Raw genomic sequence first — 54,986 nt, 5'->3', positions numbered from 1 at the left:
TCCGGCGCGATCGGGCGCCAGTTGAGGCCGCCCCACCACATTTCGTGCGGGCCATCGAAGCTCGGCCCGATCGTGCCGAAGTCGGTCAGCTTGGATTTCAGGAAATCGAACGCCGGGTTCTCGCCGAACGGGATAACGACCGAGCTGTCGGCGCGAAGCGACCGGTAAAGCATCTCGGCGGCAGGCCCGCTCGGTGGCTCGACGACGATGATGACGCCATCATCCCGCGCAGGCACCGAGCCGGCCTGATGGATCGCCACACGCCCGAGCCGCTCGGACAGCCATGCCAGCCGTCGGCGCTGGGCCGCACTGATCCGGATGCCGTTCGCCGCCAGCAATTGGTCGAAATTCGTCTGCAAGCCGTCCGCTTGCGCCGTGTCAGCCGAAATCATGCCCGCACTACCCCTCGTTAACCTTCTACGAGCGGGGCGGCCAGATCAGGCGGACAAATCAGCTGCCGTTGGTTGCCGGCGCGCCGTTGCCGCCACGCCAGGTCAGCGTGGCCGAGGGGGCTCCGTTGCCGTCCCGGTTCTCGACCGCGAGGATGCGGTCATGGTCGAGGGCGGTCAGCGCAATCGTGTAGATCGCAACGTCGTCCTCGAAGCCGTCGACCGGGATCAGCAGCATGCCGTCGTCGCTGGTAGCGCGGAACTGGCGGCCGCTCCGCTCGATGCCGGCATCGGTGAGCCGCCCCCCGGCGATCGCCGTCATGTTCGAACTGGCCGCGGCCTTCGCCGCGCTCTCGCCGTACTGGACGGTAATGCCGTGGAGCAGCCCGTTGCGGGCAAGCTTTGGCAACGGCAGCGCGATGGTGGCAACCGCCATGCGCCGCGACAGCGGAATCCGCAGGCGAAGGTCGCCGACCCCGGTATGATAGACGGTGATCGCTTCCAGCGACGCCTGGCCGTTCTGTCCGAACAGGCCGACCTGCAAGGTCCCGCACGGCGACTCGCCGAATACGTTGGCGGGCAGGCGATTGGCGCCGAACAGCGTGTAAAGATAGGCGTGCGACGGTGACAACGCGGCAAAGCTGCCGGCAAGCCACATCGGCGGCGCCGGGGCCGTGCAGGCGGGCACGAGGCCGCGGGCGATGATGCACTCATTGACGAAGTCGGCATCGAGCAGCGGCGCCAGCGCCTGGGTTCCGAGATTGACGTCATGCTTGATGCCGCCGAGCAGCACGAGCTCGTCATCGTCGGGTAGCAGCAGCAGGCGCCCGAGCACCGCGGCGGCCCAGCGCGCGGCGACCGTGGGGTCCGTGTCGGGCTGCAATGCATAGCGCGGTGCCAGCTCGCGGGCGCGCGATGCATAGGCGATTGTCCCGGATTGCACCTCGGTTGCCAGCGCCAGCTGGGCGGCCGGGCGCTGATCACCCTCGCGCAATACCTCGCCGCCGCGATAGTCGCGCGCCGATCCCTCCGCGGAACAGCAAAGCTGCTCCAGCAATGCGACGTTGCGGATCAGCATGCGCTTGACGTGCGGCGTGACGACGCGATCCGAGATCAGGCCTTCCGCGGTGTCGTCATCGGCGATGTCGTCGAAGGCGTCGTCAAGCGTCAGCAGATAGGCGCCGTGCAGGCGGATGCGAATGCCCTCGCGATCGAAGATGCGCCGCAACGACTTCTGCACGCTCGCCGAATAGCCGAGATCGACCAGGATCAGGTCGGTACAGTGATCGAAATCCGGTATCTGGGCGCGCAAATAGGCGAGCAGGCGGTCGCGCACGCCGGTCGCGATATCGGTGATCTCGCGCGGGTCCATCAGATCGGGCAGGGCGTCGGCGAGTTCGCGACCGCTCGCAATGCCGTCGGGATACTGCGCAAAGAAATTCATCACGGCTGATGGCTGCACCTTGACGATATCGACAAAGGTCGACGCGTCGATTCTGACGACGCGGCTCAGCAACTCGATGAGCGGCTCGAGCGTGTCGGCGGATCCGACAAGGCTGACACGACGATTGATCTCGATATAGGCGCCGGTCTCGCCATGGCTGGCCTGCCAGACGCGATGCGGCAGCAGACCGTCGCGGCCGAGGAAGCCGATCGCAACGCGCGCGCCCTCGCGCGCCAGCGCCGCGCGCCGCGCTTCGATGAAGGCATCGAACGCCGCCATGACAGGGCCGAGCACGGTCATGCCGAGGTTGAAGGCCGGAGAATGCTCTGCGCTCCGCGCCGCCACCGCACGCCGCAGCGTACGGGCACCGCAATCGAGCCGTGACGGCTGATCGGGGCACAGCAGTTCGAAGATCGATGTTTCGCGCTGAAACTTTGAGGCCAACGCCGCGCCGGCCTGCGGGTAGTAGCGCGGGCGGATGCCGTGACGGCGCGCGCCCTTGATATCGGCGTCGTGATTGTCGCCGACATGAAACGAGCTCGCCGCATCGACGCCTTGCTCGGCGAGATAGGCCTCAAACAGCGCTTCGCTCTTGCTGCTGCCGTGATCGCAGGATGCATAGAGGAAATCCCAGCTCAGCCCGGGGCTGCAGGTGCGCAGCAGCTGCGCAAGCTGGTCGGTGCTCCAATAGGTGTCGGAAATGAAGCCGACGCGAAAGCCGCCACGCTTCATGTCCAAATATTGCCCAAGCATTTCCGGATTGGCGCGGCATAGCTCGAGCTCGGCTTCGAACTCGATTTGCGCGAGATCCTGCAATGCGTCGCGGTTCAGGCCGAACAGCTTGAACGGAAAGTACTTATAGATGTCGGCGATATGCACTTCAGTGGAGCCGTTGCGCTCCAGCGCAAGCTTGCGCGCGCGCGCCTCGGCCTGGATTCGATGCTGAACGAAACTGATAGACATATTTGGAAATTTTTCAGCAATGCGAGAAAGCTGAAAAACCCTTTCAAATACGCCATCTGGCGCTGTGCAGGCGCGCAACAGAAATGTATCGAAAACATCGAATGAACAAGCAGAAACATTCTGCGCTCGACGCGTCGCGTCGACCGTCATGATCGTCATGCGCAAAATTCCCGCCAGTCCTCATGCGTTGAACGCGTGCATGAGACAAATCAGGCGCGTCGCTTCAAAAAAGTTGATGCGGGATTCGAAAACGCGCGCTTCGCGACTGACAGATTCAAAAAATCCGATAACGTCGAAATGGTGATTCGGAAAAAATTGCCTAGTCGCAATCGTCGAATGCAAGATGGCGACCAACGGCGATGGATCACTCGCATGCTCCGCGCATGCATGTGTTCGCGTGGCGTTAGTTGATGTGACAACAGCGTTTTCCGGCGCGACGAATTTTTCCGCGGGCATGCGAGGCGATGCAGAACGACCGCTCCAGACTCCGTAGAATTGCTGGTTGCGCTTTTGCGCAGCGGCAGCTTTTGCCGGGCGGTCGGCAAAAAGATCCAGCTAAGCATTTGAAAAATAACGAAAAAAGTTCGCCTGGTTTGCTTGGGCCCTCCGTTCAACGCTCAGAAGCCGTATGGGATGTGTGCCAGCGGCGTTGGTTGGAGAGCGGCGGATGAGTTACGCGCTTGATGTGATGGCAGCGGTCGAGGTGGAGGCCACGACGGTCGCGGCCGCGCCGGTCGAAGCGACGGCTCCCTGGAGCGACGTCCCCACAGTTGCCGATGCGGGCCCGCTCGACACCGTCGAGATCCAGGACGAGGACAAGGAGCTGCTTGACCGCCTCGCCGCCGGCGACGAGGCGGCATTTCGTGCTCTGGTCGAACGCCATGTCGATCGCGCCTACGCGATCGCGCTGCGCATCGTCGGTAACGCTGCCGACGCCGAAGACGTGGTGCAGGATACGATGCTGAAGGTGTGGACGCATCGCGGCCGCTGGCAGCATGGCCGCGCCAAGTTCTCGACCTGGCTCTATCGCGTCGTCAGCAACCGCTGCATCGATCTGCGCCGCAAGCCGCGCACCGAGAATGTCGATGTCGTGCCCGAGGTCGCCGATACGCAACTCGACGCCTCGACCGTCATCGAGCGCAACGAGATCGGTAATCTTCTGGAGGTCGCGATGCAGCGGCTGCCCGAGCAGCAGCGTGTCGCGGTGATCCTCTCCTACCACGAGAACATGAGCAACGGCGAGATCGCCGAAGTGATGGACACGACCGTCGCCGCGGTCGAGTCGCTGTTGAAGCGCGGGCGGCAACAGCTGCGCGAGATGCTCAAGCGGCACGAGCGGGACCTGCGCGGCGCGTTTACCGACTGCTAACCATAAATTTCGGCTTCTGAAGATTTCGCGCCTGACCACCGGCGGCCGACCCGTTTGATCGGGCGGACGGGGGCTGGATCCGCGTCACCTCTCTTCTTCCCGATGCGGCATGCCATGCCCCATCATCACAGGAGCTACTCATGCCCGCAATTTCCACCAATACCGCCGCGAACTCCGCGGTCCGTTACCTCAACATTAACTCGCAGCAGGAAACCAGCGCGCTGTCGAAGCTGTCGAGCGGCTCGCGCATCACCTCGGCTTCCGACGACGCCGCCGGCCTCGCGATCTCGACCCGCATCTCTTCCGACATCACGACGCTGCAGCAGGCTGCCACCAACGCGGCGCAGGCGACCTCGATCCTGCAGACCGCCGACGGCGGCGCTTCCAACATCTCGGACATCCTGGCCCGCATGAAGTCGCTGGCTTCCGAGTCCGCTTCCGGCACCGTGGCTGACTCCAGCCGCGCCTACATCAACTCGGAATTCACGCAGCTCAAGGGCGAAATCGACTCGATCGCCAGCGGCACCCGCTACAGCAGCCAGAGCTTGCTCGACGGTTCGAGCGTGTTCTCCTCGGGCGTTTCGGTGCTGGTCGGCTCGACCTCGGCCGACACCATCACGATCACGCTGACCAGCCTGACCGCGTCCTCGCTCGGCGTCACCTCGCTCGACGTTTCGAGCCTCTCGACCGCCACCAGCGCCATGTCGGCTCTCGACAGCGCGATCGACACCGTGTCGTCCGCCCGCGCCGAGATCGGTGCCCAGGAATCGCGCTTCAACTTCAGCGCCGACTCGATCTCGACCCAGACTCAGAACCTGCAGTCCGCCAACTCGGCGATCAAGGACGTCGATATCGCCGCCGAGCAGGCGACGCTGTCCTCGGCCGAAGTGAAGACCCAGGCCGCGGTTTCGGCGGAAACGGCGGCGAACCAGATGCCGCAGTACCTGCTGAAGCTGCTCGGCTAATTCGACAGACCGATCGGGCCGGCATGATGCCGGCCCGATTCTTATTGCGGCGGAAGTGTCGACATGACGGTTAGCAGCGCCACCTCGAGCAGCACATCAAGCACAACGTCGCCCAGTTCTGCCAGCACGGTGACCACGACCGGCACGACCAACTCGACCAGCATCGATTGGGATGCCTTGATCGAAGCCGAGGTCAACGCCAAGCTCACCCAGGCGACCACGATCACGACGTCGATCACCGCCAACCAGGCCAAGATCACGGCCTACCAATCGCTGCAGACGGAGTTGTCGACGCTGGCCACCGGGCTGTCGTCGCTCAGCACCTCGATCGTCAATTCGATCGCGACCAACGCGTTTGCCACGCGCTCGGCGACAATTTCGTCCACCGGCGACGTCAGTGCCTCCTCGGCGCTCAACATGAGCGTCAACAGCGGCTCGGCGACCGGCGATCATTCGCTCCAGATCACCCAGCTTGCGACCGCGCAGAAGGTGATCGGCTCCACGCAGTCGAGCTCGTCGACGGCGCTGGGCCTCGCCGGCACGTTCTCGCTTGGCCTGGCAGGCGGCACCAGCACGGCGATCTCGATCACCAGCGGCATGTCGATGCAGGATGTCGTCGACACCATCAATGCCCAGACCTCGACCACCAATGTCCAGGCCTCGATCGTCCAGGTGTCGAGCGGTTCGTACGAGATGGTGCTGACCGGGACCCAGGATGCCGCCGACATCACCTATTCGTCGACCTCGGGCGACGACATCCTGAACAAGCTCGGCGTCACCGATACATCCGGGGCCTTCACCGACGTGCTGCAGAAGTCGCAGTCCGCGCAGTTCACGCTCGATGGCATCGCGCTCACCCGCAACACCAACGATATCTCCGACGTTCTGACCGGGGTCACCTTCGACCTGCTGCAACCGACGCCGAGCGGCACCAGCCTCAACGTCAGCATCCAGACCGACACCAGCCAGATCACGACCGCGCTGCAAACCTTCGTCACCAACTACAATGCGTTTCGCGACCAGGTGATCGCGCAGTCCGCGCAGAATTCCGACGGCACGGCCGCATCGACCGCGGTGCTGTTCGGCGACAGCACGATGCGCGATATCATGACCCAGCTCCAGCAGGTGCTGAGCGGGACCGTGAACGGCATGACGATGGCCGACCTCGGCCTGTCTTTCAATGAGAACAACGAGCTGCAGCTCGACACGGGTACGCTGTCGACGGTGCTGACGCAGAATCTGGCCGGTGTGACCAAACTTCTGTCGGCGCAGACGACCACCTCGTCCAGCCAGCTCAGTGTGGTCAATACCGGCACGTCGCCGCAGTCCTTCACGCTCGACGTGACCGTGGATTCGACCGGCACGCTGAGCGGCGCCTCGGTTGGCGGCGACAGCTCTCAGTTCTCGGTGGTCGGCAACTCCATCATCGGCAATGCGGGCACGATCTATGCCGGCATGGCCTTCACCTATACCGGCTCGACCTCGCAATCGATCACCGTGTCGTCGACCTCTGGTCTTGCGACGCAGATCTATCAGCTGGCGCAGAACAATTCCGGGGCCAGCGGTCAGCTGCAGACCTTGATCACCAATCTGCAGTCGCGCGACACCGATCTGCAGTCCCAGGTCAATGACATCCAGAGCAATGCGGCGACGTTCAAGGCGCAGCTGCAGCTTCAATACGCCAACTATCAGGCTGCCATCGAAAGCGCGAACAACACGCTGGGCTACCTGAGCGCCCTCCTGAACGCATCATCGAGTAAATAATGACCCAGAATGCCACGGCCTACCTTGCCAACAATGCCTACCGATCCGCCGCGGTGGCGGTCCCGCCGTTGAAGGCGGTGGTGATGCTTTGCGACGGCGCGATCACGTTTCTGCAGAAGGCGCTGGATGCGCACGAGGCGAAGCGCTTCGAGGAAGGGCACGCCTATCTGACGCGGGCGACCGCGATCCTGCGCGGACTGAGCCACCATCTCGACGTCACTCGTGGCGGCGCGATGGCCGATCGCCTGTTTCGGACCTACAACGCCCTGATCATGGCGTGCCTGCGCTCCTACGGCCGGCCGCATGCCAGGGAGAATTTCCGGCGCATCATCGCCAGCCTGACGGAACTCCGCGACGCCTGGAAGTATGTCGAGGCGAACGCCGGCAAGGCTGCCAAGGCCAAGGCGCCCGACAAGGCGCTCGAATCAGCCACCGGCCGCTGAGCGGGCGAATCGGCCGGCGAACCCGTTTCGCCGGGAGGGGGCAGGGCGCTCGGGCGGGCGTCCTGTTGGGAAAAAGGCCGCCCGGTGAGCACCATGCTGGACCTGACGGATCGGCGGCGGAAATTGATTTCCGCCGTCCCGCGAATGCTTTATGACAGCCGTGGCGACGAGGCTGGATCTGCGCGCGGGATGGACGTTGCGACATTCGAAGACCTGATCGACCGGCTGGGGGAGGATCTGTCCCGCTGGCCCGATGACCAGCGTCTTGCCGCCGTCCAGCTGCTCGCATCCTCGGCCGAGGCGCGGACGCTCTATGAAGAGGCCAGCGCGCTGCGGCGGGCCCTTGCGGCGCCGCCGGTCCGCGCACCCAGGGGGCTTGTCGACCGCATCGCGGCCGCGGCGGCGAAACTGCCCCAACAGGCGCCCTCCGAGCCGGTTTCGGAGCCGGTCCCGTCCGAGGACCAGCCCAACGATGCGCAAGCTGCAGGCGAATCCGCGCAGCAAGGCAAGGTACTGCCCGCGCTGTTGCTGGCGCTGTGCCTGCTGCCCGCGCTGACGCCGCCGGCATCGCTGTTCGGCGAGCCCGATCTGCCGATCAGCCTCTCGCTCTAAGCTTTCCGCATTCGCCTGACGGCACTCGGCGCCTCTGCGCAGCGGGTCGGCCTGCGCGTGTTTGCAGGCCGTGAGGCGCTCCCTGGAGGCCACCTTGGGCCCGCGGCCGATCGGCAAATTCTGCCGATTAATCAAGTGATTCCGCACAGATGAATCCGCGCCTGAAATCGGCGCGTCATCCGTTTTATCTGCGAACGACTTCACGATCCCAATGTTCCAACGCGTTCCGCCGCTCTGACCCGCGGCGAAGAGAGCCTTGTCATGACCGTTTCCTCGGCAACCTCTGCTGCAACCTCCGCCGCTTCGAGCTCGTCCTCGAGTTCATCGTCGAGTGCGTCGATGGGGATGAGCTCGACCGACTTCCTCAATTTGCTCGTCAGCGAGTTGCAAAACCAGGACCCGCTGAACGCCACCAGCACGACCGACTTCATCAATCAGCTCACCTCCTACGCCAATTTCACCGAGCAGCAGTCGACCAACGCCAGCATGACGTCGCTGGCGAGCTCGTTCTCGAGCCTTGTGACGCTCAACTCGGTCAACTACATCGGCCACACCGTCGAGGCGAAGACGAACACGGCGCAGCTGACCGACGGCTCGGCGACCTTCGGTTACTCGCTGACCTCGGCCGCTTCCAACGTCGCGATCACGATCCAGGACTCCTCGGGCAATACGGTGTGGAGCGGCAAGGGGACCGGCAACGCCGGGTCCAACAGCTTCACCTGGAACGGCCAGACTACGAGCGGCACGCAGCTCAGCAATGGCGGCCAGTACACCATCCAGGTGACCGCGACCGACTCCGCCGGAAACTCGCTGCTCAGCTACACCACGATGACGGGAACGGTGACCGGGATCGATGCCTCCGGCTCGACGCCGTCGCTGCTCGTGAACGGTGTCCCCGTCAGCGCCGCCAACATCATCGGCGTCACGTCCTGATTGCTTCCGGAGTAATATCATGAGTCTTACTGGTGCACTTTCCTCGGCGATCTCGGCGCTCAATTCGCAGAGCCAGTCGCTGGCAATGATTTCCGACAACATCTCGAACGCGGACACCACGGGTTACAAAACCACGTCGGCCATGTTCGAAGATCTCGTGACGGCGTCGAACAGCGCCACCTCATACACGTCCGGTGGCGTCAACGTGTCCGGACGCGCCAACATCAGCCAGCAGGGATTGCTGGCCGCGACCACCAATGCGACCGACGTTGCGATCCAGGGCAGCGGCTTCTTCGTCACCACCAACGCGACGTCCGGCGGCACCACCTCATATACGCGCAACGGTGCATTCACCACCGACAACGCAGGTTATCTCGTCAACAACGGCAACTACCTCGAGGGCTGGCGCACTGACGCGCAGGGCAACATCCTCGGCAACGCCTCAGCCGCGAGCCTCGGGCCGATCAACACGCAGGTTGCTGCCACCAGCGGCAGTGCCACCACCAAGGCGACGATCGCGGCGAATCTGCCGTCGGATGCGGCGACCGGTGCCACCTTCACAAGCTCCATGACGGCGTACGACTCGCTCGGAACCGCGAATTCGATTCAGATCACCTGGACCAAGACCGGCGCCAATGCCTGGACCGCAAGCTTTGGAAATCCGACGCTGGCCTCGAATTCGAGCACGACGACGGGAACGACGAGCAGCGGCACAGTGGCCATCACTTTCAACAGCGATGGTTCGCTTGCTTCGACGAATCCAAGCCCTCCGACGATCTCGGTGACCGGTTGGACCGACGGGGCTGCCAACAGCAGCATCGCACTCAATCTCGGTACCGCCGGCAAGACTGACGGCCTGACCCAGTACGCCTCGGGTGAGACGACCCCGTCGGTCGACCTGACCGGCATTACACCCGATGGTCTTCCCTACGGCAAGCTGAGCAGCATCTCGATCGGAAAGGGCGGCGTGGTCGACGCCACCTATTCCAACGGTCAGACCATCGCGATCTACAAGATCGCGGTCGCGACCTTCAGCGACCCCAACGGATTGAGTGCGGCCAGCGACGGCATGTACTCCGCGACGGCGGCCTCCGGCAACGCCACGCTGCAGACCTCAGGCAGCAACGGCGCGGGCACGATCTACGGCAGCGAGCTGGAATCTAGCACCACCGACACCAGCGGCCAGTTCTCCAACATGATCTCGGCGCAGCAGGCCTATTCAGCGGCGTCGCAGGTGATCACCACCGTCGACAAGATGTTCGATACGCTGATCTCGGCGGTGTCGCGATGATGACCGACAAGAAGAATGACCGCTTGCTGGTCAGGCTTCGACGGCTGAAGGCGAAGGCCGCTGCGGTCCAGCCGAACGATCGGGCGCAGCTCATCGCGTTGCTCGACGACATTGGGACATTGCGTGACTTGCTGATGCGCGAATGCGCGCGGCTCGACCAGGAATTCAACCGGACCACGGCCCGGGTAACGGCGATCACCGCATACGGGCGCAGCGCACAATCGGTTCGCGACCTGCGCCGCGGACACTAGCTTGAACGGGAGTGATGACATGACACCGGAACGCAACATCAAGATCAATCCCGCGGGCAATGACGAGCGCGCCAGGTCGTTGATCGCGCTGATCGACAATCTGATCTCGATCGTGAACGAGGAGAATGTCGAGCTCGCCAAGGGCCTGCCGGCCTCGCGGCTGAAGCAGGTCGACGAGAAGAATCGCCTTGCCATCCTGTTCGAACAGTGCGTGGCCGAGGCAGTCGGCAAGGCCGCCAATCTCAACGTCCAGGACCGCATGCTGCGCGAGCAGCTGATGGACCGGATCCTGAAGCTGCGGGTCGCGATGGACGAGAACGTGTTGCGGCTGCGCGCGGCGATCGATGCCAGCAACCGCCGGATTGAGGCGATCATGCAGGCGATCCGCGAGCAAATCGCCAACGTATCGCCGTATGGCGCCGGTGGCCGCCGCGTTACGTCCCCGATGTCATCCTATGGCACCAACGTGCGGGCCTGATCGGGTCGGCGCCGGAGGGAGTAGGCCGTGTCGTCGCTCGATATCGCACGAAGCATCGCATTCAGCGGGCTGTCAGCCACGCAGGTGCAGATCAGCATAGCCTCGGCCAACATCTCCAATGCCGACACCAAGGGCTATACCGAGAAGACCGCCAACCAGAGCAGCAGCGTTACCGCCGGTGTCGGCACCGGCGTCACGATCACGGGGATTACCAGCTCGGTCGACAAGCTGCTGCTGAAGTCGCTGGTCAGCGCCGATTCCGATCTCGGCGCCGCCGACACCAACAACAACTATCTGACCGAGCTTCAGCAGCTCTATGGTTCGACCTCGAGCTCGGACAGCTCGACCACGGGCACCTCGCTGGCGAATACGATCGCGGCATTCGAGTCGGCATTGTCGTCGCTGGCGAGCACGCCGAGCAGCGCGTCGCTGCAGTCCAACGCGGTCAGTGCGCTGAACGCAGTCACGGCGCAGCTGCAGCAGACCTCGAGCGGCATCCAGAAGCTGCGCTCCAATGCCGATCAGGACATCGCTTCGTCAGTCACCGACATCAATTCCGATCTGCAGCAGATCTCGGACCTCAACAAGCAGATCAAGCAGGAAGCCGCCGCGGGCCAGCCGACCGCCGATCTCGAGGACCAGCGCAACAGCGCGCTGCAGGACCTCGCATCGCAAATGAATGTGAGCTACTTCACCAACTCGAGCGGCGACGTGCAGGTCTATACCGGCTCGGGACAGGCCCTGGTCGACAGCACGGCGCATCCGCTGAGCTACACGCCGGCGCCCAGCGTCACGGCGTCAACGACGTACACCGCGGGATCGGCGACGAGCGGCTTCAGCGCCATCACCGTCAACGGGGTTGACATCACCTCGCAGATCACCTCCGGCAAGGTCAGCGCACTGATCACGTTGCGTGACCAGACGTTGCCGGCCGCGCAGTCGCAGCTCGACGAGCTCGCCCAGCAACTGACCGCGACCGTCAACGCCGTCTCCAACCAGGGCACGTCGCTGCCGCCGCCGGCGACCTTGACCGGAACCGCGACCGTGAGCAACGCGACGCCATTGTCGGCGACCGGCACGGTGCGGATTGCGGTTACGGACAAGAGCGGCAATCTGGTGTCCTACAAGGATCTCAATCTCGCATCTGATACGACGGTTGGCGCGCTCGTCAGCGATATCAACAGCAATGTGCCCGGCGTAACGGCTTCAATCGATGCCAACGGACATTTGACGATCTCGGCGACCGGCTCCGGCAACGGCGTTGCCATCAACGAGATGACGAGCTCGGTCGGCAGCTCGGGCGAGGGATTTTCGGACTATTTCGGGCTCAACGACCTGATCACCGGGACCAGTGCTTCCAACATCGCGGTGCGCAGCGATATCCTTAGCGGCACGGCGGCGCTGCCGACCGCGACGCTCGATGCGTCGTCAACGCTGACGGCCGGAAACTCGGTGCTATCGTCCGGGTCGGCCACGGTGATCAACGCGCTCTCGAGCGCCCTGACGGGATCGACCAATTTCGCCATGGCGGGCGGCCTCGGCGCCACCACCGGCTCGTTCACCGACTACGCGGCCGCGATCGTCGCCAACGTCGCCGGCAAGGCGACTCAGGCATCGTCGACCTACACCGCCAAGCAGACCGCGCAGTCGACCTATGCGAATTCGCTGTCGTCGCAGTCCGGCGTCAACATCGACCAGGAAAGCGCCAATCTGAGTGCCTTGCAGAACAAATACGCCGCCGCGTCCCAGATCATCACGGCCATCAACGCCATGTTCTCGGCGCTGATGACCGCGATGAGCGCAGCTTGAGTGTGAGGCCGTCGTCATGTTGATGCGTGTTGCCACCTTCGCGCAGTCGGACCAGATGATCACGAGTGCGCTGCGGCTGCAGTCGGCGATGGCCAACGAGCAGGTGCAGGAATCCTCCGGGATGCTATCCGAGGATTTCGGCGGCTACGGGTCCGGCGCCGGGCGCGTCATCAATCTGCAGGTTTCGGTGACGCGCGCCCAGTCCTATATCGATGCCGCCAATCTCGCCGACAACAAGGTACAGGCGATGTATTCGGCGGTCGGCTCGGTGACCGACATCATCACTCAGCTGCGCACCCAGCTCAGCGCGGCCACCACCGGCAGCAGCACGGCGACCGCATCGGTGATCAACTATGCCCAGCAGGCCATGGCGCAGATGCAGGGATTGCTCAACACCCAGTATGACGGTGAGTACGTCTTCAGCGGTGCGCGCACCGACACCGCCCCGGTGGATATGACGACCTTCGGCACCGGCACCGGCTCGCTGACGACATCAGACACCAGCTACTACAAGGGAGACAGCGAGATCGCCAACGTGCGCGTCTCCGACAGCCAGTCGGTCTCCTATGGCGTCACCGCCGATAATCCGGCGTTCGAGCAGGTCATGCGGCTGCTGAAATATGTCGGCAACAGCTCGACGTTGTCGTCGAGCGATATCTCGCAGGCGCTCGACCTCGCCAGCACCGCGCTGGATGCGACGTCCACTGTGCAGGCCAAACTCTCGACCGCTGCGTCGCAGATGGAAACCGCCAGCACAGACCAGAGCGACTACCAGAACTTCGCCAAGACCCTGTCGACCAATCTCACCAGCGTCGACGTCGCCGCGGTGACGGCGCAGCTGTCGACCTATCAGGCTCAGCTAACGGCGTCCTATTCGGCGATCTCCAAGATCCAGAGCATGAATCTGGCGAGCTACCTGCGGTAGTCGCCGGCATCAGCGGTTCAGGATCTTCAGCCACACATCGCCGAGGATGATCGGCTCGCGCGGTGCGAGCCAGGTGAGGCCGGCCGTCTTGCCGAGTTCGGCGATGGTGCCCTTGGTTTGCAGATCGGACAGCACCTTGTTGACGGCCTCCAGCAGCGCCTTGTCGGTTTCGAGCGCGACGTAACCGCGGTTGGCGCCGATTGGATAGTAATAGCCGGAGGCAGTGATCTTGGTGTCGGGGTGTTCGGCGCGGTAGGCGTCGAAGCGACGCAGGTCGAGCAGCGTGGCGTCGTATTCGCCGCGCTCGAGCTCGCCCAGCAGGTCGCTGCGGCCCGGGACAAGATGGGTGATGTCCTCGATCAACTTGCCCTTGTCGAAGGTCATCAGGATGGCATCGCCCAGCGTGCCGCTTTCGATCGTCAACCGAAGGCCGGTGAGATCACCGATATTGGTGATCTTGCGCTCTTTCGCTTTCGGCCCGAGCACGACGGTCATCGGCGAATAGATGTAGGGCTGGCTCGGCACCAGCACCCCGATCGGGATCCGCCGACGGTGATCATCGCGGGTCGCGCCGTCGAAGTCCGGCAGCTTGGCGGTCGTGACGCCGGGTACCTTCAGCGAGTCGGTGGTGAGGGCGTAGCCGCCGACCAGCGCGCAGCGGCCGTCCGACAGCAGCGCATTGGCTTCGAGCGCCGGGCTCGAATCCTCGTCGAGCTTGCTCTCGAACCACTGGATCTTGAGCGGCCGTCCGAGCCGCTCGGCAATCGCCTGCGCGAGCGAAACGTCGAAGCCGGAATCCGGCTTGCCGCGATGATGTGCCGACAGCGGCGGCAGATCCTCGTCGAGGCACACCTTGAGCGGCTCGCCGGCGGCATGTGCCGCCGCCGTCATGGCGAGCAGCAGGGCTGCCGCCGTGCCGGCGAGGAGTGGCCTCATTGGGGCCTCCGGGTCGCAAGGAAGGCCCAGACGTCGGCGATCTCCTGCTCGCTCAGGATATCGGCCCAGGGTGGCATCTTGCCGTTCTTGCCTTGCTTCACGGTGGTCACGAAGCGCGTCTTGTCGTCGGGAAACGCGCGCAGGTCGGGTGTGATCGTGCCGGAATTGACCATGTTGGGCCCATGGCAATGCGAGCAGTTCTTGGCGTAGGTGACCTTGCCCTGGTCCGCCTGACCCTGAAGGTCGATTGCACTGGGTTGCTGCGCGGCCGCAGGGATCAATGTGATCAAGGCCGCCGCGACGGCGGCGAAGATCGCCGCCGTCAACAGGGTTACGCGTTCAGTCACGTGTGCTCCGCGCTCAGTTCTTGACCGCGAAAACCCACAGCGAACCGCCGGGGGGCACCTTGGCAAGCCGCTCGTCGCCGGAGAACAGCGAATAGACGCCGCCATAACCCGACGTGACGGCGACATACTGCACGCCGTCCTGCTGCCAGGTGATGGGTTGTCCCTCGATGCCCGAGCCGGTCTGGAACTGCCAGAGCTTCTTGCCGGTGTCGGCGTCGAACGCCTCGAATTCGCCGGTCAGCTGACCGGAGAACACCACGCCGCCGGCGGTGGAGAGCACGCCGGAGAATCGCGGAATGTCGCTCGGCGCTTCCCACTTCGCCTTGCCGGTCATCGGATCGATCGCCTTGAGATGGCCGCGCGGTCCGGTGCCCCATTCCCAGGGATCGGTGAGGTCCATGCCGAGATACCATTCGCCCTGCTTGAACGTCACCGGCTCGGCCTTGTACTTGCCGCCGAAGGCCAGCGTGTTGGCATAGGCGAGGCCGGTCTGCGGATTGAACGACATCGGCTCCCAGTTCTTGCCGCCGAGGATCGACGGGTAGACCGTGACCTTCTTGCCGTCACGCGCATCCTTGGCGACGTCGGTCTCGATCGGCCGTCCGGTCTTCAGGTCTACGCCGGTGGCCCAGTTGACGTTCACGTACGGATTGGCCGCGAGCAGCTTTCCGTTGGTGCGATCGAGCACGTAGAAGAAGCCGTTGCGGTTGGCATCCATCAGCACCTTGGTCGGCTTGCCCTCGACGTTCATGTCGGCGAGCACCATCTCGGCCACCGAGTCATAGTCGAACGGATTGTTCGGCGAGAACTGGTAGTGCCACTTGATCTTGCCGGTCTTCGGATCGAGCGCGAGCACCGAGCAGGTGTAGAGGTTGTCGCCGGGACGCACCGCCGAGTTGAACGGGCCCGGATTACCGATGCCCCAATACACCGTGTTCAATTCGGCATCATAGGAGCCGGTGATCCAGGTCGAGCCGCCGCCGAGCTTCCAGGTGTCGCCCTTCCAGGTGTCGCCACCGGGCTCGTCGGGAGTCGGGATCGAGTAGGTCCGCCACAGCTTCTTGCCGGTTGCCGGATCCCAGCCGTCGATGAAGCCGCGGGTGCCGAATTCAGCGCCCGACATGCCGGTGATCACGACGCCGTCGGCGACCAGCGGCGCTACCGTCATCGAGTAGCCTTCCTTGATGTCCGCCGCCTTCTGGCGCCACAGCTCCTTGCCGGTCTTGGCATCCAGCGCGATCACGTTGGCGTCGAGGGTGGTGCGGAACACCTTGCCGTCATACAGCGCTGCGCCGCGATTGATGATGCCGCAGCAGACAATCCGCGGCGTCTCGGCGGGATACTCGACCTTGGTCTTCCAGATCTGCTTGCCGGTCTTGGCGTCGACCGCAATCGTGGCGTTGTGGGTGGTGACGTAAAGGACGCCCTGGTAGACGAGCGGCTGCGATTCCTCGCTGCGGTCGTCGTTCAAGCTGTAATTCCAGACCGGCACCAGATTCTTGACGGTGTCCTTGTTGATCTGGTTCAGCGTCGAAAAGCGCTGAAGATTGTAGCCCATTCCATAATTGAGAACGTTCGATGTATCGGTCGCCCCTTTGACCAACTGCTCGGTGGTCTGGGCGCTTGCACCATACGATGCAAGAATCACGAGGCTTGCGGCCAGCGCAATGCGTCTCATCCTATCCTCCCAATGAACCTTTTTTCTGCACGCCTATTCCTGACGTTGCGGGCGGAACCATCCGCCTGAAACCAAAACGGGTCAATACGAAAACGTGAACGAACCCCAGCCAAGCTTGCGAGGCTGGTTGAGTTGGTCAGGTTTTTCGCAAATGCGTCCGTGGCTTACCGTCGTGTGGAATACTCAACGCCAGGCGCGGACCGCCGTTATGTCGCAGCGCGAACGGTTCGATCAGCTTGACGGCGCATGCGAGCACGCACTCGGTCGCGGCTTGGTGCCCCGCTTGTCCGGCGGCACATTGCAATTGTCGATGCGCTGCTCGTCGGTCCATTTGCGGCCGAGCCGCTCCTTGCCGGTGAGCGTGCGGTGCTGGACCGCATCCGCTATGGGGGGAGGGACCTCGTTCTGCGCGGACGCGGGCGCAATCAGAGCGAGCGCAACGAGGCAGCCCAATGTGATTCTGCAAATCTCGCTCATAGGTCACCTCGCTTGTCCCGGGGGCAATACAATCCGCAGAACGCCACAGATGATCCGCGGGGCAGTCGCTTTCCACCCGAAACCCGACAGGCTCTCGCCGAGCCCGAGTGGGTAGGAAGCGTCGTCGAAACTGCTATGGTGGATTCGAACGCAGGGCAGGCTCCAAGTCTTGTTTTTGTCAGCAGGAGCGGCATTCAAGGGAGACGAATGATGATTTCGCGCCGATCGCTTGCTTTGACTTTCGCCATGGCCGTTCTGTCAGGTCCCGCTTTGGCGGCATCCGGTGGCCGCAACGCGCTCAAGCTGCTCGATCCCGACAATGACGGCACGGTTGATCTTGCCGAAGCGAAGAAGGCCGCCGCCGATCTGTTCGCGAAGCTCGATCCCGATCACGACGGCACGCTTGACGTCCGCGAACTGCGCGGACGGCTAACCGCGAAAGAGCTCAAGATGGCGGATCCGGATCACGACGGCACCCTGACACTCGACGAATACCTCGCGATCGTCGAGCAGCGCTTCAAGGCCGCTGATCCCGACAGTGACGGAACGCTGGACGCGAAAGAGCTGCAGTCGCGCGCCGGCCGGGCCCTGCTGCGTCTGCTCAAATAGCCGCGTTGCCGGCGAGCCGGCCGGGTGGATTCCGGATATCGATGCTGGATTCCGCGCATAACAAAAAAAGTTGCGATTTCGCTCTTGGGCAAGACCGGAGCGGCGCAATCGGGTCTGCTTATCGGTGCGTCGCTGCCCGGCAGCTGGAAAATGCCTGACAGATCAGTGTCGGAATTTCCCAGCCATCTCAAGGCCGGGCAGGCGTCAGCGAGCCGTCGTCCGTTTCGGCATGTCCAGCAGCGAAGTCGGGTTCCTACGAGCCTAGCTTGCGCCCTGGAAGGGGCAGCCCTAGCTTGCCGCGCGGTGCGACGCTCGCGCCAACCTATACTTGGGAGAAGGAAATGGCCTGGAAAACACCGAAGATCGTCGAAGTGCCGGTGGGCATGGAAATCAACATGTACGCCTGCGCAGCGCGCAAGTAACGCCACCTGACGACCTGCCGCGGCTTCGATGGCAAACGCCGTCGAAGCCGCGGCAGTGTCGATGGGCATTTCGATCTCGGGTGCCTGTCGAACAGACCGCGCCTGTGTGTGCCCGGTCCGAACCGGCTTCGGCGACCCCGCCCAAAAACCTCACCCGTCGATTGTCCGATCGCGCTGTGCCAATTCCTGGTCAGCGCCGCCTGCCGTTCGTGAAGCGAGCCCGGTTCAGATCATCATACGCCCTGCGCGCGCTCAGGGGCGGCTCTTGAAGCGCGCATAGCGCAGCGCAAGGGTCGGCAGCACCAGCAGACTCAGCGCCATCGACGTCATCAGGCCCCCGAGGATGACGATCGCCATCGGGCCCTCGATCTCACGTCCCGGTTCTCCTGCGCCGATTGCGAGCGGCAGCAATCCGAGGCCGGTCACGAGCGATGTCATCAGGATTGGGACGAGGCGGTCGGCCGCGCCCTCGATCACGGTATCCAGTCCCCACACGCGACCGTCGACGAGGACGAGATGCTCGTAGTGCGAGATCATGAGGATGGAGTTGCGCAGCGTGATTCCGAACAGCGTGACGAAGCCGACCATCGATCCGAGCGAAAGCAGGCCGCCGGTCAGCGCCAATGCGAACACGCCGCCGACAAAGGCAAACGGCAAGTTGATCATGACCAGCAGCAGATTTCGCCAATGGCCGGTCACCATCGCAAGCAGAACGACGATACCCGTGCCCGCCAGCAACGAGTTGACGATGAGATCGTGCCGCGAGCGGGCCTGCGCCTCGGCCGCCCCGGCAAATTCCACACGGGCACCCGGCGGCAGCGTGACCTCGCGAGCCAATTTGCGTTTGGCGGCGGCGACGAAGGATTCGAGATCGCGTCCGCTGACGTTCGCCGTGACGGTCTGAACGCGCTGCGCATTGAGATGCTGGATCTGATAACGGCCTGAAGTTTCGTAGACGTCGGCGATTTGCTTCAGCTGAATGTAAGCGCCGCTCGGCGTGCGCACCGGTAGGTCACCGATCTGGGTGAGCCGGGCGCGGTCATGCGCGTCGAGGATCACGATCACATTGAAGACGGCATTGCCTTCATATCCCTGACCGACGACATCGCCCTGATAGGCGGTGCGGATCAATTCGAGCACTTCGACCGCATCGAGCCCCCAGCGTTGCAGATCGGTCGGGCGCAGCGTCACATTGACCTGCGGCATCCCCGACGGGGTTCGTTGCTGCACGTCGGCGGCACCCGCGACTTCATCCAGTTCACGCGCGGCGTCACGCGCAGCGCGCTCGAGTGCATCGAGATCGGGTCCATAGATGTTGACCACCACCGCCGCGCTGAAGCCGGAGACGGTCTCCTCGACGCGTTCCGTCAGGTAGGTCTTGCTCGAGAAGGAAACCCCAGGGAAGTCGGCAAGGGCGGCCCTGATGCGCGCTTCTGCTGCGGATTGTGCCTTGCCTGAGAGGCCCGGCTCCAGGTCGACCTCGAACTCGCTGGAATGCGGACCGACCGTGTCGATGCCGGCCTCGGCCCGGCCGGCATGTTGCGCGACCCGGCGTACACCCGGGATCTTTAGGAGCGTATCGGTCATCAACTTGCCGATACGAAGCGATTCGTCGAGCGAGGTGCCGGGGATCGCGGAGACGTGCAGGATCAGATGACCTTCCCGCAGATCCGGCAGGAAGGTGCCGCCGAAGAACGGCAGCATCGCCGCGCCGGCGATCGTCAAAGCGGCGGCCGCCGTCATCACCAGCTTCGGGTAACGGCCGATGCGGCGGAGCAAGGCCTGGTAGTAGCGACGAGACCATCGCACCGCAGGCGGTTCATGCAGGCGCTGTCCGCCGGTCCTGCCGACGAGGAGCAGCATGGAAAGCGCTGGCGTCACCGTAAGCGCAACCGCGAGCGAGGCGAGCACGGCGAAGATGTAGGCGATGCCCAGGGGGCCGAACAGACGGCCGGCAATGCCGGGGAGGGCCAGGATCGGGAGGAAGACCAGCAGCACCGCAAAGGTCGCATACGCGACGGCGGTACGTACTTCGAGGAAGGCGTCGAGCACAACGCGAGCCTCCGGTCTCGGCGCCGTTGCCAGGCGGTTTTCACGCAGCCGACGTACGACATTCTCGACGCCGATCACGGCGTCATCGACGACTTCGCCGATCGCGATCGCAAGGCCGCCCAGCGTCATGGTGTTGAGCGTTTCCCCCATCCATTGCAGTGCGAGCACGGCCGCGATCAACGACAGCGGGATGGCGGTGCAGCTGATGATCGAGGTGCGCCAGTCGTAAAGAAATAGAAAGAGAACGACGACCACGAGCACCCCGCCGATCAACAAGGCGTTGAGCACGTTCTCGGTCGCCGCGTCGATGAAATTGGCAGGGCGGAAGATGTCCGCGTGGAGCCGAACTCCGTCGGCTTCAAGGCCCGGTCGCAGCTCTTGCAGGGCGGCTTCGGTGCGCGTGGTGACCTCTCGCGTATTGGCGCCGTATTGCTGGCTGACCATGAGCATGATGCCCGGTACGCCGTCGATGAGGGCGGCCCCGATCGGCGGCTCGGGCGCGGTCACGACGGTGGCGACGTCGCCGAGAACCACGCTTGCGCCGCCTTCGTGCAGAAGAACGGTGCGGGCCAGCTGGTCGGGCGTCAAGGACTGCCCCTGCGTTTGCAGCGTGATGCGCTGATTGGCGGTATCGATGAAGCCGGCGCCCCGTACGCCGGTGGCCTTGCGCGCGGCGGCTAATACATCATTCAGGCTGACCTTGAACCGGATCAGGTCGTCCGGGCGGACCTGCACTTGCAGAGACCTAACATCCTTGCCGTAGGTGGCGACTTGTGCCACGCCGGGTACGGCCAGCAGTCGTCTTGACACGGTCCAGTCGGCAATGGTGCGCAAATCCATCAGCGAGCGCTTGTCGGACGTCAGGCCGATGACCAGCACCGTGCCGGCCAACGGGGTCAATGGCGTCATCGATGGCGGCTGCACGCCTTGCGGCAGCCGCGCGGCCACGACCGCCAGACGCTCCGTCACCAATTGGCGCGCACGGTAGATATCGCTGCCCGGCTGGAAGATGACGGTCACCACCGAGAGGCCCTGGATCGACGACGAGCGCAGGCTTTCGACGCCGGCCAGGCCGTTGATCGACGTTTCGATCGGTTGCGTGACCAGAAGCTCGACATGCTCCGGGCTGAGGCCGGGCGCTTCGGTCTGGATCGTGACCTGAGGTGGAGCGAATTCGGGGAAGACGCCGTATTTGGCTTCGCCGAGCGTGAACAGGCCATAGCCCAGCAGCGCGAACGACAGCGCAAGCACGATGCCACGGAAGCGGATGGCGAACGCGACGAGAGCGGCTTGCGGCCCTGACCTGCTGGCGCCGATGCCGTCAGTCATTGTCGTCGCCGCCCCGAAGCTGGCTCTTGGCCTCCTCGGACAGCAAGACCTGCGCGCCTCGCATCACGATCTCGGATCCCGATGGGATGTCCCGGACGACGTAATCGTCATCCGAGACCGGCTGATCGGTGCTGATCGGAAGTCGCCGGAAGCTGTCGGGGCTCACACGCAAGTAAACCCATGATCGGCCCTGCCATCGCACGATCGCGGTATCCTCGATGAACACGCCCTCGTAGGTGGTGCCGGACGGCACATAGACTGTGGTGTTCATGCCGGGCAGCAGGCCGCTGTCGCCAGGAGCCGAGAAGAAGTAGCTCAGTCCCTGAATGCGGGGATCGGTGCGTGTTGCCGGAGAGATGTACTGGAGATCGATATTCGCGTTGCGCGTCGGCGCCTGCGCCAGAGCCGTTCCGGGAGTCCCGGTGACGCTCACGCCGGGCGGCAGCGTCACCTGGACCAGAAACTGATCGCGCTCGATCAACCTGACAACGGCGGGCGAGCGCTCGACGATGCCACGACCGATCACCGGCCCCCATTCCTGTTGCGCCGTCGCTGCGAGCGTCCGGAGCTGCGATTCCGCCGCGGCAAGCGCGGCCTTATCGGTCCGCAACGTTCCCTCTGCTGTTTCGGCTTCCTTTCTCGGCAGTGCGGCAGAGTCGACCAGATTCTTGGTCCGCTCGAATGCGCTCTTCGCGACTTCGAGCTTGGCCTGAGCTGTCTGGAGTTGAGCCTGCGCATTGGCATAGCTGTTGGTGAGCTCGGTGATGCGGGAGATGTCCAGCACGGCGCCATATGCGCGGAATTGCTCGGGATGCGGCGCGGCTTCCAGAACCGCGGTTTCGAGTCCGATCTGTCCCTGCTGGCTGGGCGTCAGCTTGACCACGGCCTGGTCGCTGGTTGCAGTGCGGGAGGGCTCGGTGCGGCCCGCATCCGATTTGTCCGGTTGCGGCTCCGCAGCGGCCCGCCGGACTTGACCCGTGAGAGGCCAGGCGCCCGCGGCGAGCGCCAGCAAGCACACCGCGATCGTGGCGCCACGCCAGGAGGTTTCCGTAAGAGCCATCAGCCTGTTAGCAGTTGTGGGGAACCAGCTTATTGACGAAATGAACTGGCGGCAAGGCGGCGGTTTCAGAGGTGCCGGCGCGGGTGAGGACGGCGTTCTCCGCGGGGCCGTGACCGCTTGGTTCCGCTCGATCTCGCTCGGAGTTGAAACTTCCGGCTGCGGCGGGCGTAGCGCTTATGTTATCTTTCGACGACGCCCGCGAGGTTTCATGCATGAACCCGATTGATCTGATTGTCACTGTATGTGCCGTGCTGTCGCCCGCCACCTGCGAGGAGCAGCACCTGGTGTTCAACTGGAACGGCTCGCTGCAGCAATGCGCGATGGCCGCGCCGCCTTACATCGCGCAATGGGTCGGCGAACATCCGAAATGGACTGCGGTGCGGTGGCGCTGCGAATATCCGCACACCAATGATCGCGCGAGCACGGACGGCAAACCGCCGGCCGGCTAGCCCCTTATTTGTTGCAGTCCTTGAGGTCCTTGTCGGCCACCGAAAACACGGCGTCTGCCTTGATCTCGATGTCGCGGGCGACGCACTGCTTGCCGCCGCCGTAGCCGACCTTGGCATCGTAGCGACCAGGCTCCACGCCGGTAATGCGCAGGCGCTCGTCGTGGTCGACTTCCTTGTCCTTGTCGTTCAGCGTCTGGTTGGGACCCCATTCATTCTTGCCTGCCGGCGACAGCTCGAAGCTCGAGATCGTCGCGCTGGTCAGATTCCACAGCCGAATGCCTTTGCCCTTGCTTTGGGCGAGCACGGTCGCTGGCAGCACCAGCAACGCAACTCCAACAGCAATCAACGCACGGGCCATCCGGTCTCTCCCTACCAATTTTGCCGAAGGATGACGGCGTCTCACATATTTGCAAGGTCCAACTGTGAGAGCTGCCGCTTGATTTCGCCGATCTCGGGCTCGCCGCGCGTTGCGCGCGGCGCGGCGATGGTTTCGACGTGAAGGATTCGGGCCGGCCGCGGCGACAGGAAGAACAGGCGGTCGCCGAGGCGGACGGCATCGTCGAGATCGTGGGTGACCAGCAACGTCATCATCTTCCGGCTGGCCACCAACGTGGCGACCTGGTCGCGCAGCCGCCCCGCGAGCGCATTGTCGAGCGAAGTCAGCGGCTCGTCGAGGATCAGGAAATCCGGCTCGATCGCGAAGGCGCGCGCCAGCGCGACGCGGCGGGCGAGGCCGAGCGACAGCTCGCCGGGAAAATGGTTGCTGTGCGCGCTCAATTCGAGCAACTCGAACAGCGCGGACAGCGTGCCGGCGTCGACGTCAGGTGCGGCCAGACGCACGTTCTCCTCGACGGTGCGCCAGGGCAATAGCCGCGGCTCCTGGAACACCATGCCAAGGCGCATGCCGGGCGAGCGCGTGACTAGGCCCTGGTAGTTGCTATCGAGCCCGGCGAGGATCCGGAGCAGGGTACTCTTGCCGCAGCCCGACGGGCCGAACAGCACGCCAACCTCGCCGGCGTTCAAGGTGAAGGTGATGTTGTTGAGCACGTCGTGCCGCTTGCCGGCCGCGCTCACAAAGCTCTTGCCGGTGATATTGACCTCAAGCTGCACGGAGCCGCCACCGGGTTAGCCTGGTTTCAAACGGTTGCACCATCAGGGTCTCGATCACGAGCACGACGCCGGCAAAGCTCAGCGAATAGGCCAGCAGCAGGGGGATGTCGAACAGCTGGAAGGCGACACCGATCTCGAAGCCGACGCCGTTGGGGCGGCCGAGATATTCAGCGACCAACACGATCTTCCAGACCAGCGAGAGCCCGGAGCGCGCAGCCGCCGCAATGTAGGGCGCGAGCTGCGGCAGGATCACATGCCGGAAGGCGCGGCCGCGCGGAATGGCGAAGGCAGTTGCCATCTCGTCGAGCGCAGGGTCGAGCGCGCGGGCACCCTCGCGTAGCGTGACGACGGCGGTCGGCAGCTTGTTGATGGCGATGGCGGCGATCGCGGCAACCTCGGTCAGCCCGGCCCAGATATAGGCCAGCACGATGACGACCAGCGCCGGAAGATTGAGCAGCAAGATCAGCCAGGGATCGCCAAGGCGATTGGCGAGCGAGACGCGCCCCATCAGATAGCCGATCGCCGAGCCGAGTGCCATTGCAAGCGTGAAGGCCAGCGCGACGCGGGCCAGCGTTGCGCCGAGATTGACGAACAACGCCCCTGATCGCGCCTCGGCTGCGAGCACCGACAGCACCGCCGGCGGGGCCGGCAGCTTGGCATCGCCGATCACGAGCGAGGCAACCCACCAGGTCGCGATGAACAGCGCGAAGGACAGCAGACGGAGCACCGCTAGTCTCCCGGGATCGCTTGGTAGAACGTGCCAGGATCGAGTTCGGTCGCGGTGCCGACCAGATCACGACCGCCGAGTTGCGCCAGCACCCGGTACAGCACGCGGGCATCCGCTTCTTCGTCGGCGATCGGACGGCGCGGGATGCCTTCTCGGTAGCGGTCGCGATAGGCATGCAGCGTCTTCGGATCCTGCGCGCCGGTCAGCGGCGCGATGGTGTCCCATTCGGCATCCGAGGTCGCGAGAATATCCTTTGCGGCACGCGTCACGGCGATGAAGCGGGCCACCAGGTCCTTGTTGGCGTTGGCCCAGGCTTCGTCGAACACATAGCCGATCATCGCGATGCGGCCCTTGCTGCCGAGCTTTTTCAGCACGTCTTCCATGCCGGCGAGACGGCGAAAACCCTTGGCTTCAAGCGCGGCGCAGAAATTCCAGTAATTGAGCGTCGCGTCCATCTCGCCGTCGAGGGTCTTGGCGGCGAGCAATGGCGGCGCGCCATAGACGATGGTTGACTGCGACTTCAGGTCGACCCCGTCCTGCTTCAATGCGGCTTGCAGCAGCAGCCAGTTCTTGTCGATCGCGCCGCCGGCAACCGCAAGCTTGCGTCCCTTGAGGTCGGCGAGCGTCTTGAGCGGCGAGGCGGCCGGGACCATCACAGCGCCCAACGCGCTCGAATAGGGATAGAATTGCAGCTTGGCGCCGAGCGAACGTTCGCGCGACACCCAGGGCCAGTCCGACACCATCACGTCGGCCGTGCCGGAGCGCAGCGCGATCTTGCCGGCCTCGGGGCTGGCGAGTTCGACGATGTCGATCGACAGATTGGCCTTCTTGTCGAGACCATGGGAGCGAATGACGGCCAGTTCCCAGGCCAGCGTTCCGGTCTTCTGCGCTGCAACGCGGACGGTCTCCGCATTGCACGAGGTGCCGAACTGCATGACCGCCAGAACTGCCGCAGCCAACACCGTGCGTACAGAGATGATCATCGTTTGTTGAGCCACTTCCCCGAATGTTTTCTTTTCTGATCAACCTCCATAGCATAGCTTGCGGAAAGAGAAGAGGAAGCAGGACCATGGCAGGAGCTGGGATGCTACGACCGATTGTCGCCGTCGCGGCCTTGCTCGCCGGGACTTCCATGGGCGCGCGGGCCCAGGAGATCAACGACTATCCGACCTCGGCGCGGGCGGAATATGTGTTCGGCTGCATGAAAGCCAATGGCGAGAGCCGGCAGGCGATCGAGCAATGTTCCTGCTCGATCGACGTGGTCGCCTCGATCATCCCCTATGACCGCTACGTCACCGCCGAGACCGTGCTGAGCATGGCGCAGGTGCAGGGCAATCTGGGCGGCCAGTTCCGCTCCTCGGAGCAGGCCGCCAACGCGCTCAACGACCTCAGGCGCGCGCAGGCCGAGGCCGAAGTCAGGTGCTTCTAAAGTCTATCGTCAGATAGCTGGCAGGTCAGGTCCCGGGATTCTCGACCTTCCATTCGTGCTCGAACACGTGCCCTTCGGTATCCTTGGCCTCGGCACGGAAGCGCTTGGCGCCATTCGAGACGTAGGTGAAGCGGATATTGGGATCCTCGGAAATCGAGATCCCGCCCTCCATCGCCAGCACCGGGCTGTCGTCCTGCCAGACGTGCAGCTCGTTGATGAAGAAGGCCGGGATATAGAGTTGCGTGAGCTGGTCCATCTGCAGGCCTGAATTGTTCGGATGGCCGATCATGATCTGGGCTTCCCGCGTGCTGCTCGCCGGCCCCTGTTCGGACCTTGTGAACTGGCGGTAGCGCATCTGGCCGAGCCGGTTGTTCGCCTCCTCGACGTTCTTGCCCGCCGGTGCCGAGCAGCCGCCGGACGCTTTGACATAGACCTTGCTGACATAGAGCTTGCCGTCGCTGAGCTCCGCGACGGCATGCACGTTGGTGTAGTTGTTGACGCGAACGCGGGTCGATATCTCGGTGACGTTGGCGTCCGGCCCCAGCGTGAATTTCGCGGCCATCGGGGCCGGGTTCTCGTCGATCACCAGCGTGATCGCGACGACGCGGCGGCTATCGCTGGGCTGAAGCTTGGTGCGCAGCGTCACCGGGACGATCGCGGCGTCTTCCGCGCGCATCGGCATCTCGATGCCGATGACGTCGTTGCCGTCATTCATCGGGCGATTGCTGAAGATATCCTGGACCAGCCCGGGCCAGGGATCATAGGTCTCCGCCGCGGACGCAGCTGGTGTGCCCAGCGCGATTGTGAGCAGGCTGGCGATGCAGAGCAGGCGGGCGGGATGTCCGGTCATGTTCGCGAAATCCTGTGCGAGCCGCGTCATTATAGGACCAACGGCTATTCCCATTCAATTTCCGAAAATGCTGCAGTTGCGTTGCGGGCGTTGTAATCGTCGAACAATTGCCAGCGCGGCCGCTCGGCTTCCGCGGCATGCTCTGCCGCAGCCGTGATCGGCTTGCCGCTCTTGACCAGCGCGCGGACGTCCGCTGCCAGCGTCTTAAGATAACGCCGCTCGTCGGCGAGCGCCGCAGGCCATGCGCTCACGGGTCCGTGACCGGGAACCACGCGCTCGGCGGGAATGGCCGCGAGGTCGTCGAGCGCACGCAGCCAACCCTTGAGGCTGCCGTCGACCACAGGGACATGGACGAGAAACACCAGATCGCCGGCGAACAGAGTGCTGGTTTGCGCGTCGAACACGGTGAGGTCGTTGTCGCTATGGGCGGGCGGCCATGCCTTCAGGGTGAGGCTTCGTCCGCCGAGGTCGAGCTTCAGCGTGTGCTCGACCAGCACGGTTGGCGGGATGATCTTTACCTCATCGATCAAGGCGTCGCCCATCGTCCGGCGAAAGCCGTCGAGATAGAATTGCCCGCGTGCCGCCAGCGCGCGGGGCAGCATCTTGTGACCGACGAAACTAGTCCCGTCGCTGACGAAAGCCGCGTTGCCGAAGCTGTGGTCCGGATGCGCGTGGGTGTTGATCACGTAGCGGATCGGCTTGTCGGTGTGACTGCGGACCGCGGCGAGCAATTGCCGCCCTTCGCGTACGCTGCCGCCGGTGTCGATGACGGCGACCGCGCTGTCGCCAATCACGAACCCGATATTGGCGATGGCGCCTTCATTCTCGCGCGTCATCAATGCAGTGACGCCGGCGTGAACGAATATTCCGCGAGCGACTTCGCTTACAGGCAATTCCGCCTCTTGCGCCCACGCTATGGTCGGCGCCCAAAGCACCAGGAGCAGCGCAAGCACCGATCCGCCATGAACCATGTTTCCGCCTCAGTTTCTCCGGGGCGCGCGATCGATGTCGTCGCGCGCCAGTGTGCGCTGCAACAAGCAACGCGGCGCAATCAGGATGATTATTCCTGTTGCACGTCATGGTGCGCCGGGCAATTGCTGGATCGCGGCGATCGATCCGATCACGAGGAGACTACGTAATGAGAATTGTCGGATGCCGTCCTGTTCTGCTCGCGCTTTTCGGCTTGATCGTCAGTCTTGCCGGCCGCGACATCGCGCGCGCGCAGGTCAATGATCAGGGCGAACTCTCGATCGAGCTGGTCGATGCCAAGGTGCTGCGCATCTGTGCCGATCCGCGCAACCTGCCGTTCTCGAACGAGAAGGGCGAGGGCTTTGAGAACAAGATCGGTGAGCTTTTCGCCGAGAAGCTGCAGAAGAAGCTCGACTACATGTTCTTCCCGCAGGCGACCGGCTTCGTGCGGATGACGCTCGCGGCGCATCGCTGCGACGTGATCATGGGCTTTCCACAGGGCGATGACCTCGCCCAGGGCACCAATCCCTACTACCGCACGGCCTATGCGCTGGTGACCAAGGCGGGCGGCGAGCTCGATCAGGTCACGACGCTCGAGGACGAGCGGCTGAAGGGCAAGCATATCGGCATCGTCGCCGGAACGCCGCCCGCGACCAACATGGCCGCCGCCGGCCTGATGGGCAACGCGAAGCCCTATCCGCTGATGATCGACACCCGCTACGATTCGTCGGCCGCGGCCATGATGGACGACCTTGCCAAGGGTGAGATCGACGCCGGCATCCTGTGGGGGCCGATGGCGGGCTTCTATGCCAAGAAGGCGAATCCGCCGCTGCACATCACGCCACTGGTCAAGGAGACCACTGGACCGAAGCTGGTCTATCGCATCGGCATGGGCGTGCGCGGGTCAGATCAGAACTGGAAGCGGCAACTCAACCGCTTGATCCAGGAGAACCAGCCGGCGATCAACAAGATCCTGCTCGATTACGGCGTGCCGCTGCTCGACGAGAACGACCATCCGATCGGTCCGGAGAGCGCGACCAAGTCGCCATGATCCGGCTCGCGGCCATGCTTGCGGTGATGCTCATCGCCGCCTCGCCTGTCCGCGCGCAGGACCCGCCCGCAGAGCCGGAAGGCTATCGCACCGAGGATTACCGCGCGCCGGTGCCGGTGACGCTTGCCGGCGCCCGCGTGCTCTCGACTGCGGAGGCGGAAGCGATCTGGCGCGACAAATCAGGCGCTTTCATCGACGTGCTGCCACGCGCACCGAAACCAAATCTTCCCGCCGGCACGGTGTGGCGCGAGCGGCCGCATCTCAACATTCCCGGCAGCATCTGGCTGCCCGACACCGGCTACGGCAAGCTCGCCGCATCGACCGAGGACTATCTGCAACGCGGTCTGGTCCGCGCCTCCGGTGACGACAAGGCAAAATTGCTGGTGATCTACTGCCAGGAGAGTTGCTGGATGTCGTGGAACGCGGCCAAGCGCGTGCTGTCCTACGGCTACCGCAACGTGGCGTGGTATCCGGAGGGAACCGACGGCTGGGGACGCGCCAAATTGCCGCTGGCGGAAGCGGAGCCCGAGCCGCGCGAGGGCGAGCATTGAGCCCGTCCTCGCGTGTGGTGCCGGTTATTTCTGCTTGTCGAGCTTGTTGATGGTCTTGCCGCCATCGCTGTCTGTGGTGGTGAACGTCACCTTGTCGCCGGCGTGGAAGTCCTCCAGCGACAGTCCCTTGGGCACCTTGTATTCCAGCATCGCGCCGCCGGCCGCGCCCACCGTTCCGCTTTGCGTCTGCTGGAGCGAGATGGTTCCGCTCAATCGGTCAATCTTGGTGACTATTCCAGTCATCGGTTGCTGGGCGAAAGCCGCTGAGGTGATCAGGCTCGCGGCTGCGAGGCTGGTCATGACGATCTTGGCTGCTCTCATCGAGGTCTCCCAACTTCAGATATAGTTGGGGTCAACGAGCGGGGCGCGCAGTTGGTTCCGGAACAAGGCGGCCCAAACGAGCAGATCGGCAGGCGTGTCTGGATTCACGCGGGACGATCGGTCGCAGGCCTCAATCCAGCTCCTGCTGGATGGTGCGGCCCAGTGCGAACAGGCGCTGATCGATGGCGGTCGGCACCTCGCAGACGAACTTCACCACGCGTCCGCGGTCCTCGAAGATCCGCGTCTCCCAGACCAGCTGATTGCCGAGTTCGTCGACCTTGGCCTGGTCCGGAGGGGTGGCGTCCTGCAACGACTGCAGCTTGATCGTATCGTCGCGGATCTTTTCCGCGGCCTCGCGCTGCTTGCGCATCACGCGCTCGAGCCCGTTCATGACCGAGGCGCGCTGGCCGTTGAGCGTATCGAACAGGCCCGCAAACAGCAGCTTTCCGGCATTGGCCTTGTCGGCCGCGGCAGCAGACAGAAATTCGGTGATCTGCTTCTGCGCATCCTCCAATGGAATTCGGCGCGCGGCGAGCTTGGTCGCCAGTGCGCTGACCTTCGGATCGTCACGCCATTTGGTCTCAGCGTCGCCGAGCGGCGGGCCGGCCCACACCGCAGCGAGCGAGATCTCGGGGACTTTGGCCTGTTGGCAGGGCCAGTCCGGATAGCGCGGGTCCGCAGCCGATGCGACCTGGTTCGACAGAATCACCGCGAGCAGCACGCCGAGTGCCATGCGCCAGATTGTCATGCCTCGCCTCCGCCGGGTCCGCGGCGCACCAGGCCGCGCGATGGATCGTAAGCCAGGATCGCGCCGATCATGAATACCACCGTGCAGCCGCCGACCACCGCGAGGGAGACCCAGTTCATCTTGCCGTACAGCGCAAACCGGATCAGCTCCACCGCATGGGTGAACGGATTGCACTGGCAGACATAATACAGCATCGGGCTGCCTTCCTGCACCCGCCAGAGCGGGTAGAGCGCCGACGATGCGAAGAACATCGGGAAGATCACAAAGTTCATCACGCCGGCGAAATTTTCGAGCTGCTTGATGCTGGCCGAGATCAACATGCCCAACGCGCCGAGCATCAAGCCCGAGAGCACCAGCGCCGGAAGCACGGTGAGATAGCCGATGGTCGGCGGCGTGATGTCCCAGAACCAGGCGATCAGCAGGAAAGCGTAGACCTGCAGCAGCGACACCGCGGTGCCGGCGAGCAGCTTGCAGAACAGCAAATAGCCGCGCGGCAGCGGGCTGACCAGCAGCGTGCGCATGTTGCCCATCTCGCGGTCATAGACCATCGACAGCGAGGATTGCATGCCGTTGAACAGCTGGATCATCGCCATCAGGCCGGGCGCGATATAGACTTCGTAGAGGATGTAAGTCTCATAGGGTGGGATGATCGAGATGCCGAGCACTTGACGGAAGCCGGCCGCGAAGATGAACAGCCAGACCAGCGGTCTGACCAGCGCCGAGACGAAGCGCTCGCGCTGATGCAGGAAGCGTAGCGCCTCGCGCCACACGATGCCGTTCAGGCAGACGATGTATTCTGAAACCGAGAAGCCGCTGCGCTCGGGCGTGACCGTCGTGCTGCTCATGTGGGCGGTTTTCCGGTGAGGGTTGCCGTTCCGGTCAGGCGCATGAATGCGGTGTTGACGTCCTGGGCGCCGGCATCGGCGATGACGCGCGCCATCGGCCCGTGCGCCAGCATCCGGCCCTGGTGTAGCACCACGAGGCCGTCGCCCGGCATGATCTCGTCGAACAGATGCGTCGCCCACAGCACGCCGATGCCCTGTTCGGTGACGAGCTGGCGGACATGGTCGAGAATGTCGGCGCGCGCCTTGACGTCGAGCCCGACGGTGGCCTCGTCCAACAGCAACAGCCTGGGCCGATGCAGCAGCGCGCGGGCGATTTCGAGCCTTCGCATCTGGCCGCCCGAGAGATCGCGCACCTTGCTGCCTGAGCGGTCGGCAAGCCCGATGCGGGTGAGCACTTCGGCACTGCGCAGCCGCGCCTCGCGTCGCGAGATGCCGTGCAGCGCGGCGTGATACAGCAGGTTCTGCGTCAGCGAGAGATCGAGATCGAGCGTGCGCGGCTGGAACACGACGCCCATCAGCCGCAGCGCTTCACCCGGTGTTCGGCTGATATCGTGGCCGAAGATCTTGATCTGGCCGTTCTGGATGCCGAACAGCCGCGTCACCAGCGAGAACAACGTGCTCTTGCCGGCGCCGTTGAGGCCCAGCAAAGCGGTGAAGCTCGCAGGCGCAACCGTGAAGTTGACGTCGATCAGGGCGCGCCGCGGGCCGTAGCTATGGCTGACATTGCCGATCGACAGTGCCGGCTGCACGGCTGCTACAGCGCCTGCATCCGGCGGGGGCTGGTTCGCGATATGGGCGTCGGTTGCGGTCATGGCTGCGCGATCGTGATCCCCCAGGGCAGTTCGCCGACCTGAATGGTCTTGATCACCTTCTGGGACGCGACATCGATCACCGAGACGTCGTTCGAGACGCCGTTGGTGACCATCAGGTATTTCTCATCCGGAGTGAAATCCATGTGCCAGACCCGCTGGCCGACCAGGAGATATTTGAGCACCTTGTGGGTCGCGCCGTCGACCACCGCGACGCGGTTGGCGGGGCCGAGCGCGACGAACGCGGTCTTGCCGTCCTTGGTCATGCCGATGCCGACGGGCTGGATCGCCTCGTTGCGCAGGCCCGGGATCTCGAAGGTGATCTTGCCGGTCACTTCGCGCTTGACCGGATCGATGATCGATACCGTGCCGCCGATCTCGGAGGAGACCCACAATTCGGAGCCGTCGCGCTTGAATTGGGCGAAGCGCGGACGTGAATCGACCAGCACATTGGCGACGATCTGGCGCGTCGAGGTGTCGATGAAATGCGCCATGTTGGTGGTTTCGGACGTGTTGATCAGGATCTTGCCGTCCGGGCTGATCGTCATGCCCTCGGGCTCGACGCCGACCTGGATGTCGCCGATCCGGGCGCGCGTTTTGAGATCAATCACTGTGACCGTGTTGTCGTTCTCATTGGCGACATACAACGTGTTACCGGCGGCATCCTGGGTGAACAATTCAGGGTCGGGGCCGGAGGGCAGGGTGTCGACGATCTCCTGGGTCTTGGTGTCGATCACCTGGATGGTGTCGTCGTCGCCGACTGCGACCATCACGAACTTGCCGTCGCGCGAGAACTCGACGCCGCGCGGCCGCTGGCCGACCTTGATGGTTTTGGTCACCGCCCAGCTGTTGGTGTCAATCACGGTGACGGTGTTGCCCTTCTCGTTGGAGACATAGGCAACGAAGGCGGACGCCGGTGTCGCGGCAAGCCAAACGAGCATCCCGGTCAACAGACAGCGGCGCCACATGCGTTTCATCTCCCTCACTGCAGCTTGCACTTCGTTTCAGGCCGGTCAACACCGAGCGTGTCGAGCTCGGAGACCTGGTGCAGGAAACCTTCCTGCGGCGAGACCGAAACGACCATACGACCATCGGCCAGCAGGATCGGCTGACGGAGCTGCCAATTCCAGTCGCGCAGGGTCAATCGCGTGCCCTTGAAGGCGGCGATCGAGAAATCCTTGCTTTTGAGGAAGGCGGTGACCTTCTTGAGGTCGCCCGAGTTGGTGCGGGAAGTGGCCTCGCCAATCATGCGCGCGGCGGTCCAGGCCTGCATGTCGAGCGCGGTCATGCGGCGCATGTTCAGCTTGACGAAGCGGTTCTGGATCTGGATCGCGCCCCATTGGTCATGCGACGCGTCCCAGCTGGTCGGCACCAGGCCCGCCGAGCCCGCTACGGGGCGCGGATCCCAGGTCCGGTACGGCAGGTAATTCGCAAACACCTCGCTCTCGTCGGCGGCAACCAGCACGTCATAAGCCGGTGCCTGCTGGGTGAACACCGGCATCTGGCGCTGGATCAGCGTCACGCCAGAGTCGGTGCGCCGCGCGCCGCCGGTGTCCTCGAAGGTCCGTTCCTGGACGATCTTGGCGCCGAAGCGGGTGGCGGCACGGCGCAGCGCCTCGGCGTAGAGCTTGTCCTGATCATGCGAGCCGGTCACCAGCAGCCAGCGCTTCCACTGCTTCCACACCAGGTATTGGCCGAGCGCGTCCGCCAGCATCGAGCGGGTCGGCGCGACATGGATGACATTGCCGCGACAATCCTGCTCACGCAGCCGGTCGTCGATCGCCCCCGCGTTCAGCAGCACAGTGCCGCGGTCGCGCAGCGCATCGGCGACCTTCAGCAGGGCATCGGCGGGTAGGTCGGTGATGATGTAGTCGTTGCGGCCGGCGAGATCGGTCGCGACCTTGGCGACATCGTCGCTGTCCTTGACCTTGACCTCGTCGAGCACGAAGCGCTGATTGAGAAACTTGCCGGTCGTATTGTTGTCCTCGATCGCGAGGCGCGCGCCGGCAATGCCGTCATTGTCGGCCGGTTGCTCGACCAGCGAGAGCGTCGATTTGACGCCGGCATGGCCGAGATAGCCGATATGGATCTCGACGGGATCAGCCGCCAGCGCTCCGGTTGCCATCATGCTGAGCGCGATCGTGCCGATCAGCCATCGGAACATAACTCCTCCCGCAGTCTTTCCTCACTCGGCATGGCATTGTCGAAAGCTTCCGCTTTTCCGGCCATGCGTTGACGTGCAAGATGCCGGAATTGGCCTGGCTTGCAACCCCGCTTTTTGTCGTTGCAAGGTTACAAATTCGATTGGTTCACAATCATGAGATCAGGGTTTGCATGAGATTTGCGCTCGTCGTCTTGTCTTTGCTGGTGATGTCTGCGGCGGCCCGCGCCGAGCCGCCCAAGCTTGCGGTGTTCGACCTCGAGATGATCGACACCAGCCTGCAAGGAGAGGTGAACGGGCCGCGAACCGACGAGCAGGCGCGGCTGGTGCGGACCGGCGATCAGGTCCGCAAGGAGCTTGCGGACTCCGGCAAGTTCCGTGTGCTCGATATCGCGCCCGTCAATGCTGCGGCGCACGGCAGCAATCTTCAGGCCTGCGGCGGCTGCGACGTAAAGCTGGCCGGCGAGCTCGGCGCTGACCTAGCGATGACCGGCGTGGTGCAGAAGGTCTCCAACCTCATCCTCAACATCAATCTCTATCTGCGCGACGTGCACACCGGGCAATTGGTCGCCGCCGCGAGCGCCGACATGCGCGGCAACACCGATGAATCCTGGTCGCGCGCCACGGACTACCTCGTGCGCAACCGCCTGCTCGCGCCGAACTACGGCGCGCCGCAGGCGCGGTAGTTCAGTCCTTCGTTTTGTTTGCATTGGCGCTGATGTGGCAATCCCATCTCCGTCACCCTGAGGAGCGCGCCCTTGCGCGCGTCTCGAAGGCCACCAGCCGTGCCGTGCATCCTTCGAGACGCCGCTTCGCGGCTCCTCAGGATGACGGTGATGGACTGGTGCCGTTCTAAGTGATGTTCAACCCTTCAGCCGCGCGGCGTGCCAGCGCAGATGATCGGCCATGAAGGTCGAGATGAAGTAGTAGCTGTGGTCGTAGCCCGGCTGACGCCGCAGGGTGAGGGGAATGTTGGCCTTCTCGCACGCCTCCTTCAACAGCTCGGGCCGCAGCTGCTCAGTGAGAAAGCCATCGGCATCGCCGTAATCGACCAGCAGATCGGAGAAGCGGGCGCCGTCCTCGATCAGCGCGACCGCATCGTGCTTGCGCCATGCCTGCTTGTTGCTGCCGAGATAGCCGCCGAGCGCCTTGTTGCCCCACGGCACCTGCGATGGTGCCACGATCGGTGCGAATGCGCTGGCCGCGCGATAGCGGTCGGGATAGCGCAGCGCCACCGTCAGCGCGCCGTGGCCGCCCATGGAGTGACCGAGAATCGACTGCCGCGTCGTGTCGACCGGGAAGTGCTCGGCGATCAGCTTGGGCAATTCCTCGGTGACGTAGCTCCACATCCGGTAATTGGTCGCGAACGGCTGCTCCGTCGCGTCGACGTAGAAGCCTGCGCCGAGGCCGAAATCGTATGCATTGGCGGGGTCGCCGGGAACGCCTTCGCCGCGCGGGCTGGTGTCGGGTGCGACGAAGATCAAGCCGAGCTCGGCGCACGCCTCGCGGAATTCACCCTTCTCGGTGACGTTGGCGTGGGTGCAGGTCAGGCCCGACAGATAGGTGACGACCGGCAATTTGGCGCCGGCCGCGTGCTCCGGGACGAACACCGAGAAGGTCATGTCGGTCTTGGTCTCGCGGCTCGGATGCCGGTAGACGCCTTGCGTGCCGCCATGCGACTTGTTCTGGGAAACCGTCTGCATTGCCATATTCTTCCTCTGTGTTGGAGTGCAGCGTCAGGCGACGCCACTCTCGATCGCCAGGCGCACCAGCTCGGCCGAAGTGCGCACGCCAAGCTTCTGGCGCATGATCGATGACGTGTTCGCGACCGTCTTGTATGACGAATGCACCAGCCAGGCGATTTCCGACAGGCTCTTGCCGGAACTGAGCAGGCGCAGGATCTCCATCTCGCGCGAGGTGAGCTTGGATAGCGGGTTTTGCGCAAAGCCCGGTCGCGCAAACGCGACATTGCGTGCGATCGCCGGCGGCAGATAGACGCCGCCATTGCCGACTTCGCGCACCGCCTCCACCAGGTCGTTGGGATCGCCGGTCTTCGAGACGTAGCCCTTGGCGCCGATGTCGATGGCGCGGGCGGCGAACACCGGGTCGTCGTTCATGCTGAACATGATGAGGCGCGCGGCCGCATCGCGCGTCAGGATACGGCGCGCCAGCTCGAAGCCGGAGACAGTCGGCAGGTTGATGTCGATCACGCAGAGATCGGGCTTTTCCGCGACGAACGCCCGCTCGCCGCTTTCGGCATCCGCGGCTTCCAGCAGCGTGATCTCGGGATCGTCGGCGAACACGGTGCGGCAACCGGAGGCAACGATGGGATGATCATCAACGATCAGAATGCGCATGGCGTTGTTCCGGCGACCTGCTTCGATTCACTTGTCATCACATCAGCTTGCACGAAGAACACCTCGGTTCCGACCGGTTGTGCACCTCGCACGGGATTGCGATAGGGTGCGATTAGATAGCCGGGCAAATTTGGCTGTCAACGATCCTCTCGGAGGAGGGATCGCGGTCGGGGGCAACGTCATGTGGCAAAAGCTATCCTTGCGCGCGCGGATCAACCTGCTGCTGGCGCTGATCCTGGCGCTTGGCCTGGGCATCAATATTGCGCGGCTCGTGCTCGAAGCAGGCCCGCGCGTCCAGGCCGAGGATCAGAGCGTGATCCGGCTGGCGCGCGAGTTCGTTGCGACGATCGTGGCCGGTCTCGACGAGGCGCCGGACCCCGATGCACGGCTCGATCAGATCGTCCAGGACCTGAGCCGGCTGCGCCACGTCAGCATTACGCGGCAGGATGGCGCGACCGCAAAATCCACCGAGCGGTCCGAGGACGCCGGCGATCCGCGTGCCGCGCCGAAGTGGTTCGTCGCGCTGGTCCATCCCGAGCAGACCTCGGTGCGGGTGCCGATCTCGGTTCACGGCAAGCCGCAATCGCTTGTCATCACCTCGCATCCGGACGATGAGATCGCCGAGATCTGGGACGGCATCGTCACCCAGCTCGAGGTGGGCTCCGCGATCGCGGTGGCGCTGCTTCTGGTCACCATGCTGGTGGTCGGTCGCGCGCTGGCGCCGCTGGAGGCGCTGTCGCAGGCCATGATCAGCATCGAGGCCGGTGATTACGATGCGCGTGTCGAGCCCGGCGGATCGCCGGAATTGGCTGCGATCTGTGCCAAATTGAACCATTTGGCGGCGACGCTGGGCGAAGCCGTGGACAGCAAGCGGCAGCTGGCCGAGCGTGCGGTCTCGCTACAGGATTCCGAGCGCAAGGAGATCGCGCGCGAATTGCACGATGAGTTCGGGCCCTATCTGTTCGCGCTGCGCGCGCATGCCGGTGCGCTGACCCGGCTGTCGGAGGTCGAGCAGCCCGATCCGGCGGCGCTGCTCAAGCACGGCAACGCCATCCTCGAGCAGGTCAACGCGCTCCAGCAATTCACCCGCCGCATACTGGAGCGATTGCGGCCGGTGGGATTGGCCGAGCTCGGGCTTGCGGAAGCACTCGGCGCGCTGGTGCGGATGTGGAGCGAAACGCATCCGGAGGTGGAGATCGACAGCAACGTATCGCCGGATCTCGGCTATACCGGTGAGATGGCCGACCTGACGATCTATCGCATCGTCCAGGAAGCGCTCACCAACGTGTTCCGCCACGCCGGCGCAACGTCAGTCGATATCACGATCGAACCTGCGGAGCGGCAGACCGGCGCGCGCGGCAACCGCGGCTGTGCGCTGGTGCGGGTCCGCGACAACGGTCGCGGCATGCTCGGCGATCACCGGCTCGGCCGTGGCTTGACCGGGATGCAGGAGCGCATCCTCGCGCTTGGCGGCACGCTCAAGATCGATTCCGCCGATGATGGCGTGACGGTCGAGGCGCTGGTGCCGAAGGCCGCGCGCGCTTAGGTCGCTGATGGTGCCCAATATCTGAAGGCGGTCGATGCCAGCGCCAGTGCGCCGGCGATCCAGAGCATGACGATCGCGATCATGCCGGCCCGGCTGATCGGGCGCTGCAAGACGGCTGCGGCCCTGGTGCGGCATTCTGCCATGACCTCGTCCGGAATCAGCGAAAGCGCAAGCCAGATGCCGAGCGGCAGCAGGATCAGGTCGTCGAGATAGCCGAGCACTGGGATGAAGTCCGGTATCAGGTCGATCGGCGAGAGCGCATAGGCCGCGATGGCGATCGCAAGCGCCTTGGCGTACCACGGTACGCGCGGGTCACGCGATGCGAGATAGAGCGCAACGCTGTCCCGTTTCAGGTTGCGCGCCCAGGCTTTGACCGAGGAGAATTTGATGGCGGACAGCATGGCGTGGCGCCCGCACGCCAGACGGAGACGCTACTCCAGCACCACGTCCACCGGCATGCCGCCGTGCAGACCCTTGTGGACGGAGGAGGGCGCGATGCCGAAATATTTCCGGAACACGCGGCTGAAATGCGAGGAACTCGAGAAGCCCCAAGAGAACGCGACATCGGTGATGGTTTTGCCGTTCTGGGATTCCAGCTCCTGCCGGCAATTCTGCAGCCGGGCCTTCCAGATGTAGTCGCTGACCGTCATGCCGCGATCGCTGAACAGCATGTGCAGATAGCGCTTCGAGCAGCCCAGCGCCGCGGAAATGCGGTCGATGCACAGATCCGGATCGCGCAGATGCTCGCGGATGAAGCCCTGGGCCCGCACATAGGTCGCTTCAGCGCTGCCGCGGTCGAACATCGCGCCGGTCTCGCGCAGCGGCAGCAGCAGGAGATCGATCAACGCATCGGCCACGCCGACCGCGTTAACCGGGCTCAGCGTCGGCGCCTCGCCGAACGCGGCATGGACGAAATCATAGGCAATGCGGCCGGTGCCGTTGCGCGCCGACAGCTTGCACGGCGCCATCTTGGAGAGCTGGAAGCCGCGCTCCTTGAGCAGGTCCTTTGGAACGATGACAACCTCGTGACGCGTCAGGGACGGGCTGATGATCGTGTGCGGACACGACACGTCATAGGCGAAGCAGTCGCCTGGCAAGATGTCGAAGTGCAGACCGTCCTGCTCGAAATGCGAGACGCCGTGGGTCTGGAACACGATCTTGATGTAGGGGTGCTCGCTCAGCTTGATGCGCGAGATGGTGTGCGCAATCCGGTGCTGGCTTGCCTCGATCTGGCACAGCTTCAACCGTGAGACCGTCGTGAAATTGATGCGACCCTCGAGCGAGGATCCCTCGAGCGCATCGACGTCGAACTGACCGCAGAGGTCAGTGAGCGCATCCGACCAGCGCTGGATCTGACGCTTGGGCGTCAATCCGTTCGTGCTGAGTGAATGGACTGTCTCGGACATCTTTCCAGCCACCGATTCGATCCCCAACGTGACCGCCCACAGAGCTTAGGTCTGGTTCGGGATGATGCGCCTTCTCCCTGATTCTGAACAGCTTAGGGAGGCGACGGGATTTCTTCCCGGTTAATGTCGGGTAATCCTCCGACTTAGTTCTGGGCTCGTCAAGCGCAACCTTAGCACCGTCAAACCGGCGCTCGAATTGCGCCAGCCGCGATTGATGCCCTGCAACATGAAGCAACCATTCCTGCCAATTCGGACCCAGGCTGGAAAAATCTTATGAAGCTTCGCTTTTGAGCAAACGGCTCTTCTCTTTTGGGCAAGTCAGCCGGATTCGATCGGACTACGACTGGGGTACCAAAATGGAAGAAGTGGGGCCGTTTCGGCGGAAACCCTTGAGCTCTTGAACCTGGGAGGAAATCCACGATGCGCAAGCTGCTATACGCGACCAGCCTTGGGGCAATGGCGGTGTTCGCCGCCGGAGCTGCCACTGCCAATGACGAACTCCACAAGATGGCGCAGAACCCGAAAGATTGGGTGATGCCGGCTGGCGACTACGCCAATCAGCGCTACTCGAAGCTGAATCAGATCAACGCCTCGAACGTCGGAAAGTTGCAGGTCGCCTGGACGTTTTCGACCGGCGTGCTGCGCGGTCACGAAGGCGGGCCGCTCGTCATCGGGAACATGATGTACTTCTCCACTCCGTTCCCGAACAAGGTCTATGCTCTTGACCTTTCCAAAGACAACCAGATCGTCTGGAAATACGAGCCCAAGCAAGATCCGAACGTCATTCCGGTGATGTGCTGCGACACCGTCAACCGCGGCGTCGCCTATGGTGATGGCAAGATCTTCCTGCACCAGGCCGACACCACGCTGGTCGCGCTCGATGCGAAGACCGGTCAGGTGGTGTGGTCCGTGAAGGACGGCGATCCCAGCAAGGGCGCCACCGGCACCTCAGCGCCGCTCGTCGTCAAGGACAAGGTCCTGATCGGCATCTCCGGTGGTGAGTTCGGCGTGCAGGCGCACATGACCGCGTACGACATCAAGACCGGCAAGCTGGTCTGGCGTGGCTTCTCGGAAGGTCCGGACGATCAGATCCTGGTCGACGACAAGACCACCGAGCTCGGCAAGCCGATCGGCAAGGACTCGAGCCTGAAGACGTGGCAAGGCGATCAGTGGAAGATCGGCGGCGGCGCGACCTGGGGCTGGATCTCCTACGATCCCGAACTGAACCTCGTGTATTACGGATCGGGCAACCCCTCGACCTGGAATCCGAAGCAGCGTCCCGGCGACAACAAGTGGTCGATGACGATCTGGGCGCGTAACCCGGATACCGGCGTTGCCAAGTGGGTCTACCAGATGACGCCCCATGACGAATGGGACTATGACGGCGTCAACGAGATGATCCTTTCGGATCAAACCATCGATGGCAAGCCGCACAAGCTCCTGACTCACTTCGATCGTAACGGCCTCGGCTACACCCTCGATCGCGCCACCGGCGAACTGATGGTCGCCGAGAAGTTCGATCCGAAGGTGAACTGGACCTCCGGCGTCGACATGAAGAAGGACTCGCCGACTTATGGTCGTCCGAAGGTTCTTGACGCAGCGTCGACCGACAAGGCCGGCGAAGACCACAACGTCAAGGGCATCTGCCCGGCAGCGTTGGGTTCGAAGGACGAGCAGCCGGCAGCCTACTCGCCGGAGACGCAACTGTTCTACGTGCCGACCAACCACGTCTGCATGGACTACGAGCCGTTCAAGGTGAGCTACACCGCAGGTCAGCCCTATGTCGGCGCGACGCTGTCGATGTATCCGCCTCCCGGTGAGACCAACATGGGCAACTTCATCGCCTGGGACGGCAAGACCGGCAAGATCGTCTGGTCGAACAAGGAGCAGTTCTCGGTCTGGTCGGGTGCACTCGCGACCGCCGGCGGCGTGGTGTTCTACGGCACGCTGGAAGGCTATCTGAAGGCAGTCGACGCCAAGACGGGCAAGGAGCTCTACAAGTTCAAGACCCCGTCCGGCATCATCGGCAACGTCAATACGTATGAGCACAATGGCAAGCAGTATGTGGCCATACTCTCGGGTGTTGGCGGTTGGGCAGGCATCGGCCTTGCGGCCGGTCTGACTGATCCGACGGCCGGTCTCGGTGCAGTCGGCGGCTATGCCGCGCTGAGCAACTACACCGCGCTTGGCGGAACGCTCACCGTGTTCTCGCTGCCGCAGTAGGCTGAGCAACCCTCGTTCCGGCGCATGGAGCGATCTCCATGCGCCGGTCCGTCTTCAATCCGCACGCGAGGATATGCTTTTGCGTAAGATCTGGTTTGTGACTGCCGCGATCTTTGTCGTGGCAATGAGTGGAGTTGCCTCCGCCGAAGCTCCGGGCGACCCGACAGCGGTCAAATCCGAGGACGGCAAATATCTCGATAAGGACGGCAACCCGACCTACAAGGTGGCGCCCGACGGAACGGTGGATTGGTACACCTATTCCGGTTACCGCCGTTACCACTCGGAATGCCACGTCTGCCACGGACCTGATGGCATGGGATCGACCTACGCGCCGGCGTTGAAGGATTCGCTGAAGACCATGAACTATGCCGACTTTCTCGGCGTGGTTGCGAGCGGACGCAAGAACGTGTCGACGTCACAGGAGAACGTGATGCCGGCGTTCGGCGATAACCCGAACGTTGCCTGCTACATGGACGACCTCTATGTCTACCTGCGTGCCCGTTCCACCGATGCGGTGGGGCGCGTTCGCCCGGCCAAGCACGAAGACAAGTCGGAAGCCTATGGAAAGGCGGAAGACGCCTGCATGGGTCACAACGACAAGAAGTGAGCGTGACCGGCGCGAATGAAAACCTGTTTGATGTTTAGTGGAGACCAAGATGAAGACCCGCGCCGCAGTCGCATTCGAAGCAAAGAAGCCGCTTGAGATCGTCGAGCTCGACCTGGAAGGCCCCAAGGCCGGCGAGGTCCTCGTCGAGATCAAGGCGACCGGCATCTGTCATACCGACGCCTACACGCTCGACGGCTTCGACAGTGAAGGCATCTTCCCCTCGGTGCTCGGTCACGAAGGTGCCGGCATCGTTCGCGAGGTCGGCGCCGGCGTGACGTCGGTGAAGCCGGGCGATCATGTGATCCCGCTCTACACGCCGGAATGCCGGCAGTGCAAAAGCTGCTTGAGCCAGAAGACCAACCTCTGCACCGCGATCCGCGCCACTCAAGGCAAGGGCGTGATGCCCGACGGCACCTCGCGCTTCAGCTACAAGGGCAAGCCGGTCTTCCACTACATGGGCTGCTCGACCTTCTCGAACTTCACCGTGCTGCCTGAGATCGCGGTCGCGAAGATTCGTGAGGACGCGCCGTTCGACAAGAGCTGCTACATCGGCTGCGGCGTCACTACCGGCGTCGGTGCGGTCGTCAACACCGCTAAGGTGACCCCTGGCTCCAACGTCGTCGTGTTCGGCCTCGGCGGTATCGGCCTCAATGTGATCCAGGGCGCCAAGATGGTCGGTGCCGACAAGATCGTCGGCGTCGACATCAATGACTCCAAGGAAGCCTGGGGCAAGCAATTCGGCATGACGCATTTCGTCAACCCGACCAAGGTGCAGGGCGACATCGTCCAGCATTTGGTCGGCCTGACCGACGGCGGCGCCGACTACACCTTCGACTGCACCGGCAACACCACCGTGATGCGTCAGGCGCTGGAAGCCTGCCACCGCGGCTGGGGCGTGTCGGTCGTGATCGGCGTCGCTGAATCCGGCAAGGAGATCGCGACCCGGCCGTTCCAGCTCGTCACCGGACGGGTCTGGAAGGGCACCGCGTTCGGCGGCGCGCGCGGCCGCACCGACGTGCCGAAGATCGTCGACTGGTACATGGGCGGAAAGATCCAGATCGATCCGATGATCACCCATGTGCTGAAGCTCGAGGAGATCAACAAGGGCTTCGACCTGATGCACGAGGGAAAATCGATCCGTTCGGTCGTCGTATTCTGAAATCAAAACACCAAGCACTAGGAGGATAGGTCAATGACTGTTCATATCCACCCGTCGGTCGACAATGGCGTCAAGCAAGGCTCCGGCAGTTTTGCCGGAGGCACGCTTGTCTGCAAATGCGCGGACAAGAAGGTCAAGGTCGGGGTCAAGGGCGACGTCGCCCATAACCACGCCTGCGGCTGCACCAAATGCTGGAAGCCTTCGGGCGCCACCTTCTCGGTGGTCGCGGTGGTCCCGCGCGAGAACATCACCGTGCTAGAGAACGGCGACAAGCTGAAGATCGTCGACGCGGCGGCGGTGATCCAGCGCCACGCCTGCACCGGCTGCGGCACCCACATGTACGGCCGGATCGAGAACAAGGGCCATCCCTTCTACGGTCTCGACTTCATCCATCCCGAGCTGTTCCAGGAGTCCGGCTCGGCGGCTCCCGGATTTGCCGCCTTCGTGTCGTCGGTGATCGAATCCGGCGTCAAGCCGGCCGATATGGCCGGGATCAGGTCGCGGCTGAAGGAGCTTGGGCTGGAGCCCTATGACTGCCTGTCGCCGCCGCTGATGGACGCGATCGCCACCCACGTGGCGAACTCCAAGGCGGCCTAAGGAAGAGGCAGTCGACAGGTGCGGCCTGATGGCCGAGCCCCTGAGGAGATCCTGCGTCGGCAGCGGGCCTGCCGGCGAGGGATATGCTGGTAGTACCCGTGACCTTGAACCTTGCATGCCCTGCGGGCGACCACAGGGCATGCATTTTATTTTCTGCCTTGCCCTCGTCCTTTCCCCGATCCTGGTTCTCTCGCACGCCCACGCGGCGTCGCCGGAAGACCGCTACATCGCCGCGCGCGACGCCGCGATCGCCAAATTCGCCAAGCTGTCGAGCGACAACAAGATCGACGAGGCCGCCGACAAGGCCGAAGCGGCCGCGCGCAACGGGCTGAAGGCGCAGCTGGCCACCATCCTGGCCGAGCCGTCGCGGCCGGGCTTTGCGCCCGCCCAGCTCAACCTCGACACTCTATATAAAGGCGACATGGGGTTCGGCATGCTGGACGGCCTGCGCTTCGATGCCGACACCGGCCGGGACGGCGCCAAGATCGGCGAAAAGCGCGCCGACGGCAGCTTCGTCGAGCCGAAAGCGCATATCATCGTCACCACCGAGGCCCTGTTCACTCGCTGGCTGCATGAGCACAAGGCCTGGTGGGACAAGGGCAGCAAGAACGTGCCGCAGCAGATCGAGGCGGCACTGAAGTTCGAAGGCCTCTACACCCAGGCGATCTCGACCGACGCCGCGGTGATCAATTTCAACGCGCTGCGGGTCGCCAAGCCGGCATCGGCCACACTGACTTACGGCTTCCTGGCCGGCCGCACCCAGGATTCGACGCCCGAGGCCGCCGATGAGGTGTTTGTGGCAGCGCTCGCTAACGGCAAGTTCTACATCGCCTATGGCGAGATCGAGCCCACCGTGAAAGTCTCGGCGTGCACGGCGATCCAGGCCGATTACAACAAGAAGGCCGACGCGGCGGCCGAGAAACTCGAGCGCAAGCAGATCACCAGGAAGGAATACGACAAGCTCGGCGATCTGCGCCAGCAGGGCGACGACGCCTTCAAGCGCTGCTTCACCGAGCGCGCGCCGCAGCAGCCGGCTTTTGCCGAGGCCACGAAGCAGGCCCAGGCGCTGCTTGATGCGGCGATCGGCAAATAGTCAAGCGGGCTACTCCAAATCTCCAAACAGCCATAGCGCCCACATCACCTGCATGATCGGCCAGGCAGCAAATACGGTACACAAGAGCCAGTAGGGGAGCGGCTTTCGAGCTTGGCGCACCTTCACGAGGGAGGCGACCCCGAACGGTACCAGCAGAAGAAATGTCGGTGCGAAAAGTCCGCCATAGAGGATGACGCGCGATGCGTGAGCAGTGATGCCTGTCTCTATGACGGATTGCAGCACGAAGAAGTAGGTGACGAGCAGCACGGGCGCAAGCAGCGCGGACGTGACTGCCGGTGAAAACCCCACCGAATCGATGTGGGGTCTTTTCGCCCACGCCCTGATGATGATCCAGGCGGACAAGAACACGATGGTTAGCGGCAATCCCAACTTCAACAGAGCGTCTTGTCCGTCATGGATGCTCATCAGATAGATCGCCACGACAAGCCCTCGTCAGCTGCGACATCAGCGCTTCGATCGCTTGCCTCTATTAGCAATACGCCGCCGCCGATTGCGGATTTTGTCGTGCAGAATTCGCGGTTTGTCGTGCAGACTTCGTGCAGGCGGCGCGTGTTGCGCGGGTTTGATCGGCGACCCCTGCGCGCCTATCTTCTCGGGGAAGTCCTGCATCCTGGGGAGACGCCATGAATACCGCCATCAATCCGTTTCGCATCGCCGTCAGTGACGACGTCCTCGATGATCTCCGCTCCCGCCTGCGCCGGACCCGCTGGCCGGAGGCCGAACTGGTTGACGACTGGAGCCAGGGCGCGCCGCTCAAATGGATCAAGGACGTCTGCCACTATTGGGCCGAGAGTTATGATTGGCGGCAGCGCGAGGCGCGGCTCAATCGCTTTAGCCAGTTCATCACCGAGATCGACGGACTCGACATCCACTTCATCCATGTTCGCTCGAAGCATCCGGAGGCGCGGCCATTGATCATCACCCATGGCTGGCCAGGATCGGTGGTCGAGTTCCACAAGGTGATCGAACCGCTGACTGATCCGACGGCGCATGGTGGCAGCGCGACTGATGCCTTCCACGTGGTGTGCCCGTCATTGCCGGGCTTCGGCTTCTCGGCCAAGCCCATAGCGACGGGCTGGGGCGTCGACCGGATCGCCAGCGCCTGGGCCGTCCTGATGCAGCGGCTCGGCTACACCAGCTATTTCGCGCAAGGCGGCGACTGGGGCTCGGCCGTCACGACCGCGATCGGCGGGCAGGACGCGGCGCATTGCGGCGGCATCCACATCACGCTTGCGATGTCGACCCGACCCAATGTCGAGGGCCAGCCGACGCCGGAAGAGACCCGCGCGCTGAACGGCATCAAATATTACGCCGACTGGGACTCGGGCTATTCCAAGCAACAGTCCACCCGGCCCCAGACGCTCGGCTACGGCCTGACGGATTCGCCGAGCGGGCAGGCGGCCTGGATCCTTGAAAAGTTCTGGGCCTGGACCGATTGCGACGGGCATCCCGAAAATATCCTGAGCCGGGACGAATTGCTCGACAATGTCATGCTGTATTGGGTCACCACGACAGCTGCCTCGTCGGCGCGGCTATACTGGGAAAGTTTTGGGCCAGGCAAACGAACCCCGCACAAGGTGGGCGTGCCGACCGGGGTTGCCGTGTTTCCCAAGGAGATCGTCACCCCGGTCCGCAAATGGATGGAGACCAACTTCACCAACATCCAGCACTGGAGCGAAATGCCGAAGGGCGGACATTTCTCGGCGTTCGAGCAGCCTGAACTGTTTGTCGGCGAGGTGCGGAAGTTTTTCGGGAAGTTGGGCTAGCTGCGTTTGTGGCAGAATGCGCTGCGCAACGGAGGGATTTCGGCGTGCTGCTTGATCCCCGCCACGGCGACTTTGAGGACAATGCCGCCAGTCCCGAACAGCGTTCGTTGTTCGCGATCGTAGGCAGCCTTCTGGTTGAGATAAGCCCGGCGAAGCTGCTATTCGCCTGGACGGTTTCGCTTCTGCTTCCGGGCCTGCTGCTCGGCCTTGCGCCGATGGTCGCGTCCGCCTGGATCTCGAGCCTTTCTCAACACGTTCTGGAAGTGTCCGAAGTGGGGGCCGTGCTGGCGTTGGTTGCGATCGCGGCGTTAGGGTGGCTTGGCGGGCGACCGCTGTTTCAAATCGCGGAAACAAACTTCTGGTCGTTGAACGCGCTCGCGGTGCAACCGAGCTACGCTTTCATGCGCGAGGCGCTGGGCCATCTGGCGGAGTTACTCTGGCGAACCGGCGCAACTCCTGCGTCTCGCATGCGGCTGCGCCGCAGTTGCTCAATCGGCGCCGGCATGCTGCTCTCAGCAGGTGCGGCATTGATCGCGGTCCTGGCCTGGCCAGCTTCGCAATGGACAGCGACCGTCAATGACCTTGTTCTGATCCATCGCCTCGTGGTGCCGACGTTCGCGAACGCCGTTGTGTTGGTGTCCAGCTATCTTGCGGTCGCATCACTGGCCTGGAGTGTCGCCGATGCCAGCATGGATCAACCGGCCGACCTTGCCGCCTTCGACGCGACGCCGCCCGATCGCCGCTGCTGGCGCATTGCGCATTTGTCTGATCTTCACGTGGTCGGCGAACGATACGGCTTCCGCATCGAAAGCGGGACGGCCGGTCCGCGGGGAAACCAGCGCTTCAACCGCGTGCTGGCCCGCCTCGCCGAAATTCACGCCGTCGATCCGCTCGACCATGTGCTGATCAGCGGCGATATGACGGATGCGGGCCGGCCCGGTGAATGGGCGGAATTTCTCGATGCATTGGCAGGTCATCCCGAGCTTGCCGCACGCATCATCATGCTTCCGGGCAATCATGACGTTAACGTCGTGGATCGCGCCAATCCCGCGCGCCTCGACCTGCCGTTCAGCCCGGGCAAGCGGTTACGGCAGATGCGTACCCTGTCGGCGATTGCGGCCGTCCAGGGCGATCGCGTGCGTGTCGTCGACGGTTCCGGCAAACCGTCGGCTACGCTGAACCAGGCGCTTGCAGCTTACCAGGACCGGATCACGCAATTTGCGAAGCGCGGGGGCGTGCGCCGTGCTGCGGCGCTCCGCGGCTTGTTCGATGATCAATTCCCAATGATCCTGCCGCCGGACCAGGATGGCGGCCTCGGGATCGCGATCCTCAACTCCAACGCAGAAACTCACTTTTCCTTCACCAACGCGCTCGGTTTGGTTTCAGAAGCGCAAACGCGGCGATTGGAGGCTGCAATCCGTCATTTCCCGACTGCATACTGGACCATCGCGCTGCATCATCACTTGATGGAGTATCCCATGCCGGTCAAGACGTTTGCCGAACGCATCGGGACGGCCCTGATCAACGGCAGTTGGTTCGTACGCAGGTTGCAAAAGTTTTCCGATCGCTCGGTCGTGATGCACGGTCACCGACATATCGATTGGATCGGTACCTGCGGTGCGTCGAAGATCGTCTCGGCCCCCTCGCCAGTGATGGGGGCGGCCGATGATGAAGTGACCTATTTCTATATCCACAGAATGGTGGTTGGTCCGGACCGGAAGCTCTGTCTCGCCGAGCCCGAGCGGGTGGAAATTGCCGGGAGTTAGGACGGTTGCGGCGTATCTTCGGGCGTTCCGCCGAACAAATCAGCGATCCATGCGGTCGACGGACTCTCGGCACAGAAGGTCAGAATAGCGAGTGTGATCGGCACGCCGATGAAAGTCCCGAACAGGCCCCAGAGCGAGCTCCAGAAGAAGATCGCAAACAGCACCAGGAACGGCGAGATCGACAACGTCGAGCCAGCCACCCGCGGTTCGACATAGCTGCCGACCACGAACTGGATGACGTTGAGACAGGCAAACACACCAAACACCGCGGGCCAGCTTTCGAACTGCGTCATGGCCAGCAGCGTGGGGAACAATGTCGCGATGAAAGGGCCGACGAAAGGAATGTAGTTGAGGACAAAAGCGATAACGCCCCATTCGAATGCGAATGGCAGTCCGGTGACGGCAGCGAACAGGCCGACCAGGAGACCCGTGACCGCGCTCATCTGCGTCCGCACCAGCATATATTTGCGAAATTTGGCGGCCGTCGCTTTGCTGCCCTTGAGCAAGACCCGCGCGGCTGTGCGATTCTCCAATCGTTGGATTCGTCGACCAGCGTCTTCGACCTCGAGAAGTCCCAGCACGACATAGACCAGCGCGATGAGCCAGAAGCTCAACGTGGTGTTGAGGCGGCCGGTGACGTATTGTGTGACGCGTAGCAGCCAGCCGACATTGAAATGCTCCGCCCAAAGGCCGGCGAACGAGACGCCGTGGCCGTCCAGCCAAATCACCGCGGCGTCGTAGAAGGCTTGATATCGCGCCGCATCCGCAATCAAGGAGCGCCCGACACGGCCGAATCCCCACGCCGCGAGCGAGGCAAACGCGACGCAGGCAGTGGTCGTAACGACGACGGTGACGGCGAGCGCGAGCAGTTTCGGCAGCCACGCCTGCAGCCGTTCTTGAACGGGCCAGACGATCGCAATGATGAACAGGGCGGCCGCAAGCGGGGCCAGCACACTGCGCGCCTGAGCCACCGCCGCAGTGACAAGTACCGCGGCGATGATGCCGGTCGTGATCTTCAACCCGCCAATCATCCTGGGTTATCCGATCTCCTACGAGCTGGCTCGATCCTGCGGCGCAGCTACAGCAATGCGCGATAGATCCCCGGTGCCGAGCCTTCGATGGCCACCGCGCCGACGGCCTTCGTATAGAATTCCGCCGGCCCGACGCCACCGATGATGGCGTAGCCGAAGCCCTGATATTTCATGTCCTCGAGACAGGCGAACAGCAGAGCCTTGCCGATTCCGCCCTGCTGCGCCTTTGGGGCGACGCCAGTCGGGCCGAAGAAGTTGCGACAGGCCGCGTCGTAGCAGGCAAATCCCAGGATCTTCTTCTGTTGGATCGCGATGAAGCACGAGACCGGTTGGCGGCTAAACGCGACATCGGTTTCGCTGGCCCATGCCTCGCTGAATGTCTCCCGCACCCAGGCGATGACCTTGTGCTTTTCGGGGGCGAGCGCCCGGCGCATGACTATTCCGGCCTGCTGCAACCGATCATAAGTGGGCCGGGAATCGGGCAGGGCGTAGAGCTTGACCAGCATGTCCATCCGGCAAGCTTAGTTGAAAACGCGTCCGGTGGGCAAATCACGCGAGGACGGTAGAGGGGCTGGACTACCATTTCCGCTGTTGCTTGTTCGAACTCTGGTTCGAGACCTTGGCCTCACGCGCAATTGCCCAAAAGTACCCGCCGCAGAATGCAACGATCGCAACAATCACGCTGGCGGCGATAAGCTCTTGCATGTCTGCGGTTCTCCAAGTAGACCTACCTCGTTGACGTGGGAATTATACCCACGGATTGCCCGCGTAAAGCGGAAATCGGTTTCGGAACGTAACGCGGCGGAGCGAGTGCATGGTGAGGGTCAATGCAGCGGACGGACGCATTCGGGCGATCGCAGCTCTCGTTGTGCTTGTCGGGATAGGTTCGGCGCAAGCCGCCCGAACCTCGGATAAATCCGATGCCAGCGGCGGCACCGTCCCGATTCCGGTTGATGCGCGGAACCAGACCTCCGCGATGGATGGCGCGGTGCGGGCCGTCCCGCTCCCCAAGGGCGCTTCCGCGATCAGCGAGACCTACGGAGATTGGATCGTCAAATGCCAGCTCGACGGCGCTGCCAAGCTGTGCACCCTCGGGCAGACCCAGCTCTCAAAGGAGACCAATCAGCAGATCTTCGCCATCGAGCTGATTGCGAGGGACGGCAAGGCCGAAGGCAACATCTTGATGCCGTTCGGGCTGAAGTTCGACGCCGAGGCCGTCCTCAAGCTGGACGGCAGGGATCTGGAACAGACGCGCTTCTCCACATGCACGGCGCAAGGCTGCCTGCTTCCGGTCTCGTTTCCCACTGTTGTGACCGACACCATCAGCAAGGCGAAGACGCTCACCGTCGCCGCGCAGAACATCAGCAACGGGCAGGCCGTCGTCTTTAACGTCCCGCTCAACGGCTTCGCCACGGCGCTGGAGCGTACGATTCAGCTCGGAAGCTGACCGCCACGTGCTGCCGGCTGGCCGCTAGCCGAATTTCATTTGCGCAGCCGGCGTTCGGTCAATCTCCTCCGCGACGTCGGAAATCGTCTCGCGCATCCACATCAGCGCGGGATCGGAATCGAACGACACCGGCCATTGCAGGACTTCACGAAATGCCGGAATGCGGACCGGCGCGCGGACCAGCTTGAGCGGAAAGCTCCGGGCAAAGATCACCGCAAGGCGCTTGTGCACGGTGGCGATCCGCTCGGTTCCGATCACCATCGTGGCCATGGTGGTGAAGTTCGGCGCTATGACCTCGATGCGCCGCTTGTGCCCCAGTTTGACCAGCGCGCGCTCCTCGAAGGACGGCCTGCGGATTGGACCGAACTGGGCCGTGACGTGCCCGAGCCCGAGATAGCGGCCGAGCGACAGCGAGCGCCCGACCGTGCGGTTGCCGCTCCAGGCGATGCAGCAGAATTCGTCGGCGAACAGATGCTGTCTCGGCTGATCGTCGACGGCATTGCTGTCGGGCAGGATAACGAAATCGACGTCGCCGCGCTGCAGCTGGTCGTCCACCCGATCGTTGAACGGCAACAGCTCGAGCGAGATCCCGGGCGCGCTGTGGTACAGGCGCTTCATCACCGGGTGCATCAGCACGATGCTGGCATAATCCGACACTACCATCCGGAAGCGGCGCTGCGAGCTCGCCGGGTCGAATCTCGGCAGCGAGATCAGGTTCGCCCGAATTCGCAGCAGGATGTCGCGCGTCGGCCGCTCGAGCGAACGCGCCAGCGGCGTCGGCACCAACTTGCGCTGCGAGATCGTGAAAATCTCATCGTTGAAATATTGCCGCAGCCTGGCGATGGCGGCGCTCATCGCCGGCTGGCTGAGATGAAGGCGTTGGCTCGCCCGCATCACGCTGCCTTCTTCGAGGAGGGCGTCGAGCGCCACCAACAGGTTCAAGTCCAGGCCTTCGAACCGCATGGGCTGATATCCAGATCATCAATGTCTGGGATCATGATAATCAATTTTTCAAATTCAAGTAGCAGGTGTAGCGAGGGAATACGGCACAAAGCCCGGGCAACGGGCCGGCCAACGGACCATCCGCTCTGGGAGGAGCCCCCGTGATCAAGCCCTGGATCTTTGAATTCATGCAGGCCCCGAATCTCGACGGACGCAACGTCGACCGGGATCAGGCCTTCACCGTGTTCGACCAGGCGTTCGAGCTCTGGCTGGAGGCCGAGCGGCTCGGCTTCGATGGCATTTTCTTCAGCGAGCATCATTTCGGCCTGTCCTACAGCCCGTCTCCCAACCTGCTGATCGCGGCCCTTGCGCGCCGCACCACCCACCTGCGCCTCGGCACGATGGGGATGGTGGTGCCGTTCTACGCGCCCTGGCGGATCATTGAAGAGCTCGCGATGCTCGATCATCTGACCGGCGGGCGGCTCGAGATCGGCTTTGCGGCGGGCGTGCCGCAGGAGCTCGCGCGCATCGGCCTTGGCATGGAGGAGGCGCGCGAGCGGTTCAACGAGAGCCTTGAGATTCTCGATGCGGCGCTCGCCAATCCCGTCATTAATCACCGCGGCAAATACTGGACGTTCGAGAACCTGACGCTGATGCCGAACGTGTTCCTGCAAGCCCCACCGCCGAAATGGACGACGGTGGTCAGTCCGGGATCGGCCGGCAAATCGGCCCAGCGCCGATCGAAGATCTGCACCGGTTTCGAATCCGTCGCGCGGATCACCGAGATCTTCGACGCCTATCGCAACGAAGCCGCGCGCCTTGACCATCCGGCGGGGCCCGACCAGCTCGCAATCCGGCGCAATGTCTCGATCTCGCGGGATGAAGCCAAAGCGCGCGAGACGGCGCGCGCCGAGAAGGCTGCGACACTCAAGGTGGTGGCCGGCGATCCCAGGGTTGCCGCCAGCACGTCCTCGCTGCTCGACGCACCGAGGGGCGGCGCCGGTTTCTCGCTGCATGATGACGACTATATCGCCGGCACGCCGGCGCAGGTCACCGAGCAAATCATCGAGCAGTGCCGCAGATGCGGTGCCGGCCATTTCCTGGCGATGCTGGGCAGAGGCGTGTCGGCTAGCCGCCGCGAGTCATTTGCGATGTTTGGCGAGGAAGTGATCCCACAGTTGCGGCGGGCGCAGATCGATTGATCAACGGGCAGCGGCGGAGACGGTACTTGCGACAAGTCGCCCCGACGGGCTAGTCAAGGCTTCCGTCGTCGAGCAAGAATTCGGGCGCATAACTCACCGGCCGAACCACTTAATTGGTGTCGTCCCGGCCTTCGCCGGGACGACCATTGTTGCGGAGGCGACAATTGTAAACGCGGCAACTACAAATACCACGCCAGCACCGCCTTGAGCCTAGCGTTCTCGATCACCGGCAGCGCGACCACCTGCTCTAGGCCGGAGGCACGCGCCGATGTCGCCGCGATCGATTCGTCCTGCTTCAGATGTTCGGTGAGCGCGGGCATGCCGGTCGCCCATGCGCCGCCGATGCTGCCTTCGCCACGCCGGATCGTTCTTGTTGCATAGAGCTTGGCGAGATCGGATTGCTCGCTGCAATCGCCGGCGTGGAACAGCAGCGCCGACCGCTCCTCGTTCGGCACCCAGATCTCGAACCGGCGTGCGATCGGTGTCGCCTGCGCCGATAGGAATGTCACAACCCAGGTCTGGTCGCCGGTAACGTAGGGGATGCCGACGCCGCAATTGATTCCGATCTCGGATGCGTCCTCCCAGCGCAGGAAACTCTTGGAATTGTGCAGGTCCTTGATGATCAGCGGCATGCCCGCCTTCCAGGTCCGGCCGGGTAGGCCGAAGCCGCGCGGGAATCTGGTGTGGCGCGAGTTGAATTCGAACATGTCGGCGGTGCCGTAGTAGCCGTCGACCAACGCCATCTCGTGGGATCTCTCAGGGTCGTTGTGCCAGAGCTCGATTGCGCCGACGTGCTTCCTGTCGTCGCCGCAGAGCAAGACCATCACGGCCATCAGGAATTCGCCGGCGAATACCGGAAGTGCGACGCCGCAGGTCAGGCCGGCTTCGACCGCTTCGTCGGCTCGTTTGAAATAGGAGTTGGCGAATTGGGTCACGATGACCGGATGGCCGCTTGCCCAAGCCTTGCCCGGAAGGCCCTCGTCATAGGCGAACAACGCGTTCTCGCTGACGGCGTTGAACTCCGCGAACTCGGCGCTGGAGAGGCTACCGCCGAATTCCAGCCGCGTTCGTGTTCGATCGGGCACCCACAGTTCAACAACGCGAATGAAGGTCTTCATCGCACGCACCTGCCACTTCGCCGACGGCTAGCATCGGCGAAGTCACGGTAAAACGTGCGCTCAAATTGCGGGCAAGCGGCGCCCAAAGTTAATGCGAAGGCCCGATTTCGCCTCAGTCCCGATACGACGGATCGGCCCG

At 63.5% G+C, this 54,986-nt stretch carries 59 protein-coding genes (2 of these 59 running past the window's edge); 28 read left to right on the top strand and 31 right to left on the bottom strand.

Annotation, left to right across the window (positions count from 1 at the left end; all coding sequences use genetic code 11):
• Window positions 1-392 carry the 5' end (the start) of a hypothetical protein gene (locus tag JQ616_RS16995; RefSeq protein WP_212016057.1) on the bottom strand. Its footprint begins 967 nt before the window's first position, so the window shows 392 of its 1,359 coding nt (coding positions 1-392); its start codon is at window positions 390-392; the stop codon falls past the left edge of the window.
• Between the two features lie 58 nt (window positions 393-450).
• On the bottom strand, window positions 451-2,796 hold the full coding sequence (locus tag JQ616_RS16990; RefSeq protein WP_349630003.1) for a hypothetical protein: 2,346 nt from the start codon (window positions 2,794-2,796) through the stop codon (window positions 451-453).
• A gap of 667 nt (window positions 2,797-3,463) precedes the next feature.
• On the opposite strand from JQ616_RS16990, the gene JQ616_RS16985 reads away from it, so the two are divergent.
• The 11 genes from JQ616_RS16985 to JQ616_RS16935 all read left to right on the top strand — a co-directional run bounded on the left by JQ616_RS16985 (window position 3,464) and on the right by JQ616_RS16935 (window position 13,636).
• Entirely contained in the window at window positions 3,464-4,165 is a 702-nt protein-coding gene (locus tag JQ616_RS16985; protein ID WP_212016053.1) for an RNA polymerase sigma factor, read from the top strand.
• A 140-nt stretch (window positions 4,166-4,305) separates the two neighbouring features.
• Window positions 4,306-5,130 carry a flagellin gene (locus tag JQ616_RS16980; protein WP_212016051.1) on the top strand — a complete coding sequence of 275 codons (825 nt, stop codon included), beginning with the start codon at window positions 4,306-4,308 and terminating at the stop codon, window positions 5,128-5,130.
• Between the two features lie 63 nt (window positions 5,131-5,193).
• Entirely contained in the window at window positions 5,194-6,894 is a 1,701-nt protein-coding gene (gene fliD, locus JQ616_RS16975; RefSeq protein ID WP_212016049.1) for a flagellar filament capping protein FliD, read from the top strand.
• Window positions 6,894-7,337 (top strand): flagellar export chaperone FliS, encoded by a 444-nt coding sequence (gene fliS / locus JQ616_RS16970; RefSeq protein ID WP_212016047.1) that lies wholly within the window; start codon window positions 6,894-6,896, stop codon window positions 7,335-7,337. The genes fliD and fliS overlap by 1 nt, the downstream gene beginning before the upstream one ends.
• A 93-nt stretch (window positions 7,338-7,430) precedes the next feature.
• Window positions 7,431-7,949, top strand: a complete 519-nt coding sequence (locus JQ616_RS39795; protein ID WP_349630002.1) for a hypothetical protein — start codon at window positions 7,431-7,433, stop codon at window positions 7,947-7,949.
• 261 nt (window positions 7,950-8,210) lie between these two features.
• Window positions 8,211-8,882 (top strand): flagellar hook assembly protein FlgD, encoded by a 672-nt coding sequence (locus JQ616_RS16960; RefSeq protein WP_212016045.1) that lies wholly within the window; start codon window positions 8,211-8,213, stop codon window positions 8,880-8,882.
• A gap of 19 nt (window positions 8,883-8,901) precedes the next feature.
• Window positions 8,902-10,173: a flagellar hook protein FlgE gene (gene flgE, locus JQ616_RS16955; protein WP_212016043.1), complete on the top strand. Its 1,272-nt coding sequence runs from the start codon at window positions 8,902-8,904 to the stop codon at window positions 10,171-10,173.
• Window positions 10,170-10,424: a hypothetical protein gene (locus tag JQ616_RS16950; RefSeq protein ID WP_212016041.1), complete on the top strand. Its 255-nt coding sequence runs from the start codon at window positions 10,170-10,172 to the stop codon at window positions 10,422-10,424. The genes flgE and JQ616_RS16950 overlap by 4 nt, the downstream gene beginning before the upstream one ends.
• Before the next feature lie 19 nt (window positions 10,425-10,443).
• A complete protein-coding gene (locus JQ616_RS16945; protein WP_212016039.1) occupies window positions 10,444-10,902 on the top strand; it encodes a flagellar protein FlgN in 459 nt (152 codons plus the stop codon).
• A 27-nt stretch (window positions 10,903-10,929) separates the two neighbouring features.
• Window positions 10,930-12,711, top strand: a complete 1,782-nt coding sequence (flgK, locus tag JQ616_RS16940) for a flagellar hook-associated protein FlgK (RefSeq protein WP_212016037.1) — start codon at window positions 10,930-10,932, stop codon at window positions 12,709-12,711.
• Between the two features lie 16 nt (window positions 12,712-12,727).
• Window positions 12,728-13,636, top strand: a complete 909-nt coding sequence (locus tag JQ616_RS16935; protein WP_212016035.1) for a flagellin — start codon at window positions 12,728-12,730, stop codon at window positions 13,634-13,636.
• Window positions 13,637-13,645: 9 nt separating this feature from the next.
• Here the strand turns inward: JQ616_RS16935 and JQ616_RS16930 are convergent, their stop codons facing one another.
• The 4 genes from JQ616_RS16930 to JQ616_RS16915 all read right to left on the bottom strand — a co-directional run bounded on the left by JQ616_RS16930 (window position 13,646) and on the right by JQ616_RS16915 (window position 17,074).
• Window positions 13,646-14,572, bottom strand: a complete 927-nt coding sequence (locus JQ616_RS16930; RefSeq protein ID WP_212016033.1) for a substrate-binding periplasmic protein — start codon at window positions 14,570-14,572, stop codon at window positions 13,646-13,648.
• Window positions 14,569-14,862, bottom strand: coding sequence for a c-type cytochrome (locus JQ616_RS16925; protein ID WP_249136937.1), 294 nt, complete (start codon window positions 14,860-14,862; stop codon window positions 14,569-14,571). Before JQ616_RS16925 ends, JQ616_RS16930 begins: the two co-directional genes overlap by 4 nt.
• Window positions 14,863-14,932: 70 nt before the next feature.
• A complete protein-coding gene (locus JQ616_RS16920; RefSeq protein WP_212016031.1) occupies window positions 14,933-16,597 on the bottom strand; it encodes a methanol/ethanol family PQQ-dependent dehydrogenase in 1,665 nt (554 codons plus the stop codon).
• A 231-nt stretch (window positions 16,598-16,828) separates the two neighbouring features.
• Window positions 16,829-17,074 (bottom strand): hypothetical protein, encoded by a 246-nt coding sequence (locus JQ616_RS16915; RefSeq protein WP_249136828.1) that lies wholly within the window; start codon window positions 17,072-17,074, stop codon window positions 16,829-16,831.
• Window positions 17,075-17,284: 210 nt separating this feature from the next.
• Between JQ616_RS16915 and JQ616_RS16910 the strand changes: the two genes are divergently transcribed.
• Together JQ616_RS16910 and pqqA are read left to right on the top strand one after the other, a co-directional pair.
• Window positions 17,285-17,683 (top strand): calcium-binding protein, encoded by a 399-nt coding sequence (locus JQ616_RS16910; protein WP_212016363.1) that lies wholly within the window; start codon window positions 17,285-17,287, stop codon window positions 17,681-17,683.
• Window positions 17,684-18,024: 341 nt separating this feature from the next.
• On the top strand, window positions 18,025-18,105 hold the full coding sequence (gene pqqA, locus JQ616_RS16905) for a pyrroloquinoline quinone precursor peptide PqqA (RefSeq protein WP_009031067.1): 81 nt from the start codon (window positions 18,025-18,027) through the stop codon (window positions 18,103-18,105).
• A 252-nt stretch (window positions 18,106-18,357) separates the two neighbouring features.
• Here the strand turns inward: pqqA and JQ616_RS16900 are convergent, their stop codons facing one another.
• Both JQ616_RS16900 and JQ616_RS16895 read right to left on the bottom strand, forming a co-directional pair.
• The gene (locus tag JQ616_RS16900; RefSeq protein ID WP_212016029.1) at window positions 18,358-21,486 is read right to left on the bottom strand and encodes an efflux RND transporter permease subunit; all 3,129 of its coding nucleotides are present in this window, start codon (window positions 21,484-21,486) and stop codon (window positions 18,358-18,360) included.
• Entirely contained in the window at window positions 21,479-22,498 is a 1,020-nt protein-coding gene (locus JQ616_RS16895; protein ID WP_249136827.1) for an efflux RND transporter periplasmic adaptor subunit, read from the bottom strand. Before JQ616_RS16895 ends, JQ616_RS16900 begins: the two co-directional genes overlap by 8 nt.
• Window positions 22,499-22,758: 260 nt before the next feature.
• On the opposite strand from JQ616_RS16895, the gene JQ616_RS16890 reads away from it, so the two are divergent.
• Entirely contained in the window at window positions 22,759-22,995 is a 237-nt protein-coding gene (locus JQ616_RS16890; RefSeq protein ID WP_173637820.1) for a hypothetical protein, read from the top strand.
• A gap of 4 nt (window positions 22,996-22,999) precedes the next feature.
• Here JQ616_RS16890 and JQ616_RS16885 read toward each other — a convergent pair whose 3' ends face one another.
• Genes JQ616_RS16885 through JQ616_RS16870 form a run of 4 tightly spaced genes read right to left on the bottom strand, consistent with a single transcriptional unit; the run spans window position 23,000 to window position 25,767 of the window.
• Window positions 23,000-23,353 (bottom strand): hypothetical protein, encoded by a 354-nt coding sequence (locus JQ616_RS16885; RefSeq protein WP_212016027.1) that lies wholly within the window; start codon window positions 23,351-23,353, stop codon window positions 23,000-23,002.
• Window positions 23,354-23,394: 41 nt separating this feature from the next.
• Window positions 23,395-24,105, bottom strand: coding sequence for an ABC transporter ATP-binding protein (locus tag JQ616_RS16880; RefSeq protein WP_212016025.1), 711 nt, complete (start codon window positions 24,103-24,105; stop codon window positions 23,395-23,397).
• The gene (locus JQ616_RS16875) at window positions 24,095-24,832 is read right to left on the bottom strand and encodes an ABC transporter permease (protein ID WP_212016023.1); all 738 of its coding nucleotides are present in this window, start codon (window positions 24,830-24,832) and stop codon (window positions 24,095-24,097) included. Before JQ616_RS16875 ends, JQ616_RS16880 begins: the two co-directional genes overlap by 11 nt.
• Before the next feature lie 2 nt (window positions 24,833-24,834).
• Window positions 24,835-25,767, bottom strand: a complete 933-nt coding sequence (locus JQ616_RS16870) for an ABC transporter substrate-binding protein (protein WP_212016359.1) — start codon at window positions 25,765-25,767, stop codon at window positions 24,835-24,837.
• A gap of 149 nt (window positions 25,768-25,916) precedes the next feature.
• Here JQ616_RS16870 and JQ616_RS16865 point away from each other — a divergent pair, with 149 nt between their 5' ends.
• Entirely contained in the window at window positions 25,917-26,261 is a 345-nt protein-coding gene (locus JQ616_RS16865) for a hypothetical protein (RefSeq protein WP_433995975.1), read from the top strand.
• A gap of 25 nt (window positions 26,262-26,286) precedes the next feature.
• On the opposite strand, the gene JQ616_RS16860 is transcribed toward JQ616_RS16865, so the two are convergent.
• Window positions 26,287-27,111, bottom strand: coding sequence for a quinoprotein dehydrogenase-associated SoxYZ-like carrier (locus JQ616_RS16860; protein WP_212016021.1), 825 nt, complete (start codon window positions 27,109-27,111; stop codon window positions 26,287-26,289).
• Window positions 27,112-27,155: 44 nt separating this feature from the next.
• Window positions 27,156-28,082, bottom strand: coding sequence for a quinoprotein relay system zinc metallohydrolase 2 (locus JQ616_RS16855; RefSeq protein ID WP_212016020.1), 927 nt, complete (start codon window positions 28,080-28,082; stop codon window positions 27,156-27,158).
• A gap of 167 nt (window positions 28,083-28,249) precedes the next feature.
• Between JQ616_RS16855 and JQ616_RS16850 the strand changes: the two genes are divergently transcribed.
• Both JQ616_RS16850 and JQ616_RS16845 read left to right on the top strand, forming a co-directional pair.
• Window positions 28,250-29,131 carry a substrate-binding domain-containing protein gene (locus JQ616_RS16850; RefSeq protein WP_212016019.1) on the top strand — a complete coding sequence of 294 codons (882 nt, stop codon included), beginning with the start codon at window positions 28,250-28,252 and terminating at the stop codon, window positions 29,129-29,131.
• Window positions 29,128-29,682 (top strand): PQQ-dependent catabolism-associated CXXCW motif protein, encoded by a 555-nt coding sequence (locus JQ616_RS16845; protein ID WP_212016018.1) that lies wholly within the window; start codon window positions 29,128-29,130, stop codon window positions 29,680-29,682. Before JQ616_RS16850 ends, JQ616_RS16845 begins: the two co-directional genes overlap by 4 nt.
• 24 nt (window positions 29,683-29,706) lie before the next feature.
• On the opposite strand, the gene JQ616_RS16840 is transcribed toward JQ616_RS16845, so the two are convergent.
• The 6 genes from JQ616_RS16840 to JQ616_RS16815 all read right to left on the bottom strand — a co-directional run bounded on the left by JQ616_RS16840 (window position 29,707) and on the right by JQ616_RS16815 (window position 34,569).
• Window positions 29,707-30,003 carry a copper-binding protein gene (locus JQ616_RS16840; RefSeq protein WP_212016017.1) on the bottom strand — a complete coding sequence of 99 codons (297 nt, stop codon included), beginning with the start codon at window positions 30,001-30,003 and terminating at the stop codon, window positions 29,707-29,709.
• 130 nt (window positions 30,004-30,133) lie between these two features.
• Complete coding sequence (locus JQ616_RS16835) at window positions 30,134-30,751, bottom strand: hypothetical protein (RefSeq protein WP_212016016.1); 618 nt, start codon at window positions 30,749-30,751, stop codon at window positions 30,134-30,136.
• Window positions 30,748-31,596, bottom strand: coding sequence for an ABC transporter permease (locus JQ616_RS16830; RefSeq protein ID WP_050405241.1), 849 nt, complete (start codon window positions 31,594-31,596; stop codon window positions 30,748-30,750). The genes JQ616_RS16835 and JQ616_RS16830 overlap by 4 nt, the downstream gene beginning before the upstream one ends.
• Entirely contained in the window at window positions 31,593-32,408 is an 816-nt protein-coding gene (locus tag JQ616_RS16825; RefSeq protein ID WP_249136826.1) for an ABC transporter ATP-binding protein, read from the bottom strand. The genes JQ616_RS16830 and JQ616_RS16825 overlap by 4 nt, the downstream gene beginning before the upstream one ends.
• Window positions 32,405-33,382: a YVTN family beta-propeller repeat protein gene (locus tag JQ616_RS16820; protein WP_212016014.1), complete on the bottom strand. Its 978-nt coding sequence runs from the start codon at window positions 33,380-33,382 to the stop codon at window positions 32,405-32,407. Before JQ616_RS16820 ends, JQ616_RS16825 begins: the two co-directional genes overlap by 4 nt.
• A gap of 5 nt (window positions 33,383-33,387) precedes the next feature.
• On the bottom strand, window positions 33,388-34,569 hold the full coding sequence (locus JQ616_RS16815) for an ABC transporter substrate-binding protein (protein WP_212016013.1): 1,182 nt from the start codon (window positions 34,567-34,569) through the stop codon (window positions 33,388-33,390).
• A 206-nt stretch (window positions 34,570-34,775) separates the two neighbouring features.
• On the opposite strand from JQ616_RS16815, the gene JQ616_RS16810 reads away from it, so the two are divergent.
• Window positions 34,776-35,252 carry a DUF3280 domain-containing protein gene (locus tag JQ616_RS16810; RefSeq protein WP_212016355.1) on the top strand — a complete coding sequence of 159 codons (477 nt, stop codon included), beginning with the start codon at window positions 34,776-34,778 and terminating at the stop codon, window positions 35,250-35,252.
• A 177-nt stretch (window positions 35,253-35,429) separates the two neighbouring features.
• Here JQ616_RS16810 and fghA read toward each other — a convergent pair whose 3' ends face one another.
• Together fghA and JQ616_RS16800 are read right to left on the bottom strand one after the other, a co-directional pair.
• Complete coding sequence (gene fghA, locus JQ616_RS16805; RefSeq protein ID WP_212016011.1) at window positions 35,430-36,275, bottom strand: S-formylglutathione hydrolase; 846 nt, start codon at window positions 36,273-36,275, stop codon at window positions 35,430-35,432.
• A gap of 27 nt (window positions 36,276-36,302) precedes the next feature.
• The gene (locus JQ616_RS16800; protein ID WP_212016009.1) at window positions 36,303-36,923 is read right to left on the bottom strand and encodes a response regulator transcription factor; all 621 of its coding nucleotides are present in this window, start codon (window positions 36,921-36,923) and stop codon (window positions 36,303-36,305) included.
• Window positions 36,924-37,104: 181 nt separating this feature from the next.
• On the opposite strand from JQ616_RS16800, the gene JQ616_RS16795 reads away from it, so the two are divergent.
• Window positions 37,105-38,469 (top strand): histidine kinase, encoded by a 1,365-nt coding sequence (locus tag JQ616_RS16795; protein ID WP_212016007.1) that lies wholly within the window; start codon window positions 37,105-37,107, stop codon window positions 38,467-38,469.
• On the opposite strand, the gene JQ616_RS16790 is transcribed toward JQ616_RS16795, so the two are convergent.
• Together JQ616_RS16790 and JQ616_RS16785 are read right to left on the bottom strand one after the other, a co-directional pair.
• Window positions 38,466-38,870, bottom strand: coding sequence for a YkvA family protein (locus JQ616_RS16790; RefSeq protein WP_212016006.1), 405 nt, complete (start codon window positions 38,868-38,870; stop codon window positions 38,466-38,468). The genes JQ616_RS16795 and JQ616_RS16790 overlap by 4 nt on opposite strands.
• 30 nt (window positions 38,871-38,900) lie before the next feature.
• Window positions 38,901-39,875, bottom strand: coding sequence for a helix-turn-helix domain-containing protein (locus JQ616_RS16785; protein ID WP_212016003.1), 975 nt, complete (start codon window positions 39,873-39,875; stop codon window positions 38,901-38,903).
• A gap of 420 nt (window positions 39,876-40,295) precedes the next feature.
• Between JQ616_RS16785 and xoxF5 the strand changes: the two genes are divergently transcribed.
• From xoxF5 to JQ616_RS16760, 5 genes are all read left to right on the top strand, one after another.
• On the top strand, window positions 40,296-42,098 hold the full coding sequence (gene xoxF5, locus JQ616_RS16780; RefSeq protein ID WP_212016001.1) for a lanthanide-dependent methanol dehydrogenase XoxF5: 1,803 nt from the start codon (window positions 40,296-40,298) through the stop codon (window positions 42,096-42,098).
• Between the two features lie 124 nt (window positions 42,099-42,222).
• Window positions 42,223-42,705, top strand: coding sequence for a c-type cytochrome, methanol metabolism-related (locus tag JQ616_RS16775; RefSeq protein WP_249136935.1), 483 nt, complete (start codon window positions 42,223-42,225; stop codon window positions 42,703-42,705).
• Between the two features lie 49 nt (window positions 42,706-42,754).
• On the top strand, window positions 42,755-43,864 hold the full coding sequence (locus tag JQ616_RS16770; RefSeq protein WP_212015999.1) for an S-(hydroxymethyl)glutathione dehydrogenase/class III alcohol dehydrogenase: 1,110 nt from the start codon (window positions 42,755-42,757) through the stop codon (window positions 43,862-43,864).
• 33 nt (window positions 43,865-43,897) lie between these two features.
• A complete protein-coding gene (gene gfa / locus JQ616_RS16765; RefSeq protein WP_212015997.1) occupies window positions 43,898-44,461 on the top strand; it encodes an S-(hydroxymethyl)glutathione synthase in 564 nt (187 codons plus the stop codon).
• A 139-nt stretch (window positions 44,462-44,600) separates the two neighbouring features.
• Entirely contained in the window at window positions 44,601-45,554 is a 954-nt protein-coding gene (locus tag JQ616_RS16760; RefSeq protein ID WP_212015995.1) for a hypothetical protein, read from the top strand.
• 9 nt (window positions 45,555-45,563) lie between these two features.
• Here JQ616_RS16760 and JQ616_RS16755 read toward each other — a convergent pair whose 3' ends face one another.
• A complete protein-coding gene (locus JQ616_RS16755) occupies window positions 45,564-45,995 on the bottom strand; it encodes a hypothetical protein (RefSeq protein WP_212015993.1) in 432 nt (143 codons plus the stop codon).
• 203 nt (window positions 45,996-46,198) lie between these two features.
• On the opposite strand from JQ616_RS16755, the gene JQ616_RS16750 reads away from it, so the two are divergent.
• Window positions 46,199-47,341 (top strand): epoxide hydrolase family protein, encoded by a 1,143-nt coding sequence (locus JQ616_RS16750; RefSeq protein WP_212015991.1) that lies wholly within the window; start codon window positions 46,199-46,201, stop codon window positions 47,339-47,341.
• Window positions 47,342-47,385: 44 nt separating this feature from the next.
• Window positions 47,386-49,107, top strand: coding sequence for a metallophosphoesterase family protein (locus tag JQ616_RS16745; RefSeq protein ID WP_349630001.1), 1,722 nt, complete (start codon window positions 47,386-47,388; stop codon window positions 49,105-49,107).
• On the opposite strand, the gene JQ616_RS16740 is transcribed toward JQ616_RS16745, so the two are convergent.
• The 3 genes from JQ616_RS16740 to JQ616_RS39650 form a co-directional block, all read right to left on the bottom strand.
• On the bottom strand, window positions 49,104-50,138 hold the full coding sequence (locus tag JQ616_RS16740; RefSeq protein ID WP_212015988.1) for an AI-2E family transporter: 1,035 nt from the start codon (window positions 50,136-50,138) through the stop codon (window positions 49,104-49,106). The two genes, JQ616_RS16745 and JQ616_RS16740, sit on opposite strands and share 4 nt — an antisense overlap.
• A gap of 47 nt (window positions 50,139-50,185) precedes the next feature.
• On the bottom strand, window positions 50,186-50,650 hold the full coding sequence (locus JQ616_RS16735) for a GNAT family N-acetyltransferase (protein WP_212015987.1): 465 nt from the start codon (window positions 50,648-50,650) through the stop codon (window positions 50,186-50,188).
• Between the two features lie 64 nt (window positions 50,651-50,714).
• Window positions 50,715-50,843 (bottom strand): hypothetical protein, encoded by a 129-nt coding sequence (locus JQ616_RS39650; protein ID WP_283812637.1) that lies wholly within the window; start codon window positions 50,841-50,843, stop codon window positions 50,715-50,717.
• A gap of 109 nt (window positions 50,844-50,952) precedes the next feature.
• On the opposite strand from JQ616_RS39650, the gene JQ616_RS16730 reads away from it, so the two are divergent.
• On the top strand, window positions 50,953-51,585 hold the full coding sequence (locus JQ616_RS16730) for an invasion associated locus B family protein (RefSeq protein WP_212015986.1): 633 nt from the start codon (window positions 50,953-50,955) through the stop codon (window positions 51,583-51,585).
• Between the two features lie 24 nt (window positions 51,586-51,609).
• Here JQ616_RS16730 and JQ616_RS16725 read toward each other — a convergent pair whose 3' ends face one another.
• Window positions 51,610-52,548 carry a LysR family transcriptional regulator gene (locus tag JQ616_RS16725; protein ID WP_212015985.1) on the bottom strand — a complete coding sequence of 313 codons (939 nt, stop codon included), beginning with the start codon at window positions 52,546-52,548 and terminating at the stop codon, window positions 51,610-51,612.
• Between the two features lie 140 nt (window positions 52,549-52,688).
• Between JQ616_RS16725 and JQ616_RS16720 the strand changes: the two genes are divergently transcribed.
• On the top strand, window positions 52,689-53,729 hold the full coding sequence (locus JQ616_RS16720; RefSeq protein ID WP_212015984.1) for an LLM class flavin-dependent oxidoreductase: 1,041 nt from the start codon (window positions 52,689-52,691) through the stop codon (window positions 53,727-53,729).
• A 179-nt stretch (window positions 53,730-53,908) separates the two neighbouring features.
• Here JQ616_RS16720 and JQ616_RS16715 read toward each other — a convergent pair whose 3' ends face one another.
• Both JQ616_RS16715 and JQ616_RS16710 read right to left on the bottom strand, forming a co-directional pair.
• A complete protein-coding gene (locus JQ616_RS16715; RefSeq protein WP_212015983.1) occupies window positions 53,909-54,847 on the bottom strand; it encodes a GAF domain-containing protein in 939 nt (312 codons plus the stop codon).
• 112 nt (window positions 54,848-54,959) lie between these two features.
• Window positions 54,960-54,986 carry the 3' end of a class II aldolase/adducin family protein gene (locus JQ616_RS16710; protein ID WP_212015981.1) on the bottom strand. It continues 768 nt past the right edge of the window, so the window shows 27 of its 795 coding nt (coding positions 769-795); the start codon falls outside the window, past its right edge; the stop codon is at window positions 54,960-54,962.

The organism is Bradyrhizobium tropiciagri (assembly GCF_018130545.1).
GTDB lineage: Bacteria > Pseudomonadota > Alphaproteobacteria > Rhizobiales > Xanthobacteraceae > Bradyrhizobium > Bradyrhizobium tropiciagri_A.
This window is presented reverse-complemented; position numbering and strand designations above follow the sequence as displayed.

Excerpts from the sequence above, each read along its gene's own strand:
- JQ616_RS16900 (WP_212016029.1), bottom strand. The coding sequence starts at position 21,486 with ATGACTGACGGCATCGGCGCCAGCAGGTCAGGGCCGCAAGCCGCTCTC.
- JQ616_RS16760 (WP_212015995.1), top strand. The coding sequence starts at position 44,601 with ATGCATTTTATTTTCTGCCTTGCCCTCGTCCTTTCCCCGATCCTGGTT.
- JQ616_RS16735 (WP_212015987.1), bottom strand. The coding sequence starts at position 50,650 with ATGGACATGCTGGTCAAGCTCTACGCCCTGCCCGATTCCCGGCCCACT.
- JQ616_RS16985 (WP_212016053.1), top strand. The coding sequence starts at position 3,464 with ATGAGTTACGCGCTTGATGTGATGGCAGCGGTCGAGGTGGAGGCCACG.
- JQ616_RS16795 (WP_212016007.1), top strand. The coding sequence starts at position 37,105 with ATGTGGCAAAAGCTATCCTTGCGCGCGCGGATCAACCTGCTGCTGGCG.
- JQ616_RS16845 (WP_212016018.1), top strand. The coding sequence starts at position 29,128 with ATGATCCGGCTCGCGGCCATGCTTGCGGTGATGCTCATCGCCGCCTCG.
- JQ616_RS16800 (WP_212016009.1), bottom strand. The coding sequence starts at position 36,923 with ATGCGCATTCTGATCGTTGATGATCATCCCATCGTTGCCTCCGGTTGC.
- JQ616_RS16730 (WP_212015986.1), top strand. The coding sequence starts at position 50,953 with ATGGTGAGGGTCAATGCAGCGGACGGACGCATTCGGGCGATCGCAGCT.
- JQ616_RS16825 (WP_249136826.1), bottom strand. The coding sequence starts at position 32,408 with ATGACCGCAACCGACGCCCATATCGCGAACCAGCCCCCGCCGGATGCA.
- fghA (WP_212016011.1), bottom strand. The coding sequence starts at position 36,275 with ATGGCAATGCAGACGGTTTCCCAGAACAAGTCGCATGGCGGCACGCAA.
- JQ616_RS16990 (WP_349630003.1), bottom strand. The coding sequence starts at position 2,796 with ATGTCTATCAGTTTCGTTCAGCATCGAATCCAGGCCGAGGCGCGCGCG.
- JQ616_RS16930 (WP_212016033.1), bottom strand. The coding sequence starts at position 14,572 with ATGAGGCCACTCCTCGCCGGCACGGCGGCAGCCCTGCTGCTCGCCATG.
- JQ616_RS16870 (WP_212016359.1), bottom strand. The coding sequence starts at position 25,767 with ATGCAGTTCGGCACCTCGTGCAATGCGGAGACCGTCCGCGTTGCAGCG.
- JQ616_RS16725 (WP_212015985.1), bottom strand. The coding sequence starts at position 52,548 with ATGCGGTTCGAAGGCCTGGACTTGAACCTGTTGGTGGCGCTCGACGCC.
- JQ616_RS16785 (WP_212016003.1), bottom strand. The coding sequence starts at position 39,875 with ATGTCCGAGACAGTCCATTCACTCAGCACGAACGGATTGACGCCCAAG.
- gfa (WP_212015997.1), top strand. The coding sequence starts at position 43,898 with ATGACTGTTCATATCCACCCGTCGGTCGACAATGGCGTCAAGCAAGGC.
- JQ616_RS16915 (WP_249136828.1), bottom strand. The coding sequence starts at position 17,074 with ATGAGCGAGATTTGCAGAATCACATTGGGCTGCCTCGTTGCGCTCGCT.
- flgE (WP_212016043.1), top strand. The coding sequence starts at position 8,902 with ATGAGTCTTACTGGTGCACTTTCCTCGGCGATCTCGGCGCTCAATTCG.
- JQ616_RS16910 (WP_212016363.1), top strand. The coding sequence starts at position 17,285 with ATGATTTCGCGCCGATCGCTTGCTTTGACTTTCGCCATGGCCGTTCTG.
- JQ616_RS16815 (WP_212016013.1), bottom strand. The coding sequence starts at position 34,569 with ATGTTCCGATGGCTGATCGGCACGATCGCGCTCAGCATGATGGCAACC.
- JQ616_RS16810 (WP_212016355.1), top strand. The coding sequence starts at position 34,776 with ATGTCTGCGGCGGCCCGCGCCGAGCCGCCCAAGCTTGCGGTGTTCGAC.
- xoxF5 (WP_212016001.1), top strand. The coding sequence starts at position 40,296 with ATGCGCAAGCTGCTATACGCGACCAGCCTTGGGGCAATGGCGGTGTTC.
- JQ616_RS16945 (WP_212016039.1), top strand. The coding sequence starts at position 10,444 with ATGACACCGGAACGCAACATCAAGATCAATCCCGCGGGCAATGACGAG.
- JQ616_RS16935 (WP_212016035.1), top strand. The coding sequence starts at position 12,728 with ATGTTGATGCGTGTTGCCACCTTCGCGCAGTCGGACCAGATGATCACG.
- fliD (WP_212016049.1), top strand. The coding sequence starts at position 5,194 with ATGACGGTTAGCAGCGCCACCTCGAGCAGCACATCAAGCACAACGTCG.
- JQ616_RS16885 (WP_212016027.1), bottom strand. The coding sequence starts at position 23,353 with ATGGCCCGTGCGTTGATTGCTGTTGGAGTTGCGTTGCTGGTGCTGCCA.
- JQ616_RS16715 (WP_212015983.1), bottom strand. The coding sequence starts at position 54,847 with ATGAAGACCTTCATTCGCGTTGTTGAACTGTGGGTGCCCGATCGAACA.
- JQ616_RS16830 (WP_050405241.1), bottom strand. The coding sequence starts at position 31,596 with ATGAGCAGCACGACGGTCACGCCCGAGCGCAGCGGCTTCTCGGTTTCA.
- fliS (WP_212016047.1), top strand. The coding sequence starts at position 6,894 with ATGACCCAGAATGCCACGGCCTACCTTGCCAACAATGCCTACCGATCC.
- JQ616_RS16950 (WP_212016041.1), top strand. The coding sequence starts at position 10,170 with ATGATGACCGACAAGAAGAATGACCGCTTGCTGGTCAGGCTTCGACGG.
- JQ616_RS16775 (WP_249136935.1), top strand. The coding sequence starts at position 42,223 with ATGAGTGGAGTTGCCTCCGCCGAAGCTCCGGGCGACCCGACAGCGGTC.
- JQ616_RS16790 (WP_212016006.1), bottom strand. The coding sequence starts at position 38,870 with ATGCTGTCCGCCATCAAATTCTCCTCGGTCAAAGCCTGGGCGCGCAAC.
- JQ616_RS16920 (WP_212016031.1), bottom strand. The coding sequence starts at position 16,597 with ATGAGACGCATTGCGCTGGCCGCAAGCCTCGTGATTCTTGCATCGTAT.
- JQ616_RS16980 (WP_212016051.1), top strand. The coding sequence starts at position 4,306 with ATGCCCGCAATTTCCACCAATACCGCCGCGAACTCCGCGGTCCGTTAC.
- JQ616_RS16865 (WP_433995975.1), top strand. The coding sequence starts at position 25,917 with ATGCTACGACCGATTGTCGCCGTCGCGGCCTTGCTCGCCGGGACTTCC.
- JQ616_RS16840 (WP_212016017.1), bottom strand. The coding sequence starts at position 30,003 with ATGAGAGCAGCCAAGATCGTCATGACCAGCCTCGCAGCCGCGAGCCTG.
- JQ616_RS16890 (WP_173637820.1), top strand. The coding sequence starts at position 22,759 with ATGAACCCGATTGATCTGATTGTCACTGTATGTGCCGTGCTGTCGCCC.
- JQ616_RS39795 (WP_349630002.1), top strand. The coding sequence starts at position 7,431 with ATGCTGGACCTGACGGATCGGCGGCGGAAATTGATTTCCGCCGTCCCG.
- JQ616_RS16850 (WP_212016019.1), top strand. The coding sequence starts at position 28,250 with ATGAGAATTGTCGGATGCCGTCCTGTTCTGCTCGCGCTTTTCGGCTTG.
- JQ616_RS16820 (WP_212016014.1), bottom strand. The coding sequence starts at position 33,382 with ATGAAACGCATGTGGCGCCGCTGTCTGTTGACCGGGATGCTCGTTTGG.
- JQ616_RS16740 (WP_212015988.1), bottom strand. The coding sequence starts at position 50,138 with ATGATTGGCGGGTTGAAGATCACGACCGGCATCATCGCCGCGGTACTT.
- JQ616_RS16960 (WP_212016045.1), top strand. The coding sequence starts at position 8,211 with ATGACCGTTTCCTCGGCAACCTCTGCTGCAACCTCCGCCGCTTCGAGC.
- JQ616_RS16835 (WP_212016016.1), bottom strand. The coding sequence starts at position 30,751 with ATGACAATCTGGCGCATGGCACTCGGCGTGCTGCTCGCGGTGATTCTG.
- pqqA (WP_009031067.1), top strand. The coding sequence starts at position 18,025 with ATGGCCTGGAAAACACCGAAGATCGTCGAAGTGCCGGTGGGCATGGAA.
- JQ616_RS16750 (WP_212015991.1), top strand. The coding sequence starts at position 46,199 with ATGAATACCGCCATCAATCCGTTTCGCATCGCCGTCAGTGACGACGTC.
- JQ616_RS16770 (WP_212015999.1), top strand. The coding sequence starts at position 42,755 with ATGAAGACCCGCGCCGCAGTCGCATTCGAAGCAAAGAAGCCGCTTGAG.
- JQ616_RS39650 (WP_283812637.1), bottom strand. The coding sequence starts at position 50,843 with ATGCAAGAGCTTATCGCCGCCAGCGTGATTGTTGCGATCGTTGCATTC.
- JQ616_RS16860 (WP_212016021.1), bottom strand. The coding sequence starts at position 27,111 with ATGACCGGACATCCCGCCCGCCTGCTCTGCATCGCCAGCCTGCTCACA.
- JQ616_RS16855 (WP_212016020.1), bottom strand. The coding sequence starts at position 28,082 with ATGGTTCATGGCGGATCGGTGCTTGCGCTGCTCCTGGTGCTTTGGGCG.